The organism is Corallococcus caeni (assembly GCF_036245865.1).
In the GTDB taxonomy this organism is placed as follows: domain Bacteria; phylum Myxococcota; class Myxococcia; order Myxococcales; family Myxococcaceae; genus Corallococcus; species Corallococcus caeni.
The window spans coordinates 399,130-456,115 of record NZ_BTTW01000001.1 but is presented as its reverse complement, the minus strand read 5'-3'; the positions used below and the strand labels follow the sequence as shown (position 1 = coordinate 456,115).

Annotated in this window: 46 protein-coding genes and 2 tRNA genes (2 of these 48 running past the window's edge); 30 read left to right on the top strand and 18 right to left on the bottom strand. The window is 70.6% G+C overall.

The features are described 5' to 3' along the window. From AABA78_RS01910 to AABA78_RS01885, 6 genes are all read left to right on the top strand, one after another. A protein-coding gene (locus AABA78_RS01910) for a cytochrome C assembly family protein (protein ID WP_338261365.1) crosses the window boundary here: on the top strand, positions 1–466 show its 3' portion. The gene continues 347 nt to the left of window position 1, outside the view; the window shows 466 of its 813 coding nt (coding positions 348–813); its start codon lies off the left edge, out of view; the stop codon is at positions 464–466. A gap of 2 nt (positions 467–468) precedes the next feature. Next, a complete protein-coding gene (gene hemA / locus AABA78_RS01905; protein WP_338261364.1) occupies positions 469–1,812 on the top strand; it encodes a glutamyl-tRNA reductase in 1,344 nt (447 codons plus the stop codon). Beyond that, the gene (gene hemC / locus AABA78_RS01900; protein WP_338261363.1) at positions 1,809–2,750 is read left to right on the top strand and encodes a hydroxymethylbilane synthase; all 942 of its coding nucleotides are present in this window, start codon (positions 1,809–1,811) and stop codon (positions 2,748–2,750) included. Before hemA ends, hemC begins: the two co-directional genes overlap by 4 nt. 10 nt (positions 2,751–2,760) lie before the next feature. Then, entirely contained in the window at positions 2,761–3,522 is a 762-nt protein-coding gene (locus AABA78_RS01895; RefSeq protein ID WP_338261362.1) for a uroporphyrinogen-III synthase, read from the top strand. A gap of 71 nt (positions 3,523–3,593) precedes the next feature. Then, positions 3,594–5,360, top strand: a complete 1,767-nt coding sequence (locus AABA78_RS01890; protein WP_338261361.1) for an MYXO-CTERM sorting domain-containing protein — start codon at positions 3,594–3,596, stop codon at positions 5,358–5,360. Beyond that, complete coding sequence (locus AABA78_RS01885) at positions 5,357–7,195, top strand: GspE/PulE family protein (protein WP_338261360.1); 1,839 nt, start codon at positions 5,357–5,359, stop codon at positions 7,193–7,195. Before AABA78_RS01890 ends, AABA78_RS01885 begins: the two co-directional genes overlap by 4 nt. A gap of 80 nt (positions 7,196–7,275) precedes the next feature. Here the strand turns inward: AABA78_RS01885 and AABA78_RS01880 are convergent, their stop codons facing one another. The 3 genes from AABA78_RS01880 to AABA78_RS01870 form a co-directional block, all read right to left on the bottom strand. Further along, the gene (locus AABA78_RS01880; protein WP_338261359.1) at positions 7,276–8,808 is read right to left on the bottom strand and encodes a hypothetical protein; all 1,533 of its coding nucleotides are present in this window, start codon (positions 8,806–8,808) and stop codon (positions 7,276–7,278) included. A gap of 96 nt (positions 8,809–8,904) precedes the next feature. Continuing rightward, the gene (locus AABA78_RS01875; protein ID WP_338261358.1) at positions 8,905–10,887 is read right to left on the bottom strand and encodes a single stranded DNA-binding domain-containing protein; all 1,983 of its coding nucleotides are present in this window, start codon (positions 10,885–10,887) and stop codon (positions 8,905–8,907) included. Beyond that, the gene (locus AABA78_RS01870; RefSeq protein ID WP_338261357.1) at positions 10,887–13,238 is read right to left on the bottom strand and encodes a bifunctional metallophosphatase/5'-nucleotidase; all 2,352 of its coding nucleotides are present in this window, start codon (positions 13,236–13,238) and stop codon (positions 10,887–10,889) included. Before AABA78_RS01870 ends, AABA78_RS01875 begins: the two co-directional genes overlap by 1 nt. 187 nt (positions 13,239–13,425) lie before the next feature. Between AABA78_RS01870 and AABA78_RS01865 the strand changes: the two genes are divergently transcribed. The 7 genes from AABA78_RS01865 to AABA78_RS01835 all read left to right on the top strand — a co-directional run bounded on the left by AABA78_RS01865 (position 13,426) and on the right by AABA78_RS01835 (position 22,115). Continuing rightward, on the top strand, positions 13,426–14,106 hold the full coding sequence (locus AABA78_RS01865) for an NUDIX hydrolase (RefSeq protein WP_171414395.1): 681 nt from the start codon (positions 13,426–13,428) through the stop codon (positions 14,104–14,106). 82 nt (positions 14,107–14,188) lie between these two features. Further along, positions 14,189–15,658 carry an MFS transporter gene (locus tag AABA78_RS01860; RefSeq protein WP_338261356.1) on the top strand — a complete coding sequence of 490 codons (1,470 nt, stop codon included), beginning with the start codon at positions 14,189–14,191 and terminating at the stop codon, positions 15,656–15,658. 100 nt (positions 15,659–15,758) lie between these two features. Further along, complete coding sequence (locus AABA78_RS01855; RefSeq protein WP_338261355.1) at positions 15,759–17,345, top strand: hypothetical protein; 1,587 nt, start codon at positions 15,759–15,761, stop codon at positions 17,343–17,345. A gap of 45 nt (positions 17,346–17,390) precedes the next feature. Further along, the gene (locus AABA78_RS01850; RefSeq protein WP_338261354.1) at positions 17,391–18,158 is read left to right on the top strand and encodes a hypothetical protein; all 768 of its coding nucleotides are present in this window, start codon (positions 17,391–17,393) and stop codon (positions 18,156–18,158) included. A 131-nt stretch (positions 18,159–18,289) separates the two neighbouring features. Beyond that, positions 18,290–19,417: a pyruvate dehydrogenase (acetyl-transferring) E1 component subunit alpha gene (pdhA, locus tag AABA78_RS01845; RefSeq protein ID WP_338261353.1), complete on the top strand. Its 1,128-nt coding sequence runs from the start codon at positions 18,290–18,292 to the stop codon at positions 19,415–19,417. Positions 19,418–19,472: 55 nt separating this feature from the next. Then, positions 19,473–20,459: a pyruvate dehydrogenase complex E1 component subunit beta gene (locus AABA78_RS01840; protein WP_014398167.1), complete on the top strand. Its 987-nt coding sequence runs from the start codon at positions 19,473–19,475 to the stop codon at positions 20,457–20,459. 6 nt (positions 20,460–20,465) lie between these two features. Then, entirely contained in the window at positions 20,466–22,115 is a 1,650-nt protein-coding gene (locus tag AABA78_RS01835) for a pyruvate dehydrogenase complex dihydrolipoamide acetyltransferase (RefSeq protein ID WP_338261352.1), read from the top strand. 64 nt (positions 22,116–22,179) lie between these two features. On the opposite strand, the gene AABA78_RS01830 is transcribed toward AABA78_RS01835, so the two are convergent. Next, positions 22,180–22,386, bottom strand: a complete 207-nt coding sequence (locus AABA78_RS01830) for a hypothetical protein (protein WP_171421260.1) — start codon at positions 22,384–22,386, stop codon at positions 22,180–22,182. 196 nt (positions 22,387–22,582) lie between these two features. Here AABA78_RS01830 and AABA78_RS01825 point away from each other — a divergent pair, with 196 nt between their 5' ends. Next, positions 22,583–22,843, top strand: coding sequence for a DUF2795 domain-containing protein (locus tag AABA78_RS01825; protein WP_253895898.1), 261 nt, complete (start codon positions 22,583–22,585; stop codon positions 22,841–22,843). Between the two features lie 135 nt (positions 22,844–22,978). Next, on the top strand, positions 22,979–24,136 hold the full coding sequence (locus tag AABA78_RS01820; protein ID WP_338261351.1) for a sensor histidine kinase: 1,158 nt from the start codon (positions 22,979–22,981) through the stop codon (positions 24,134–24,136). On the opposite strand, the gene AABA78_RS01815 is transcribed toward AABA78_RS01820, so the two are convergent. Further along, the gene (locus tag AABA78_RS01815) at positions 24,114–24,686 is read right to left on the bottom strand and encodes a hypothetical protein (protein WP_338261350.1); all 573 of its coding nucleotides are present in this window, start codon (positions 24,684–24,686) and stop codon (positions 24,114–24,116) included. The two genes, AABA78_RS01820 and AABA78_RS01815, sit on opposite strands and share 23 nt — an antisense overlap. Before the next feature lie 72 nt (positions 24,687–24,758). Here AABA78_RS01815 and AABA78_RS01810 point away from each other — a divergent pair, with 72 nt between their 5' ends. Next, positions 24,759–25,727, top strand: a complete 969-nt coding sequence (locus tag AABA78_RS01810) for a response regulator (RefSeq protein ID WP_171421264.1) — start codon at positions 24,759–24,761, stop codon at positions 25,725–25,727. 151 nt (positions 25,728–25,878) lie between these two features. Here AABA78_RS01810 and AABA78_RS01805 read toward each other — a convergent pair. From AABA78_RS01805 to gltX, 4 genes are all read right to left on the bottom strand, one after another. Further along, a tRNA-Glu gene (locus tag AABA78_RS01805) sits at positions 25,879–25,950 on the bottom strand. A gap of 81 nt (positions 25,951–26,031) precedes the next feature. Next, positions 26,032–26,102: transfer RNA gene (locus tag AABA78_RS01800), tRNA-Gln, on the bottom strand. Between the two features lie 66 nt (positions 26,103–26,168). Then, on the bottom strand, positions 26,169–26,579 hold the full coding sequence (locus tag AABA78_RS01795; RefSeq protein WP_171421265.1) for a hypothetical protein: 411 nt from the start codon (positions 26,577–26,579) through the stop codon (positions 26,169–26,171). 46 nt (positions 26,580–26,625) lie between these two features. After that, complete coding sequence (gene gltX, locus AABA78_RS01790) at positions 26,626–28,077, bottom strand: glutamate--tRNA ligase (protein WP_338261349.1); 1,452 nt, start codon at positions 28,075–28,077, stop codon at positions 26,626–26,628. An 88-nt stretch (positions 28,078–28,165) separates the two neighbouring features. On the opposite strand from gltX, the gene AABA78_RS01785 reads away from it, so the two are divergent. From AABA78_RS01785 to AABA78_RS01770, 4 genes are read left to right on the top strand one after another with little or no spacing between them, the layout of a single operon-like run. Beyond that, positions 28,166–28,747 carry a hypothetical protein gene (locus AABA78_RS01785; protein ID WP_338261348.1) on the top strand — a complete coding sequence of 194 codons (582 nt, stop codon included), beginning with the start codon at positions 28,166–28,168 and terminating at the stop codon, positions 28,745–28,747. Beyond that, positions 28,747–29,658, top strand: coding sequence for a myxosortase-dependent metalloprotease, MXAN_2677/MXAN_2678 family (locus AABA78_RS01780; RefSeq protein WP_338261347.1), 912 nt, complete (start codon positions 28,747–28,749; stop codon positions 29,656–29,658). The genes AABA78_RS01785 and AABA78_RS01780 overlap by 1 nt, the downstream gene beginning before the upstream one ends. Beyond that, positions 29,655–30,620, top strand: a complete 966-nt coding sequence (locus AABA78_RS01775) for a myxosortase-dependent metalloprotease, MXAN_2677/MXAN_2678 family (protein WP_338261346.1) — start codon at positions 29,655–29,657, stop codon at positions 30,618–30,620. Before AABA78_RS01780 ends, AABA78_RS01775 begins: the two co-directional genes overlap by 4 nt. Positions 30,621–30,629: 9 nt before the next feature. Further along, a complete protein-coding gene (locus AABA78_RS01770; RefSeq protein WP_338261345.1) occupies positions 30,630–31,349 on the top strand; it encodes an HAD family hydrolase in 720 nt (239 codons plus the stop codon). Between the two features lie 34 nt (positions 31,350–31,383). Here the strand turns inward: AABA78_RS01770 and AABA78_RS01765 are convergent, their stop codons facing one another. Next, positions 31,384–33,453: a TonB family protein gene (locus AABA78_RS01765; protein ID WP_338261344.1), complete on the bottom strand. Its 2,070-nt coding sequence runs from the start codon at positions 33,451–33,453 to the stop codon at positions 31,384–31,386. 250 nt (positions 33,454–33,703) lie between these two features. On the opposite strand from AABA78_RS01765, the gene AABA78_RS01760 reads away from it, so the two are divergent. Genes AABA78_RS01760 through AABA78_RS01735 form a run of 6 tightly spaced genes read left to right on the top strand, consistent with a single transcriptional unit; the run spans position 33,704 to position 40,972 of the window. Continuing rightward, positions 33,704–34,267, top strand: coding sequence for a chemotaxis protein CheW (locus AABA78_RS01760; protein WP_338261343.1), 564 nt, complete (start codon positions 33,704–33,706; stop codon positions 34,265–34,267). After that, the gene (locus AABA78_RS01755; protein WP_338261342.1) at positions 34,264–35,763 is read left to right on the top strand and encodes a CheR family methyltransferase; all 1,500 of its coding nucleotides are present in this window, start codon (positions 34,264–34,266) and stop codon (positions 35,761–35,763) included. Before AABA78_RS01760 ends, AABA78_RS01755 begins: the two co-directional genes overlap by 4 nt. 60 nt (positions 35,764–35,823) lie before the next feature. Further along, positions 35,824–37,410, top strand: a complete 1,587-nt coding sequence (locus AABA78_RS01750) for a methyl-accepting chemotaxis protein (protein WP_338261341.1) — start codon at positions 35,824–35,826, stop codon at positions 37,408–37,410. Then, the gene (locus tag AABA78_RS01745; RefSeq protein ID WP_120526595.1) at positions 37,407–37,820 is read left to right on the top strand and encodes a response regulator; all 414 of its coding nucleotides are present in this window, start codon (positions 37,407–37,409) and stop codon (positions 37,818–37,820) included. The genes AABA78_RS01750 and AABA78_RS01745 overlap by 4 nt, the downstream gene beginning before the upstream one ends. Positions 37,821–37,830: 10 nt before the next feature. Further along, complete coding sequence (locus AABA78_RS01740; protein WP_171415602.1) at positions 37,831–38,412, top strand: chemotaxis protein CheW; 582 nt, start codon at positions 37,831–37,833, stop codon at positions 38,410–38,412. Positions 38,413–38,428: 16 nt separating this feature from the next. Beyond that, on the top strand, positions 38,429–40,972 hold the full coding sequence (locus AABA78_RS01735) for a hybrid sensor histidine kinase/response regulator (RefSeq protein WP_338261340.1): 2,544 nt from the start codon (positions 38,429–38,431) through the stop codon (positions 40,970–40,972). A gap of 91 nt (positions 40,973–41,063) precedes the next feature. Here the strand turns inward: AABA78_RS01735 and AABA78_RS01730 are convergent, their stop codons facing one another. The 3 genes from AABA78_RS01730 to AABA78_RS01720 form a co-directional block, all read right to left on the bottom strand. Beyond that, entirely contained in the window at positions 41,064–41,252 is a 189-nt protein-coding gene (locus tag AABA78_RS01730) for a hypothetical protein (protein WP_199724589.1), read from the bottom strand. Between the two features lie 14 nt (positions 41,253–41,266). After that, positions 41,267–41,911 carry a hypothetical protein gene (locus AABA78_RS01725; protein ID WP_338261339.1) on the bottom strand — a complete coding sequence of 215 codons (645 nt, stop codon included), beginning with the start codon at positions 41,909–41,911 and terminating at the stop codon, positions 41,267–41,269. Positions 41,912–42,035: 124 nt separating this feature from the next. After that, positions 42,036–43,001, bottom strand: coding sequence for a histidine kinase dimerization/phospho-acceptor domain-containing protein (locus AABA78_RS01720; RefSeq protein WP_338261337.1), 966 nt, complete (start codon positions 42,999–43,001; stop codon positions 42,036–42,038). A gap of 280 nt (positions 43,002–43,281) precedes the next feature. Here AABA78_RS01720 and AABA78_RS01715 point away from each other — a divergent pair, with 280 nt between their 5' ends. The 3 genes from AABA78_RS01715 to AABA78_RS01705 all read left to right on the top strand — a co-directional run bounded on the left by AABA78_RS01715 (position 43,282) and on the right by AABA78_RS01705 (position 48,585). Continuing rightward, entirely contained in the window at positions 43,282–45,357 is a 2,076-nt protein-coding gene (locus tag AABA78_RS01715; protein ID WP_338261336.1) for an alginate lyase family protein, read from the top strand. Positions 45,358–45,429: 72 nt separating this feature from the next. Next, entirely contained in the window at positions 45,430–46,749 is a 1,320-nt protein-coding gene (locus AABA78_RS01710; RefSeq protein WP_338262364.1) for a nucleotide sugar dehydrogenase, read from the top strand. A gap of 150 nt (positions 46,750–46,899) precedes the next feature. Next, a complete protein-coding gene (locus tag AABA78_RS01705) occupies positions 46,900–48,585 on the top strand; it encodes a TldD/PmbA family protein (RefSeq protein WP_338262363.1) in 1,686 nt (561 codons plus the stop codon). Here AABA78_RS01705 and AABA78_RS01700 read toward each other — a convergent pair. From AABA78_RS01700 to AABA78_RS01690, 3 genes are read right to left on the bottom strand one after another with little or no spacing between them, the layout of a single operon-like run. Then, positions 48,582–51,674: an alpha amylase C-terminal domain-containing protein gene (locus tag AABA78_RS01700; RefSeq protein ID WP_338261335.1), complete on the bottom strand. Its 3,093-nt coding sequence runs from the start codon at positions 51,672–51,674 to the stop codon at positions 48,582–48,584. The two genes, AABA78_RS01705 and AABA78_RS01700, sit on opposite strands and share 4 nt — an antisense overlap. Positions 51,675–51,712: 38 nt before the next feature. Beyond that, positions 51,713–52,684 carry a hypothetical protein gene (locus tag AABA78_RS01695; RefSeq protein WP_338261334.1) on the bottom strand — a complete coding sequence of 324 codons (972 nt, stop codon included), beginning with the start codon at positions 52,682–52,684 and terminating at the stop codon, positions 51,713–51,715. An 11-nt stretch (positions 52,685–52,695) separates the two neighbouring features. Beyond that, complete coding sequence (locus tag AABA78_RS01690; protein ID WP_338261333.1) at positions 52,696–53,631, bottom strand: metalloenzyme; 936 nt, start codon at positions 53,629–53,631, stop codon at positions 52,696–52,698. A 32-nt stretch (positions 53,632–53,663) separates the two neighbouring features. On the opposite strand from AABA78_RS01690, the gene AABA78_RS01685 reads away from it, so the two are divergent. Then, entirely contained in the window at positions 53,664–54,749 is a 1,086-nt protein-coding gene (locus AABA78_RS01685; RefSeq protein ID WP_171422021.1) for a DUF4388 domain-containing protein, read from the top strand. A gap of 46 nt (positions 54,750–54,795) precedes the next feature. On the opposite strand, the gene AABA78_RS01680 is transcribed toward AABA78_RS01685, so the two are convergent. Then, positions 54,796–55,941, bottom strand: a complete 1,146-nt coding sequence (locus AABA78_RS01680; protein WP_338261332.1) for an ADP-ribosylation factor-like protein — start codon at positions 55,939–55,941, stop codon at positions 54,796–54,798. Then, positions 55,938–56,986 carry the 3' portion of an anhydro-N-acetylmuramic acid kinase gene (locus AABA78_RS01675; protein ID WP_338261331.1) on the bottom strand. It continues 115 nt past the right edge of the window, so the window shows 1,049 of its 1,164 coding nt (coding positions 116–1,164); its start codon lies off the right edge, out of view; the stop codon is at positions 55,938–55,940. The genes AABA78_RS01680 and AABA78_RS01675 overlap by 4 nt, the downstream gene beginning before the upstream one ends.

Below are 56,986 nucleotides of genomic sequence, written 5' to 3'. Positions count from 1 at the left end.
GCCGGACGCCGTGCGCCAGCCGCTGCTGCCGGTGCATGTCACCATCGCGCTGTTGGGCATGACGGCCTTCGGCGTGGCGGCCGGGGTGGGGGTCATGTACCTGCTGATGGAGCGGCAGGTGAAGACCAAGCACTTCGGGCTGCTCTTCTCCCGGCTGCCGTCCCTGGAGTTCCTGGACACGCTCAACCGGCGGCTCGTGCTGTGGGGCTTCATCGCGCTGTCGCTCACGCTGGCGACCGGGGCCCTGTTCACCACCACGTTGCGCGGCCTCGCCTGGGCGCTCGAAGGCAAGCACGTGGCGACGTTCGTCGCGTGGGGTGTGTTCGCCGCGCTCGTCAACGCGCGCATCTTCGCCGGCTGGAGAGGCCGGCGGGTGGCGCTGCTCACCATGGCCGGCTTCTGCCTGGTGCTGGTCTCCTTCCTGTCGTCCTACGACCTGTCCGCCGCTGGCCCGGGGATGCCGTAGCCATGGAATTCATCTGCATTGGCGTGTCACACCGCACCGCGCCCCTGGGTGTCCGCGAGCGGTTGGCATTGCCTGAAGCCCGGCAGACGGAAGTGTTGCAGCGCCTGGCGCAGGCGCCTGTCGAAGCGCTCTGGGTGTCCACCTGCAACCGCGTGGAGGTGTACCTGGCGGCCCCCAGCGCGGACGTGGCGCGGGAGCGCGCGCGGGAGATGCTGCACTCGCTGGGCGGCGCGGAGGCGCTGGAGCACCTGTACGAACACCAGGGCGAAGCGGCGCTCGTGCACCTGTTCCGCGTGGCGTCCAGCCTGGACTCCATGGTGCTGGGCGAGGCGCAGATCCTGGGCCAGGTGAAGGACGCCTTCGAGCGGGGCCAGGGCGCGGGCGCGGTGCGCGGGGAGTTGACGCGCGCGTGCGCGGCGGCGTTCGGCTGCGCCAAGCGCGTGCGCACGGAGACGGCGGTGGGGCGCGCGGCGACGTCCATGGCGTCCGCGGCCGTGCAGCTCGCGAGCAAGGTCTTCGACGGGCTCAAGGACAAGACGGTGCTGGTGGTGGGCGCGGGGGAGATGGGCGAGCTGGCGGCGCGGCACCTGAAGAACGCGGGCGCCGGGAAGCTCATCGTGACCAACCGCACGCTGGCCCGCGCGGAAGCGCTGGTGGCGGAGGTGGGCGGCGTGGCGCGGCCCTTCGAGGAGCTCTTCACGCTGCTGGCCTCCGCGGACGTGGTGGTGACGAGCACCGCGTCGCCGGTGCCCCTCTTCACGCGCGACAACGTGGGCGCGCTGGGCAAGGCCCGCAAGGGACGGCCGCTGTTCATGGTGGACCTGGCGGTGCCGCGCGACATCGATCCGGCGGTGGGGACGCTGGACTGGGTGCACGCGTACGACGTGGACGACATCCAGAAGTTCGTCGCGGACAACACCGCCGCGCGCGCGGAAGAGGCGCACAAGGCGGGCGGGCTGGTGGCGCAGGAGGTGGCGCGCTTCGCCCGGGAGCGCGCGCTGCGCGACGGGATGCCCGTGCTGGCCCGCCTGCGGCAGCGCGCGGAGGCCATTGCCCGCGCGGAGGTGGAGCGCACCCTGCTGGGCCTGGGTGACGGCCTCACCGACAAGCAGAGGAAGAGCATCGAGGCCATGGGACGCGCCATCGTGAACAAGCTGCTGCATGAGCCCACCGCGCGCCTGCGCGCCGTGGGACCCCAGGGTGAAGGCAACCGGCTGGCGGGCGCCGCGGCGGAGCTGTTCGGCCTCACGGAGGCGGAGGCCGCCGCCATCGCTCCCCGAGAAGAGGACGCCGCGCCCGCGGTGGATGCGCGCAACACGGTGGTGGCCACCGGGAGCCGGCGATGAAGGCGGTGCGCATCGCGACGCGGGAGAGCCCGCTGGCCTTGTGGCAGGCGAATCACGTGGCCTCGCTGCTCACCCAGCGCAACCCCGGCCTGGAGGTCACCCTGGTGAAGATGACCACCGAGGGCGACCGCTTCCTGTCCGCGCCGCTGTCCCAGGTGGGCGGCAAGGGCCTGTTCGTGAAGGAGATCGAGCAGGCCTTGCTCGACGGCCGCGCGGACGTGGCCGTGCACAGCCTCAAGGACATGACGTCGGTGTTCCCGGACGGGCTCATCCTGGCGGCGGTGCCGACGCGTGAGGACCCGCGCGACGCGTTCTGCAGCCCGGACGGGCACACGCTGGCACTGCTGCCCCCGGGCGCGAGGGTGGGCACGTCGTCGCTGCGGCGCAGCTGCATCCTGCGCGCGCGCCGGCCGGACCTGGAGATCGTCTCGCTGCGCGGCAACGTGCAGACGCGCCTGCAGAAGACGCGCGAGCTGAAGCTGGCGGGCGCCATGCTCGCGGCGGCGGGGCTCAAGCGCCTGGGATTGGACCACCACATCACCCAGGTGGTGCCGGTGGCGGACAGCCTGCCGGCGGTGGGGCAGGGCGTGCTGGCCATCCAGTGCCGCGAGGCGGACGCGGACGTGCGCGCGCTGCTCCAGCCCCTGGAGGACGCCCTCACGCGCGACGCCGTGCGGGCCGAGCGCGCCTTCCTGGCGAAGCTGGAGGGCGGCTGCACGGTGCCGCTGGCCGGCCACGCCACGGTGGAAGGCGGCCAGGTGTACCTGCGCGGCCTGGTGGGCCGGCCCGACGGTTCGCGGGTGGTGCGGGGCGAGGTGAAGGGCCCCGTACCGGAAGCGGAGCGGCTGGGCGAGGCGCTCGCGGAGGAGCTGCTGTCGCGCGGGGCGGGAGACATCCTGCGTGATTTCGGCCGCCGCGACGGCGCGTCCCGCGCCTAGAGTGCCGGCCGTGGACCGGCGACTGGATGGCATCAAAGTCTTGGTGACGCGCCCCCGTGAGCGGGCCGAGGAGCTGTGCTTCCTGCTGGAGGACGAGGGCGCGGACGTCCTCAGCCTGCCGCTGCTGGAGCTGCACCCGCCGGAGGACCCGCGCCCGCTGGCGTCCGCGGCGGAGCACGTGCAGCGCTACCACTGGGTGGTGTTCGCCAGCCCCTCCGCCGTGGAGTCCTTCCTGGAGGCCCTGCGGCTCGCGGGCACGTTGGATCGGCTGTCCCGCGTGAAGCTGGCCGCCGTGGGGCCGCGCACCGCCCGGGCCGTGGAGGGCTACGGCCTGAAGGTGGAGGCCGAACCCCACGAGGGCACCGGCGCGGCGCTCTTCACCGCGCTGCGCGACGTGCTGGGGCCGGACGACGACGTGCTCCTGCCGGCGGCGGAGGAGGGACGGCGGGAGCTGGAGGACGGCCTGCGCGACCTGGGCGTGCGCGTCACGCGCGTGACGGCCTACCGCAGCGCGGCCGCCGCCGTCGAACCGGAGGCCCTGGCCCGGCTGGCCGAGGCCCCGCCCCAGGTGGTGCTCTTCGCCTCGCCGCGCACCGCGGAGGCCTTCGTGGAGGGCGTGGGCCGTGAGCCGCTGACGTCCGCGAAGGTGGTGGCCATTGGCCCCACGACGGCGACGGCGCTGACGCAGCTGGGCATCCCCGTGGCCGCCGTCGCCGAGCGCCCCACGCCCGAAGCGCTGGTGGATGCCACCGTCCGCGCCGTTCACGGATAGACTGTCCGCCCGGTGACGTCCGGGCGCCAGACGGGCGCCCCGTGTGGACGTGACGCGACGAGGTGCGGGTGATGATTCGTGGGTCGCAGCGGAGTGTCTTCCTCCTTGGACTGCTGGCGCTGGCCGCGACGGCGCATGCCCAGACGCAGGAGGACTACCAGTTCCTGGATCACTGGGTGCTCAACAACAGCCAGGACCCGTTCCCGTACTACGTGGACGCGCGCAACCTCACCCCCGGGGGCAATGACCTGGGCCTGGTGGAGGACGCGGTGAAGAAGGCCTTCCAGGTCTGGCAGGACGTGGACTGCGCGTGGCCCGCCTTCACGTACAAGGGCCGCTCCACCATCGTCCCCATCCCGGACGTGAACGACCGGCTGGACGGCTTCAGCGTCTCCGCCATCTGGATCACCGACCCGAACAGCACGGAGTTCAAGGACGTCCTCAACTCCGGCTACAGCATCGCGGAGGCGGTGCCGCTGCGCCACAGCGGCTACGTCTACCAGTGCGACATCTTCCTGAACGCCGTGACGTACAAGTTCACCACGGCCTCCCCCACGCCCGCGGGCTTCGTCGACATCCAGTCGGCGATGATGCGCGAGGTGGGCCACTGCCTGGGCCTGGGCAGCACGTACCGCTTCGACGACGCGGTGATGTCCTTCTACCTGGAGCCCGGCACCCAGCGCCGTGCCCTCACGTCCTACGACCGGGGCGCGTTCTGCAAGCGCTATCCCCAGACGGGCGCGGTGGGCTCGCCGTGTGACACCACCGCGTGCGGCGCGGGGCTCACCTGCGTCACCGCCCGGTCCACCACCAGCGGCGTCAACCAGAAGATCTGCACCAAGGCGTGCGCCTCCGGCACGCCGGGCGCCTGCCCCGCGCCCTACCAGTGCCTCGCGTCCACCGTCGTGTCCGGCTCGCAGTTCGCGTGTCTGCCGGAACCCGTCGGCACGGGCACCAAGGTGGGCAACCCCTGCGCGGACGCCAGCACGTGCGGCGCGGCGGACTCGCGCTGCCTCACGGACGCGGACAAGACCACCGCCTTCCCGGCGTGGACGAAGGGCTACTGCACGGAGTCCTGCATCGCCAACGCGGACTGCCCCACCGGCTCCACGTGCACGACGGTGGGCTCCGTGGGCAAGCGCTGTCTGAAGGACTGCCGCCCAGGCAAGGGCGACTGCCGCGAGGGCTATACCTGCACCACGCTGCCCGACAACGGGGGCGACGTGTGCGTCGCCGACTGCACCACCAGCAGCGACTGCGGCGGCAGTCACGTCTGCCGCTCGTGTGACCACGCCTGCGTGGTCCAGAAGACGGGCACGCGCAGCGTCGGGGACCCGTGCCTCCAGGATTCGGAGTGCGGCACCAACCAGCAGTGCCTGAAGCTCAACGGCAACCCGCAGGGCGTGTGCGCGGAGCCGTGCTCGCTGTCCACGTGCACGTGCAGCCCCGGCAACACCTGCCGTCCGGCGGGCACCGGCGATGACCGCTTCTGCTTCCGCGACTGCGCCGCGGGCACCTGCTCCTCGCCGCTCCAGTGCGTGCCGTTCGCGCAAGGGACCGCCTGCATCGCCCCCTGCCGCACCAACCAGGACTGCCCCAACGGCCTGTTCTGCGGCAACGGCGGCAAGTGCGAGGACCCCTACGCCCAGACGGACGGCGGCACCTGCGCCCTGTGCGGCGATGGCGGCACGCCGCCGCCCCCGCCGGTGGACGGCGGCACGGGCGGCACGACCAACGACCCCGGCGGTTGCGGCTGCCAGAGCGGCCCCTCGTCCGCGGCATTCCTCGTGGGGCTCGGGGTGTTGCTCCTGGCCACCCGCAGAAGGAGGAACGGTTGACCCAGGCGGCTCCCCCCGGAAGCAGCGGCCCCTCGCGCGGCGCCACGGACTTCACCCTGGGCTTCCTGCTGGAAGCCCTGGTGGCCCAGCGCCTGCTGACCCCTCAGCAGGCGCAGGAGGTGCTGGCGCGAGAGCCCGCCGCGCGCGCCCGCGTCCTCAAGGCGCAGGGCGGAACGGGCAAGGACTCCGCCCGCTACGACGTGTCGCCCGTGGAGGTGGTGGCGGCCTTCCAGATCCCCGCGCCGGGAGGGCGGGGCGTGCTGGACGAGGACCGCGTGACGGAGGCCGCCGCGCGCGCTTCAGGGCTGGCCTACCGCAAGCTGGATCCGCTGAAGATGGACATGGCGCTGGCCACCCGCACGGTGTCCCGGCCCTACGCGCAGAAGCACGTGCTGCTGCCCCTGGAGCGCACCGAACAGGGGCGGCTGCGCGTGGCGGTGGCCAACCCCTTCGACCGCGAGCTCTTCGAGTCCTTCCACCGCCTCACCGGCGAGCCGGTGGAGCCGGTGCTGTCCGCGAAGACGGACATCCTGCGCTCCATCGCGGACATCTACGGCTTCAAGAAGACGCTGGCGAAGGCCGCGGACGACTTCAGCGACTCGCAATCGCAGGTCGCCAACTTCGAGCAGCTGGTGTCGCTCAGCGGCACGCAGGAGCTGGAGGCGTCGGACCGGCCGGTGGTGCAGGCGGTGGACTACCTCCTGCGCTACGCCTTCGACAACCGCGCGTCGGACATCCACATCGAACCCAAGCGGGCCACCGCCGTGGTGCGCCTGCGCATCGACGGCGTGCTCCACCCGGTGTACTCGCTGCCGGCGCAGGTGCACCCGCCCATCGTGTCGCGCGTGAAGATGCTGGCGCGCATCGACATCTCCGAGAAGCGCCGCCCCCAGGACGGCCGCATCAAGACGGAGCGCGACGGCCGCGAGGTGGAGCTCCGCGTCTCCACGCTGCCCACCGCCTTCGGCGAGAAGGTCGTCATCCGCATCTTCGACCCGGAGACGCTGGTGCAGGACATCGCCCAGCTGGGCTTCGAGCCGGACGAGAAGGGCCACTTCGAGTCCTGGATTGACCAGCCCCACGGCCTCATCCTGGTGACGGGCCCCACGGGCAGCGGCAAGACGACGACGCTCTACTCCGCGCTCAAGGCGGTGGCGGGGCCGGACGTCAACGTCACCACGATTGAGGACCCCATCGAAATGGTGTGGGACACCTTCAACCAGGTGCAGGTGCAGCCCAAGGTGGGCCTGGACTTCGCGGGGGCGCTGCGCCACATCCTGCGCCAGGACCCGGACGTCATCATGGTGGGCGAAATCCGGGACGCGGAGACGGCGGAGAACGCGCTCCAGGCCGCGCTCACCGGCCACCTGGTGCTCTCCACGCTGCACACCAACGACGCGCTGGGCGCGGTGGCGCGCATGAAGGACCTGGGCGTGCCGGCCTTCCTCCTGGCGCAGAGCCTGCTGGGCGTCATGGCCCAGCGCCTCCTGCGCCGCGTCTGCGTGCACTGCTCGGAGGAGGCGGTGCTCACGGCGGACGAATTGCTGGCCCTCCAGGCCCCCCTGCCGCTGCTGCCCGGCGGGGTGAAGCTGTCCAGGGGGGCGGGGTGCGTGCGCTGCCGCGGCACCGGCTACTCCGGCCGCACCGGCGTCTTCGAAATCGTCTCCACCACCCGCGAGGTGCGCGAGCTCATCGCCCGCGAGGCGCCCCACGAGCAGCTGGTGCAGGCCGCGCGCAAGAGCGGCATGCGCACCCTGCGCGAGGCCGCCGTGCGCAAGCTGGCGCAGGGCCTCACCGCCTTCGACGAGGTGGTGCGGATGACGTCCGCCTTCTAGCCAGGCCCTCCAGAAACACGAAGGGCCCGCCGTGTGGAAACGGCGGGCCCCGCGGGTGACAGCCAGGAGGGCAGGGTGGGCTAGAAGCGCGCCTGCAGCAGCGTGTTGAAGCCCAGCGCGTGCGGCTTCTCGAAGTTCGGCTGCGCGATGCCCGTCACGTCGTCCTCGAACGTGGTCCGGTTGGTGTCGTACGTGTAGTAGACCTCGCCGACCGCCGCGACCGTCTCCGACAGGTCCCACCGGAAGGTGGCCTTGGCGGACCAGATGAGCTCCGCCTCGCAGGCGTTGGAGCCGCCGCAGGTGCTGGGCAGGATGCTCAGCTGGTTGGCGTCACGCACCACCACCGTGCGCGTGCCGGTGAGGCTGGGGGGCGGGTTGCTGCCGCCCACGAGCGGGACCGGGCTGCGGAAGGACGCCGGCTGCTGCGCGCCGAAGATGAAGCCCGGCGTCAGGTGCAGGCTCGCGATGTTGTAGTCCACGCCCAGCGCGCCGAAGACTTCCGGCTTCAGGACCGTGCCCGTGGGGAAGTCCTGGAACGGGGGGAAGCCCGGCACGTCGAACTGGATGAAGGACAGGCTGCGCACCAGCGCCAGCGCGTTGAAGCGGAACCGGTTCAACTTCGCGCGGCCCTGGAAGGCGAGCGCCACGGCCCCCTGGGGCTTGGTGGCGCCGAACTTGTCCGGGTCCTGCAGGGTCTGCGTCAGGTAGCTGCCCTCCAGCGAGAGGGAGTACGACAGGCCACCCGGGTACTGCTCCGGCGCGAAGAAGCGCTGGTAGATTTCCGGGTCGTTCTTGTAGAGCCGGAAGTCCACGCTCGTGCCCACCGGCACGCCCACGTGGTAGACGACCTGGCCGGAAACACCGGCCGCGTTGACGCCCGCCTCGATGGACTGGTTCGCCAGGCCCGGGACGATGCCCTTCTGGAAGTAGCCGCCGCCCGCTTCCACGCGCAGCGTCTCCAGGATGTCCCAGCCCGCGCCGGCCATCACGCCGTAGAGCGTCTCCTGCTCCAGGATGAGGTCGTTGAGCACCAGCGCCGTCTTGCCGCCCAGGTACGCGTACCAGCGGTCGCGCGTCAGCTGCAGCTTGGCGCCCGGCACACCGGCCGCGCCAGCGCGGTTGGTGAAGATGGGGCTGCCGCCCCAGGAGATGCGGTACGCGTAGCCCAGACGGAAGCGGTCCGCGGACACCGGGAAGCCGGTGAGCGAGATGCCTTCCTTCTCACCCCAGCCGGGCGGCTGGTAGTTCAGGCGCACGTAGCTGGAGTTGTCCAGGATGTCGACACCACCGGACGGACGCTCCAGCACCAGCAGCGTGAGGGCCGCCTCCGTGGTGAGGCCCTCGAAGAACGCCGGCATGCGCTTGTAGAGCACGACGTTCGACAGCGACTCGAAGCCGGAGAACTTGGTGTTGAAGTTGTCGTAGAACTGCGTGTTCTGGTTGCCCGCGCCAAAGCGCGCGTTGGGGCTGTTGGGAGTCGTCTCTCCCGCGCCCGCCAGCACGTTGTCGTCCGCGAAGACGAACGACAAACGGGTGTCCACGAAGTCCCCGGCCCAAGCGGGCGCGGAAAGGGTAGTCAGGCCCGCCAGGGCCAGCGTCTGCAACGTTTTCAAATTCCCTCCAGGAAGCGGTCCGGGGGAGACCGCTCCTCCCTGCGCCCCGGCTTCTCGCCGGGGCGCTCAATGCGACTGCTCAAAGATGAATGGCGACTACGGGCACGGCTTGATGGGCTTCGGGCACTCCATCCCGGGCCCGGGGTAGCAGCACAGGTCGTCCTGATCTCGCGGCAGGACGTTCCAGCGCGGACGCGCGGGACCCACGTGCTTCAGGTGGCCCACGACGTCGAAGGTGGCCGCGCGCAGCTGCTTGCACTGGAGCGCCTTCGCCGCGTCAGGGTCGTTCTCGCTGCAGTCCGGGTTCAGGTCCGGCACCGCGTCCTTGATCTGCAGGCTGATGCGCGAGCGCGTGTCCGGCGCGACCTTGCAGCTGGCGTTGGCCGTGGCGGCGGCGTCGCGCACCAGCGCGACCGTCACCTCGGAGCCCTGCAGGGTGTACTCGTAGCGGGTGTTCGCGGGGATGAGCGTGCCCGTCTGGTCCACCGTGACGGTGTCGTCGCCGAAGCGCGCGCGCACCGGCTGGTTGCAGAGGACGTTCAGCCGGTAGCCCTGGGGCAGCGTCTTGGAGGGCTTGACGGACGTGTTGCCCACCGTGACGTTCATGATGCGGCCGGGGACGGACTCGTCCATGCCCGCGGAAGCCGGGCCCGTGGCGTTCATCTCCACCACGAACTGACCGAAGTTCGTGTACGTCGTCTTCTCCGCGCAGATGGTGCCGGCGTACTCGCCGATGCCCAGCGTGCAGTCGATGACGCACTTGCGCTCCGGCAGGTCCGGATCATCCGGCGGCTCCGCGAAGCAGTTCTGCCAGCTGCGCGACGCGCTGGAGCCCACCGGGCAGAACATGGGCATGTCGTTGTTGCCGTTGGCGTCGCAGTTGCGGAACACCTTGGGGAACTTCACCCGGCGCAGCTTCACCAGCGACGACTCCAGGCTCTCCATCTTGTAGTTCTTGTAGCTGTAGCCACACAGGATGTCGTCCAGGTACGGCGAGTTGCTGTAGCCGCACAGCCGGCCGTTCACCTCCACCGGCGGCACCTGGTCCAGGTACTTGTTCCACTCGCTCTGGGGCAACAGGCGCACGTTCTCGCGCAGCGTCCAGGCGGGGAAGCTCATCTGCGTGGTGTTGGTGAACTCCGCCACCGTGCCGGACAGCGTCCAGAGCAGGTCGCCGGAGTCCAGCCCCTCCGGGAAGGAGTAGTTGTAGATGTAGATGCTGTTGAAGCGGCCGGGGTTGTAGCCGTCCGGCTCCGCAGTCTGGATGTTCGCGCCGGGGACGCTCTTCTCCAGCACGCGGCAGGCCGTCATGTCCGTGACGTAGAAGCCGCTGGAGTCCGTGCCCGTCACCAGCAGCATCATCTGCTTGCCGTTGTTGGGGTCCGCCGGGTCGCAGTTCTGCGTCAGCGGCTCGCCGGCCTCCGGCGGACGGCCCACGCGCATGAACTGCTTGACGAAGACGCTCGTCTCCGAGCCGCCCTCCGGCAGCTGGATGGTGGCCAGCGCGGGCTCCTCGAAGCGGATGCCCGTGGACAGGCCCGTCGCGTACGTGCGCGTGGCCGGCTCCTGGGGCAACTGGGAGAGGTCGCCCACGACGCCGCCGTCCGCGTAGTCCAGCTCCAGGTCCTGGTCCTGCACCCAGACGTGCGTCTCGCCGTACAGGTGGGCCACGCGCACGCTGCCGGTGCCCTTGCCGTTGGTGAGCTGGGCCCAGCGCTTGCCGTATTCACCGGTGAGGTCGCCCGGGATGACCCGGAAGGACACCGGCCCGTTGAAGGACGTCATCTCCCCGCCGCTGCCGTCCAGCGCGGTGATGGACAGACCGATGTCCACGTCCGTGCGGGGCAGGGTGTAGGGGCAGTCCGTCGTGCCGCGCACCGCGGGCGGCACCGCCGCCTGGTCGTTGCCGTACTTCGCGGCGCACGCGTTCACCACCGGCAAGAGCGCGCCGGGCGCATCCCCGGTGGTGATGCTGGTGACCTCCACGCGGAACGAGGTGAGCCCGGTGGGCGTCTCGGACTCCTTCGTGTAGCAGCCGGCCGCCAGGGCCAGCGTGGACAGCAGGAAGAGTCGCTTCATCACTTCACCCTCCGCCCGATGCGGCCATCCTCGATGGCGCTCGCGACGGGCATGGCTGTGGGCTTCTCACAGAACGAGCGCAGCTGGTTGGTCACGGTACCGCAGGTGGGGTTGCCGCCCACCAGCAGGTCGCGGCAGGTGCAGCGGCCGGTGTAGGGCCCCTGCGGCAGCGCGCACTCCGCCAGCGCCGTTTCCTTCGTCAGGTCCGGCCGGCCGCACGCGGCCAGGGCCTTCTGCTGCTCCGCGGCGTCCGCGGGCAGCTTGAGCATGTCCAGGCAGGTGCAGGCACCGTCCTGGTCAACCATCTTCCGGTTGAGGGCGTCTTCAAAGGCCTTGGACACCTTGCAGGAGTTCAGCGTCTTCTCATCCACCGTCCACTTGCCGTTGACGAGCGAGCCGCAGCGCGTGCCGTTGCTGGACGTCTCCTTGCCCTCGAGCAGGTCCTTGCAGCTGCAGAAGCCCTGCATGTAGCCGATGAGCGAGTCGCGCAGGCTGATGCCCGTCTCGATGCGCGTGGTGTTGCGCTTGAGCACCGCGAAGCCGGAGCCGCCCTTGGCGATGTAGTCGTTCACCGCGACCTTGTACGTGCCGTTGGTGTCCAGCGGCTTGCCGTTGATCTGGATGTCGATGCCCGGGTGCGCCCAGCAGCGCGAACCCGAGGTGTCCTCCAGGCACGTCCACGGCGCGTGGCCCTCGCGGTCCGCCTGGGGGCAGTCCGTGGCCACCGTGGCCGGGGTGCACGCGATGCGCAGGTCGTTGAGCTGCACCTGGGCGCAGTCCATGGTGAAGCGGGCGCCGGAGATCTGCGCCTGGCTCACGCACCCGCGCTCCGCGGAGCGCTCGGTGACGAAGTCGAACATCTCCTGCATCTCCACGCCGGACAGGTACATGATGTTGATGGTGTTCTCGAACGGGAACACGTTGAACATCGCCTCCTGCGTGACGACGCCCGCGTACAGGTTGTCGCGGATGCCCAGCGAGTTGGTGAGCGCCATCTCCGCCTCCACGCGGTTGCGCTTGCGCATGGAGTCCGCGGCGATGTTGCCCAGCGGCGAGTCACCGCCATTGGAGTTGTTGCGCCGCTGCACGTCGAGCGGGGCATAGGAGAAGATGGAGGTGAGCTGCAGCTTCACGTCCATGCCCAGCAGGTACGGGATGAGCAGGTCCGTCGTCTCCGCGTCCTCCTGGCGGCCGCACTCCGCGATGGCCTCGCGCACGCCCGGCGCCGCGATGAACTTGCCCGGATCCCAGAAGATGTTGTCGTCGAAGCGGTACTTGCGCATCGCCTCGTTGCACCAGAGGGCGTCCACCGGGAACGCGTGGTAGTCCTGGCTGACGACCTCGGCGCCCTCGCCTTCACCCAGGCGCGCCGGCATCTTCACGACCAGCTCCAGCCGGCCCACGTACTTGGCGAACGCGCCCGAGTGCGACAGCACGACCTTGCGGCCGGCGGGGTCCGTCACGAGCTGCGGCGGGTTGAGCACCACGTGCAGGTGGCCGCCCAGCACCACGTCCATGCCGCTGACGCCCGCGATGTGCACGCGCACCACCGACTTGTCGTTGCCTTCAGGACCGAACCACTCCAGCACCTTCCACGCGTCGTGCGAGCGCTCGATGAAGGGCTTCGCGCGGCCGTACTCATAGTAGGCCTCGTAGCCCTGGATGAGATCCTGGTCCTCGGTGAGGCCCAGGTGGCTGACGATGACAATCAGGTCCGTCACCGGGCGCAGCAACTCCACGTAGGAGCGCGCGGCCTCGTTCTGCTCCAGCGGCGTCACCTGCAGGCTGTTGCCGCCCTCCACGATGGAGTTGAGCGAGGAGATGTTCGCCATGCCGATGACGCCCACCCGCAGACCCTTGATGGTCTTGATGGTGTAGGGGTTGGTCACCATGGCGGTGCCGTTGGTGCCCGTCGTCTTCGGGTCGTCCCAGAAGTAGTTGGCGGCCAGCAGCGGGAAGTTGGCGAAGTTGCGCGCCTTCTGGGTGAAGTTGAGCGCGCCGGCGTCGAACTCGTGGTTGCCCACCACGGCGGCGTCCAGGTGCTGCTCGGACAGGAAGCGGAACTCCGCCTCGCCCGTGTTCACGTTGAAGATGGGCGCGCCCTGGAAGCAGTCGCCTGAGTCCAGGTGCAGGATGCGGTCGCCCTTCTTGCGCTCGCGCTTGAGGATGGACGCGATGCGCGTGGCGCCGCCGAAGGGACCGGCCTCCGGGATGAGCTCCAGGTCCTGGTCCGTCTTCAGCGGTGTGAAGTCGTACGGGATGAGCCGCGAGTGGATGTCAGAGGTATGAAGGAGGGTAAGCCGCACCTCCTGACCCTCGAGGTGGTAGTCCTGGCCTTCCAGCACAGGCATGCACGAGGCGAGAGCCAGGGCGCAGGCGCAGAAGAGGCCGAGCAGTGCGCGACACATTCGTGACGGATCCGTGATTCGTAGGGAGTGACGACTTGAGGACGGCGCAACCTACGGGATCAAGGGTGCACGGGCAAGCAACGCCACCGTGGCACCTCCACCTACCAGGGCACCAGGAGAGCAGGCAGACATGCGTCCCAGCAGTTCCAATGTGACTGACATCGAGATCATCGAGGATTTCTCCGCCACGGCGCGTTGTGACGAGGGTTTCCTCCGAGTGCGTCGGCTGCGCTGCCGCAACCGGCGCGCGGACGGGTCCTCCTCCTCCGTGTACCGGGTGGATGTGGTGGACCGGCCCCGGTTGGACGCGGTGTCGGTGCTCATCTACCGCCGTGCGTCGGATGGAAACGTGGAAGTCCTGACGCGGATGAACCTGCGCCCCGCGGCGTACTTCCGCCGCGAGCAGACCGCGTCCATGACGGTGCCTGACACGGTGAGCTATCTGCGCGTGGAGGAGATCGTCGCGGGCCTGCTGGAGCCGTCCGACAAGGGCGAGGAGGGCCTTCGCCGCCGCGCGGCGGAGGAGGTGAAGGAGGAGGCGGGCTACACGGTGCGGCCGGAGGACATCCAGCTGTTGGGCGGCGCGTTCTTCCTCGCGCCGGGCATCCTGTCGGAGAAGGTCTTCCCGGCCGCGGTGGACGTCACCGGCGTGGAGCCGGGCGAGGTGGAGGGGGACGGCTCTCCCCTGGAGGAGGGCATCCACCTGCAGTGGCGGCCGCTCTCCGCGGTGCTGGAGGCGTGCCGGCGCGGGGACATCGCGGACGCGAAGACGGAGGTGTCCCTCACGCGGCTGCTCGCACGGCTCGCCTGAGCCGCTTGCTGTTTCCGGGGTGAGGAGGGACGGGGTAGGGTGCGGCCCCGTTCCGTTTCCTCCTCCAGGCGAGGTTCGTCGCATGTCGTCGCTGCCCCCGTGGCTGGCCCAGCTGTTGCCCATCGTCATCCTGCTCGGGGCCATTGGCCTGGTGCTCTCGCGGCTCCCGAAGGTGGAGCTGGGGCACAGCGATGCGTTCCGCCGCCGCCGCTTCTTCAACTGGTTCCCGCTGGGCCTGACGTACGCGTTCCTCTACATGGGGCGCTACAACGTCAACGTGGCGACCAGCGCCATGGGCGCGCAGACGTCCAACGCGGACTTCGCCACCATCTTCTTCTGGGGGACGCTCACGTACGGCGTGGCCTTCCTCCTCAACGGCCCGCTGACGGACAAGCTGGGCGGCCGCTTCACCATCCTGCTGTCCGCGGGCGGCTCCGCGGTGGCGAACGTCGCCATGGGCGGGCTGGTGTACGCGGTGCTGAAGAACGGCTGGGCCCCGCCGGGCGGCGTGGTGGCGTGGCTCGCGTTCCTCTACAGCGTGAACATGTACTTCCAGAGCTTCGGCGCGGTCTCCATCGTCAAGGTGAACGCGTCGTGGTTCCACGTGCGTGAGCGCGGCCAGCTGGGCGGCGTCTTCGGCATCCTCATCTCGCTGGGCCTGTACTTCGCGTTCGACTGGTGCCGCTTCATCGCGGACGCGGCGCCGGTGTGGTGGGTGTTCTTCGTGCCCGCGGCGCTGCTCGTGGGCTTCCTGGTGCTGGACTTCTTCGTCATCCGCGACACGCCGTCCCAGACGGGCCACCCGGACTTCGACACGGCGGATGCGTCCAGCGGGGAGACGGGCCCGGCGCTCAGCGTGCCGCAGCTGTTCGGCAAGCTCCTGAGCAACCGCGTCATCCTCATCATCCTGGGCGTGGAGTTCTGCAGCGGCTTCCTGCGCAACGCGGTGATGCAGTGGTTCCCCAAGTACGCCAAGGCGGTGGGGGAGTCCGGCGGCTTCGTGGCCTCCAACTGGGGCATGCTGTCGTGCGTCGCCGGCATCCTGGGCGGCATGTTCGCGGGCGTCATCAGCGACCGCCTCTTCGACTCGCGCCGCGGCCCCGTCTCCACGGTGCTCTACGCGGGCCTGCTGCTGGGCGCGGTGGGCGCGGTGTTCCTGCTGGGGACGGCCGGGGCCGGCTGGTCCGTGGTGTTCATGTCCCTGTGCGTCATCGGCGTGCACGGCATGCTGTCCGGCACGGCCACCATGGACTTCGGCGGCAAGAAGAACGCGGGCATCGTGGTGGGCATCATCGACGGCGCGGTCTACGCGGGCACCGCCATCCACGCGCTCATCTACGGGAAGATCCTGCCCACGGGCGAGGCCATGAAGGACCCGGCCAACTGGAAGCCGTGGCCCCTGGCCATGCTGCCCCTGGCCGTCCTGGGCCTGGTGCTGGCGTCGCGGGTGTGGAACGCGAAGCCCCAGCCCAGGGCCGCGCCCCTGCCCGTGGGCGACGTCGTCCCGGGCGCCGTGCCGGGCGCGTCGTCTCGTACGGGCACCAACGGTTGAGGCTTGGCGGGAGCGCTCCGGGTGTGCCGCCCCGGACGCTCCCCTGTCCTTCGGTGGGGGTGGCTCCCGTGTGACAGGCCTGTGACATAGACTGGCGTTCGTGTCCCAGGCCCCCGAAGCGCTCCACAGCCGGTTCGACGTCCACGATCGCAAGCAGTTCGAGATCAAGCTCGAGTACCAGCCCACGGGCGCGGACGAGACGCGCTACCTGGTGGAGGCCTACCTCTTCCTGCCGTCGAGCCTGAACATCGACGCGGAGACGTACCCTCGCGCGGACTTCTACGCGGACATCCACAACTACGTGCGCTTCAAGACGCCGGTGATGGAGCTGGGAGAGCTCCTGTCGTCGGAGGGCTCGCCGCTGGTGAAGCTGGAGGCGTGGCAGCGCACGGGGCTGGCTCCGGAGTCGGACGTCGTCTACCAGGCGAAGCTCTTCTCGTGCGTGCTGCGCGGCGCGCTGCGCCGGTTCGCCACCACGGTGGAGACGCGCTGCGACGCCCGGTCAACCGAGGCGGGCAGGGTGGACCTGGAGTCGGTGGTGCGGCAGGCGGGGGAGTCCGTGCCCGTGGTGCTGGAGCGCTTCCGCGCGTGGCTGCGCGCCACGGGGGAGGCGAAGCTCCAGGAGAAGACGCGCGCGTCGCTGCGGCTGGTGGACGAGTACGTGAGCCTGCTGGTGGAGCAGTTCTTCCGCCGCGCGGTGGCGGACATGGACGCGCTGCCGCGCACGGGGCCGTGGCTGCCCCTGCGCAAGGGGCTGATGGAGGCGGTGCTCCGCGAGGAGTCCTACCGCAAGGAGCACCGGCTGCGCTCCGTGTTGAGCCCCACGGGGGACAACGAGGAGTACATGCAGCGGCTGGGCTTCCTGAAGAAGTTCTGCATGAACGTGCTCTTCCTGTCCTCGCGCCGGCGCCAGCGGCGGCAGGGCTGGGAGGAGGTGCTGTTCGCCATCGCGGCGGGCGTGGCCATGGCGTTCGCCACGTCGGTGGCGCTCTGGGCGCAGGTCCGCTTCACGCAGGTGAGCCTCAACTTCTTCCTGGTGGCCGTGGTGGGCTACATGATGAAGGACCGCATCAAGGAAGGCCTGCGGCGCATGTTCAGCCGCGTGGCCGCCACGCACCTGTACGACCGCACCACGGACCTGGTGGACCCCGTCACGGCGCGCGCCATCGGCATCTGCGAGGAGCGCGTGGACTACGGCGCGGCGGTGAAGGTGCCGCAGGCGGTGTCGTCCCTGAGGCAGCACGACGACTTCCTCACCGTGTCCCAGGGGGAGCTGTCGGAGGCCGTCATCCGCTACCAGAAGCGCATCGTGCTGGACGCGCGCCTCTTGCCCCGCTCCGAGCGCGGCCTCACCGGCGTGACGGACATCCTGCGGCTGCACGTGGGGCGCTTCCTGCGCGACATGGACGAGCCGGAGTTCGCGCTGGAGTACGTGGACCTGGAGGACTTCTCCGTGGGCCACATCCGGGGCGCGAAGCGCTACCCGGTGGACCTGGTGTTCCGCTTCACGGTGATGGAGGCGGGCGTGCGCAAGGAGTCCGCGCAGCTGGTCCGCCTGGTGCTGGACCGCAACGGCATCCAGCGCATGCAGAACTTCGTCCGGGCCCCCGAAGCTCCAGTGGCGGCGTCGGCGGAGCCCGGGGGGTCGGTGCCCGTCCAGCCGGCCGCGTTGCGCGCGGGCGCGTGATTTGATGGCCAGCCTCGCGCCGGGGGCATGTATCTTCCGGCGTCCATGGCTTTTGAAGACCTCAAGCAACGCGTGCGGCCGGACTGGCGCGACACGCTGAAGGGCATCCTGGAGAGGGCCCGCTCGCTCGGCCCCCAGGCGGTCCTGGCGTTCGACCTGGACTCCACCCTCTTCGACAACCGGCCCCGCCAGGCGCGCATCCTGCGCGAGTACGGCGAGGCCCAGGCGTTGGCCCTGCTCTCCGCGTGCGAGCCCCGCCACTGGGACACCGGCTGGGACATGCGCGCCGCGATGCGGGCGTGCGGCATGCCGGAGGCGGAGGTGGAGCAGCGCTACGCGGACGCGCGCGCCTTCTGGCAGGAGCGCTTCTTCACCAGCGCCTACTGCGTCTCCGACGAGGCGATTGAAGGCGCGGCGGCCTTCACCCAGGCGGTGGCCGCCACGAGCGCGCAGGTCGTCTACCTCACCGGCCGCCATGAGGCGATGCGCGAGGGCACCGTCGCGTGCCTCGCGCGCTGTGGGATGGTGACGCCCCCAGGCGCGGACGGGCGCGTGCACCTCATCATGAAGCCCACGCTCGCGGAGAACGACGACGCGTTCAAACGCGACGCGCACGCGCGCCTGGGCCGCATGGGCATCGTGGTGGCGGCGTTCGACAATGAACCCACGCACGCCAATGACTACCGCCACCGCTTCCCGGAGGCGACGGTCATCCACCTGGCCACGGACCACTCGGGACGTGCTGTGGAACTGATGGAAGGCATCGTGTCGGTGCCGCATTTCTCCATGGAGGACGTGACGCACCGCGCCTGAAAGAAAGGCGGGGTGGAGGACGTTTCTGAAAGGCTTTGGAAGTCCCTTGGCCGCGCGCTAAGAGGCGCACGGCGTTCGCCGCCCTTTCCCCCTCGGGTCCCCAGGGGCGGCCCAGACGGAGGCATGCCGCGGTGGCCAGCGCGTACTCGAAGGACCTGTTGTTGACGATGTACCGGAAGATGTACCTCCTGCGCCGCTTCGAGGAGCGGGCCGGCCAGCAGTACACGCTGGGGAAGATCGCCGGCTTCTGTCACCTCTACATCGGCCAGGAAGCCGTGGCGGTGGGCTGCAACGAGGCCATCCGTCCGGATGACTACATGCTGTCCGCCTACCGCGACCACGGCCAGCCGCTGGCCCGTGGCAGCGACGCAGGCATGGTCATGGCGGAGCTGTTCGGCCGGGGCTCCGGCTACAGCAAGGGCAAGGGCGGCTCGATGCACATCTTCGACATCGAGCACCACTTCTACGGCGGCTACGGCATCGTCGGCGGGCAGATTCCGCTCGCGGCGGGCATGGCCTTCGCCAGCCGCTACCGCAACGAAGACCGCGTCACGGTGTGCTTCTTCGGCGACGCGGCCGCCAACCAGGGCTCGTTCCACGAGACCTTCAACATGGCGCAGAAGTGGAAGCTGCCGGTCATCTACATCTGCGAGAACAACCGCTACGGCATGGGCACGGCCATCGCGCGCACGTCCGCGGTGCCGGAGATCCACAAGCGCGCGTCCGCGTACGGCATGCGCGGCGAAGCGGTGGACGGCATGGACGTCCTCAAGATGTACGAGGCCGTGAAGGACGCCGCCGAGTACTGCCGCGCGGGCAAGGGCCCCGTGCTGATGGAGGCGAACACGTACCGCTTCCGCGGCCACTCGATGGCGGACCCTGCGAACTACCGCACCAAGCAGGAGGTGGAGGACGAGCGCAAGAACGACCCCATCCCGAAGCTGCGCGAGTTCGCGATGAAGCAGGGCTTCAAGCTCACCGACGCGGACTTCGAGGCCATCGAGGAGGAGGAGAAGCGCGCGGTGGACGCGGCGGTGAAGTTCGCCGACGAGTCGCCCGAGCCCAGCGTGGACGAGCTGTGGCGCGACACCATCGTGGAGCCGGGCGAGGAGGACGTGCGCCCGCGCGAGCGCGTGCTGGGCGTCAAGGTCTCCAACTGGCCGAAGTACCCGTCGGGCCAGGAGCTGAAGGTGACCTGGGACCTGGAGCCCCGCGCCGAGGCCGAGCAGGCGGACAAGAAGGCGGGCCTGAGCCGCTAGCGCTCACGCCTCCCCCAAGCCACTACCCTTTCGAGATTCGAGTTCGGAGCCGACGATGCCCGAGTTGATGTATCGCGAAGCGTTGAACCAGGCGCTCGCCGAGGAGATGGAGCGCGACGCCAATGTGTTCCTCATTGGCGAGGAAGTGGGCCGCTACAACGGCGCGTTCAAGGTGTCCCAGGGCCTGCTGGACAAGTTCGGGAGCGCGCGCATCATCGACGCGCCCATCAGCGAGCTGGGCTTCACCGGCCTCTCCGTGGGCGCCGCCGCGGTGGGCCTGCGCCCCGTGGTGGAGATGATGACCTGGAACTTCGCCATCCTGGCGATGGACCAGATCGTCAACAACGCGGCCAAGCTGCGCCACATGAGCGGCGGCCAGCTGCGCTGCCCCATCGTGTTCCGCGGCCCGGGCGGCGCGGGCGGCCGGCTCTCCAGCCAGCACAGCCAGGCGCTGGAGGCCAACTACGCGCACTTCCCCGGCCTGAAGGTGATTGCCCCTGCGACCCCGGCGGACGCCAAGGGCATGCTCAAGAGCGCCATCCGGGACGAGAACCCGGTGGTCATGTTCGAGGGCGAGCGCCTCTACGCCATCAAGGGCGAGGTGCCGGAAGGCGAGCACATCGTCCCCCTGGGCAAGGCGGACGTGAAGCGTGAGGGCACGGACGTCACGCTCATCACTTGGAGCCGGATGTACTACTTCTGCATGGAGGCTGCGGAGGCCCTGGCGAAGGAAGGCATCAGCGTGGAGGTGCTGGACCTGCGCACCCTGCGCCCCCTGGACGAGGAGGCCATCCTCGCGAGCGTGCGCAAGACGAACCGCGCCGTCATCTGCGAGGAGGGCTGGGCGCTGGCCGGTGTCGGCGCGTCCGTGGTGGACCTCATCCAGTCCCAGGCGTTCGACGACCTGGACGCGCCCGTCGTGCGCGTCACCGGGTTGGACGTGAACATGTCCTATGCGGCGAACCTGGAGAACGCGACCCAGCCGGACGCGCCCAAGATCATCGCCGCCATCAAGAAGGTCCTGTACCGCGAGGGAGCCTGAACGCGTATGTCGACGCCCATTCAGATGCCCAGCCTTTCCCCGACGATGAAGGAGGGGAAGATCGTCAAGTGGCTGAAGAAGGTGGGAGACAAGATCTCCTCCGGAGACGCCATCGCCGAGGTTGAGACGGACAAGTCCAACCTTGAGGTGGAAGCCTTCGACGACGGCTACCTCATCCAGATCGCCGTGCCCGAGGGCGAGGTCGCCACGGTGGGTTCGCCCATCGGCTACCTCGGCGCCAAGGGTGAGAAGGCCACGGGGAGCGCTCCTTCCGCCCCGGCCCCCCAGAAGACGGAGGCCCCGAAGGCCGCGGCGCCCGCCGCCGCCCCGAAGCCTCCCGAGCAGGCCCCGGCCCCCGCCGCCAGCGGCGCGGGTGAGGGCATCGCCATCCTGATGCCCTCGCTCTCCCCGACGATGACGGAGGGGAAGATCGTCAAGTGGCTGAAGAAGGAGGGGGACAAGGTCTCCTCCGGGGACGCCATCGCCGAGGTGGAGACGGACAAGTCCAACCTCGAGGTGGAGGCGTACGACGACGGCACGCTCGCGCGCATCACGGTGCAGGCGGGTGACATGGCCAAGGTCGGCGCGCCCATCGCGTTCCTCACGCCCAAGGGCGCCAAGGCCGGTGCGTCCGCACCCCAGGCTCCGGCCGCTCCGAAGGCGCCTGCCCAGGCTCCCGCCGCCGCGGCTCCGTCCGCGCCCGCCGGGGGACAGGTCGTCCCGCTGCGCCGCGAGCCCCAGGCTCCTGCGTCAGGTGGTGGCGCTGGCGGCCGGCTGCGCGCCAGCCCGCTGGCGAAGCGCATGGCCCAGGAGCGCGGGCTGGACATCAGCCAGGTGCGCGGCACGGGTCCGCTGGGCCGCGTGGTGAAGCGCGACGTGGAGCAGGCGCTGGGCCAGGGCCTGGCGAAGGCTCCCGCGCAGGCGCCGGCGGCGAAGAAGGCCGGGGCCCAGCCGGAGGTTCGCGCCTTCGGCACGCGTCCGGAGCCGCAGGCGGTGCCCATGTCCTCCATGCGCAAGGTCATTGGCCAGCGCATGTCGGAAGTGAAGCCCGGCGTGCCGCACTTCTACCTCACGGTGGAGGTGGAGATGGACGCCGCGGTGAAGATCCGCGAGGAGGCCAAGGCGCTGGACCTCAAGGTGTCCGTCAACGACATCATCGTGAAGGCGGCGGCCATCGCGCTGCGCCGCTCACCGAAGATGAACGTGTCGCTCCAGGGCGACCAGGTGCTGCACTTCGGCACCGTGGACGTGGGCATCGCGGTCGCCATCGAGGACGGGCTCATCACGCCCATCATCCGCGACGCGGACCTCAAGGGCCTGCAGGCCATCTCCGCCGAGTCCCGCGACATGGCGGAGCGCGCCCGCAAGCGCTCCCTGAAGCCCGCCGAGTACACGGGCGGCTCGCTCACGGTGAGCAACCTGGGCATGTACGGCATCGACCAGTTCATCGCCGTCATCAACCCGCCCCAGTCCGCCATCATCGCGGTGGGCGCCGTGGCGGAGAAGGCCGTGGTGCGTGACGGCCAGCTGGCGGTGCGCAAGATGATGACGGTCACGCTGTCGGGTGACCACCGCGTCATCGACGGGGCCACCGGCGCGGAGTACCTCCGCGAGCTGAAGGGCCTCCTGGAGCACCCCTCGCGGTTGCTGTTCTAGCGGTCGAGCAGTCCGCCGCCTTCGCCCCCGTGCGACACGCACGGGGGCGAAAGCCCGGCCTGGGCTACTCCCGCGTCGGCTCGTCCGACTCGACGTCCTTCTCCAGCTTGCGCTGCGCCTCCGTGACGTCCGCCTGGTCCGCGCGCTTCGTGCCCGTCTCCAGGTCCTCCTCGTGCTCGGGGCTGCGGCCCTGGATGCCGGGCCACGGCTCCGGGCGGGTGGCCTCCACGTGCTTCACGGGCTTCACATCCTCGTTCTTCTTGTTCGCCATGGTGCGTCACTCCTCCCCGGAAAACGGGGGCGTGGGTGGAACTTCCGTGGCGGTACGGTGGGATGCCCACACCCGAGCGGCCACCCGGTGGGATGGGGGAGCAGAGCGCTTGCCTGCCTGACTCCCTTCGGAGGCCGAAAAAAGGTCGGCAGCCGAAGCGGTTCGCTGCTTAACTTCTCACTCAATGAACGACGACATGACTCGCGAGCGCCTGGGACTTGGACTGCAGGAGGTGGAGCTGTCACCGGCCCCCCTGACTCCGGTGGTGTCCCTGGCGCACTCGCTGCAGCAGGCGCTGCGCGGCGCGGTGTTCCCGCTGAGCGCGGAGCAGTTGGTCTGGGTGGCGCGTGAGAACGAGGCGCCGCCGCACGTGGTGTCGCTCCTGGGCACGCTGCCGCGTGGCCGGTTCCCCTCCGTGGACACGGTGGCGCTCGCGCTCGGAAACGCCTCCGTCTGACGCGAAGTGCTGTTTGCGACGTTCGCCCAGGGCCTGGGTACAAGGTACCCCCAGGCGCGCGGTGGGACGTGCGCGTTATCTTCGGCGCGACCAGCCTGCCTTCCGGATGAGGAAGCCACGGTCTGGAGGAGCTCCATGAACGCCTCGGACCTGCCCGCCGTGCTGTACGTGGACGACGACGCCCTCAACCTGAGGGTGTTCGACGCCAACTTCGGGCAGCGGTTTCGCATCTTCCGGTGCTCGTCCCCCAACGAGGCCCTGGCGCTGCTGGAGCAGCGGCGCGGGGAGATTGGCGTGGTGCTGTCGGACCAGCGCATGCCGGGGATGACGGGCGTGGAGTTGCTGGAGCGCGCCCGCAGCATCGCGCCGGACGCCAAGCGCATGCTGGTGACGGCGTACGCGGACATGCAGGCCGTCATCGACGCGGTGAACCGCGGCCAGGTGACGCGCTACTTCGTCAAGCCGTGGGACCGCGCGGAGCTCCTGGCGGCGCTGGAGGACGCGCTCAAGATTGCCCGCCTGGAGCTGCGCATCCGCGAGGTCGAAGGCCGGATGATGAAGTCCGAGCGTCTGGCCACGCTGGGGCAGGTGACCGCGGGCATCGCGCACGAGCTCATGGGCCCGGTGGGCTACCTCACGCAGAACGTGTCCTCGCTCGAGCGCGACATGCAACGCGTGGTGCAGTACGTGTCGCGCCACCTGGCGACGGATCCGGACGCGGAGGTGTCCTCCACCATCGAGGACCTGCCGTCGCTCATCAAGGACCTGTCCGAGGGCGCCAGCCACCTGCGCGGGGTGGCGCTGGGCCTGCGCGCGCAGGCGCGTGGCGAGGACATGGAGGCCACCGCGGACGTGGCGGAAGTCGTCTCCTTCGCGGTGAAGCTGGCGCGAGCGGAGGTCCGCGACCGGGCGCGGCTCACCAGCAACGGCGAGCCCATCCGCATCGTGTTCGGGCCGGTGAAGCTGTGCCAGGTGCTGCTCAACCTCATCGTCAACGCGGCGCAGGCCATGGAGGGCACGGGCCGCCCGGGCCGCATCGACGTGCGGTGGGCGGCGCGCGACGAGGACGTGATGCTGACCGTGTCGGACAACGGCTGCGGCATCCCCCTGGCGCTCCAGGAGAAGGTGTTCCAGCCGCTGTTCACCACGAAGCCCGTGGGCATCGGCACGGGACTGGGCCTGTCCATCTGCCGTGAGCTGGTGACCCAGTTCGGCGGTCAGCTCCGCCTGTCGTCCACGCCGGGCGAGGGCACCGAAATCGAGCTCACCTTCAAGCGAGCCCCGCTCCCTTGAGCCCGAAGGCGTTGTGCAAGAGCCGCCACACCCGGTAGAGGGTGTCGCTCTCCTGCGGCCGCACGTCCCGCACCAGCAGTGCGCGCCGGGGCGCGGCTTCCGGGCCGTATTCCACCACCAGTGCGTATCCACCCTTCGGCGGTTGGAGGATGTGCACCGCGCGCACGTCGTCGAAGGGCAGCGTCTCCGTGCGCGCCGCGCCGGGGGCCCAGGCGAGCGTCTCCAGCCGCAGTGACTCCGTCTTGAAGTGCAGCACGAAGCGGCGCCGCCGCAGCCGCGCCTCCACCACCAGCGCGCCGCCCACCAGGGCCCCCGCCAGCACCAGCAGCAGGGTCGCGGCGCCCGGCGTCCGGCCCGCGTCCCGGACGAGCAGGAGTAGCCCCACCCCCGTGCACCCGGCGGCCAGGGCCACGAGGAGCGTGGGCAACAGCCGCAGCGTCCAGGGCGGCGGCAGGGACTCACCCACCAGCCGGCCCCCGTCATAGAAGAGCCGCACGTCGCCCAGCCGTGGCGGCACCCGGTTCTCCCGGAGCGCGTCTTCGAAGCTCACTCGCCGAGCATAGTGGGCGCGCCTGTTTCCCACCCTCGAAGTTGGACGAGAGCTGTGCGATCCTCCCAATTCATGGATCTCCCGTTCGAGACCGGCGAAGGTGAAGGGGAAGGGCGGGGGACGCTCGCCTCGAAGGTGCTGCTGGTGGATGACGAGCCGGTGGTGCTCGACATCTGCGTGCGCCTTTTGGCGCGGGAAGCGGACCTCATCGTCTCCCCCGTGGGCAGCGCGGAAGAGGCGCTCGTCCTGTTGAAGGACCAGCGCTTCGACGTGCTGGTGACGGACAAGAACCTGCCCGGCATGGGCGGGGTGGAGCTCATCGCGGAGGCGCGGCGGATGCAGCCCGCGCTGGAGGCGGTGATGATCACCGCCTACGCCAGCTCCGAGTCCGTCATCGCCGCGTTCGCCGCCGGCGCCAGCGACTACATCGTGAAGCCCTTCGACGACCTGCGCGTGCTGCGCGCCAAGGTGCGCGCCGCGCTGGAGCGCCGCTCGGAGCGGGTGCGCACGCGCGACGGGGCCCGGGAGATGGCCCGGCAGGCCGCGGTGCTGCTGGACGCGGGTCGGGACGCCCCGGAGCCCGCGCACGAGGCGCTGGAGACGGAGCTGCGCAACTACGAGCAGGCCGTGCGCATGGGCCACACCGGCACCGTCGCGGTGGTGGGCAGCGCGGAGGCCGTGAAGGTGCTGCGCGACGCGGAGTTCCAGGTGGTGGAGCTGCCGCCGTACTCGCCCCAGCTGGAGAGCGCGGACGTGGTGGTGGTGGAGACCGGGGATCCGCAGTGGCACACGCTGGCGGAGCGGCTCCAGGGCCGCTCCCCGGACGTGGTGCTGCTGGCCGGCGCCGACGCGGACCTGAGCGACCTCCTGGAGGCCATCACCCTGCGCATGGACCTGGTGGGCTACGGCCAGTCCAACGCCGCCCGCGTCCTGCCGGAGAAGGTGCGCATGCTGCTGATGCGCCGGGGCATCCAGCGCGCCCAGCAGCGGCTGACCGCCGCGCTGGACACCTTCCGCCAGAGCATCGCGACCCCGAACTGAAAGGGGGGTGCCCGGACTCCGGAGCCTGGGGCCGCGTCCCGCAGCCCGGGCGCGGCCGCCGGAGCCAGGGCCGGAAGGGCAGGGCGGGCGCTGAAGCAAGGCCCGCAAAGCGAAACGCCCACCTTCGTTTCCGAAGGTGGGCGTCTCAGTGTGACCCTGCCGGGATTCGAACCCGAGTTTGAGCCGTGAGAGGGCTCCGTCCTAACCACTAGACGACAGGGCCGGCTTGCTTCCCTACAATCGCTGCGTTTCTGCTGCTGCTTCCTACATTCTCCGTTCTGACCAGTCAACCGGAGATTTTCAGCTGGGGAACTAGGATTCGAACCTAGATAAGCAGAGTCAGAGTCTGCTGTCCTGCCGTTAGACGATTCCCCAAGGCGCTGCGTGCTGCGGCTGCGTGTTGCGGGCGCTTCTACTACCGACTTCTGCTGCTGACTTCAACTACTTCGTTTTCCTGACCGGCTTGCCTTCGGACTTCTTCGCCGGCTTCGCCGACCCCTGCAGCGGGACGACGTAGATGCGAACCTCGTCGTTCGCTTCGTAAATATTCAGCCCCTCGAAGTTCTTCCCGGAGGGGTTGGAGATGTGCACGGCCTTGACGCCCGGCTGGTTGACGACTGACCGCCTCGGGTAGCTCGAGGTCGGGTAGACGTTCTTGTAGTAGTCGAGCGTCGCCTCGAAGTCGCGCGAAGCCCGGTACCGGTTCTCGCCCACCTTCTGGGCTCCATCCGGAATCTGGGCGCCGTTCACCAGCTCGGCGCCAGAGGCCGTTGCCCAGAGGGCGAGCAGCACCGCCCCGAGCGGGCGCGCCTTATAGAAATGCGGTCTCAGGCTGTCAAGCGGTCGCGTCATCGCCGGCCAAGATAGGGCCCGGCGATGCCCGCGTCCACCGTCAATCTCACGTCCCGCGAGCCAGCGCCGCGTCGATGCGCTGGAGGGCTTCCGCGCGCCCCACGAGCAGCAGCGTCTCCCCGATGCCGGGGCTGGTGGTGTTGCCGGTGATGGCGACGCGCAGGGGCTGGGCCACCTTGCCCATGCCCACCTGGGCGGCCTCGCTCACCGTCTTCACCACGCCGTCCAGCGGCTCCACCGTCCACGCGGGCAGGGCGGCCAGCTTCTCCCGGGCCTGGCGAAGCAGGTTGAGCGAGTCCCCGCTCAGGTGCTTGGCGGCGGCCTTCTCATCCAGGGTGACGCCGCTCTTGAAGTAGATGGACGCGGTGTTCGCCATCTCGTCCAGGGTGCGCGAGCGCTCGCGCAGCGCGAGCACCAGCGGCTCCAGGCGCGCGTCCCCCTTCACCTGGAAGCCGCGGGCCTCCAGGAAGGGCACGAGCCGCTCCGCGACCACGGCCGGGGGCAGGAGCTTGAACCACTGCTGGTTGAGCCACTGGAGCTTCTCCGGGTTCCACACGCCGGACGTGCTGCCCACGCCGTCGAAGTCGAACCACTCCACCATCTGCTCGCGGGTGATGACCTCGTCGTTGCCGTGGCTCCAGCCCAGGCGGATGACGAAGTTGAGCAGCGCCTCCGGCATGATGCCCGTGCGCTTGTGCAGCATCACGTCCGCTTCCGGGTGCTTGCGCTTGGAGAGCTTCTCCCGGTCCGGCCCCAGGATGAGCGGCAGGTGCGCGAAGGCCGGCGGTGTCCAGCCCAGCGCCTGGTAGAGCATCAGCTGCGGGAACGTGGAGTTGACGTGCTCCTGGCCGCGCGCGACCAGGTCGATCTCCATCAGGTGGTCGTCGATGACGCAGCCGTAGTTGTAGAGCGGGATGCCGTCCGCGCGCATCATCACCCAGTCATCCAGGTCCGAGTGCGCCTTGGTGATGACGCCCAGCACCTTGTCGTCGAAGGACACGGTGCCTTCGCCCGCGGGCATGCGGAAGCGGATGACGGCGTCCTCCAGCTTCTTGCCGGGGGGCGGGCCCTTCAGGTCGTGGCAGGTGCCTTCATAGCGGTAGCTGCCCTGACCCTTCTCCTTCTCCACCGCCTCGCGGCGCTGGGTGATCTCCTCGCGGGTGCAGTAGCACCGGAAGGCCTTGCCCTGCGCGATGAGCTGGTCCGCGTGCTTGCGGTACGTGTCCAGGCGCTGGGTCTGGAAATAGGGACCGTACTTCGGGTCCTCCTTGCCGGGGCCCTCATCCCAGTCCAGGCCCAGCCACTCGAGTCCGTCCAGGATGGCCTTCACGGACTCCGGCGTGGAGCGCTCCTGGTCCGTATCTTCCATGCGCAGGACGAAGGTGCCGCCGTAGCGCTTCGCGTAGAGGTAGTTGAAGAGCGCCGTCCGGGCGCCTCCGATGTGGAGGTATCCAGTAGGTGACGGAGCGAAGCGGACGCGGGGTTTTGACGAAGCCATGGGCAGGCGCGCGATAGCAGGACGGGTGCACGAGGGTCAACGCAAGCCGCCCGCTTGGGGTTAGGCTGCGCGGGCAAGGAGACTTTCCATGTCGATTCGACACGCGGTTCGCACGGTGGTGCTGGCCACCCTGCTCGGAGGGCTGCCGGTGGGGGCCACCACGATGCTGCGGGCGGACCTGCCCCAGATGGCGCAGACGTCGGACACGGTGGTGCAGGGGGTCGTCCGGCGCGTGCAGAGCCGCTGGAGCGGGGACAAGCAGCGCATCGTCACCGACGTGGAGATCCAGGTGACGGAGGCCCTCAAGGGGCAGCCCGGCGGCACGGTGCTCGTCACCCAGCCGGGGGGCCGGGTGGGGGACATTGGACAGGTGGTGAGCGGCCTGGCGTCGTTCTCCGAAGGGGAGGAGGTCGTCGTCTTCCTGGAGAAGCGCGGCGCGTCCGCGTTCCAGCTCTCCGGCATGGCGCAGGGCAAGTACCAGGTCCAGCGCACCGGCCCGGGCGCGATGGCGGTCCCGGCGTCCACCGGCGACGCGGTGCTGATTGATCCGAAGACGCGCCAGGAGACGGCGTCCAACGCGAAGCCGGTGACGCTGGAGCAGCTGAAGGCCTCCGTGCGCGCGGCGGTCCAGGCCCAGCAGGCGGCGCCCGCGAAGAAGGGGGCGAAGTGATGGGCGCGCTCGCGTCGTGGGTGGTGTTGGCGGCGGTGATGGGACAGAGCTCCGCGCCGTACGTGCGCAGCCGGGTGTCCCCCGGGGACGAGGCCACGCAGTGCCTGTACTGGACGCAGACGCGCGTCAACTGGCAGCAGAGCACCGTGGGCAACCCGAAGGCGACGAACCACACGGAGTTCGACGCCATCACCCGCTCGTTCCAGAGCTGGCAGGACATCTTCGCCAGCTGCGGCAACCTGTCGCTGGTGGAGGGCTCGCGCGTGAACTCCCGGACGGTGGGCTACAACCGCTCCGGCGACAACATCAACCTCATCCTCTTCCGCGGCCGCGCCTGTCGCGACGTCGTGGACGCCAACGACGCCTGCTTCTCCCAGGACACGTGCGCGAACACGTACGACTGCTGGGATGACAGCGACGGCACCATCGCCATCACGCTCACCACGTACGACGAGCGCACGGGCGTCGTCTACGACTCGGACATCTCCTTCAACGCCGCGCGCTTCAACTTCACCACCGGCAACGGCGGGCCGTGCGGCATCGTGGCGACGCCGGACTGCGTGGACACGGACGTGCAGAACACGGCCACCCACGAGGTGGGCCACTTCGTCGGCCTGGACCACACGCTGGCGACGAACTCCACCATGAACCCCAGCGCGCCGCCGGGTGAGACGTCCAAGCGCACCATCGACTCCGGTTCGCGCAACTTCGTGTGCGTCGCGTACCCCAAGGGCAGCGCCAGCCAGCCCTGCTTCCCGGTGCCTGGCGGGAACGGCAATGGGAACGGGAACGGGGACGGCGATGGAAGCGGAGACGGGGATGGCTGCACCGCGGCGACGGGCGGGCTGGCCGTGCTGCCGCTGCTGGCCGCGGCCTCGCTGCTCGCGCGCCGCCGGCGGGGTGCGCGGTGAGCTGTCGCCTGCTGCTCCTGGGAGTGCTGCTCTGCGCGGGAGCGGCGGGCGCGCAGCAGGACTACAAGCGCACGCTCGTGCCGGGCCGGCCGCTGTGCCTGGTGTGGCCGGGGCGTGACTACGTCTACCACCTGGACGCGGCCGGCAGCACGCGCACGCCCGGGGACACGGAGGTCGCCGCCATCGAGGCGGCCTTCGACTCGTGGCGGGCGCTGTCCTCGACGTGCAGCGACTTCCGCTTCATCCGCGGCGAGGACTGGACCCGCTCCATCGCGGTCGGCTACGACGAGGAGCACCCCTTCGACAACTACAACGTCGTCACCTTCCGCGAGCGCAACTGCCAGGACGTCGCCCCGCCGGAGGATGCGTGCTGGCAGGAGGAGACGTGCGGCAACGTCTACCAGTGCTGGGCGCACGGGGGCGCCACCATCGGGCTCACCACGTCCTCGTTCAGCTTCAAGGACGGCTTCGTCGTGGACTCGGACATCGAGCTCAACGCGGCGGAGACGGACTACGGGCCCAGCTTCCTGTTCACCACCGTGAACGGCCCTCCGTGCTCGGCCGCCCCGTCCACCGACTGCGTCGCCACGGACGTGCAGAACACGATGACGCACGAGATTGGCCACGTCGTCGGGTTGGACCATGTCTTCTCCGCGGGCTCCACCATGGAGGCCACCGCCTCGCAGGGTGAGACGTCCAAGCGGGTCATCGACGCGGGCTCCGCGGCCGGCTTCTGCGCCGCCTATCCACGCGGCCTGCCGCCCACCCAGTGCCGCATCCCGGAGGATCCGGGCCTGAGGCTCGTGGCGGACGGGAAGGGCACCGGCTGCGGCGCCTCCGCCGGAGGGCCGGTGCTGGCCGCCCTGCTGCTCTGGGGCGTGGCGCTGATCCGGAGGAGCAGGCGGTCAGCGGCCCCGCTGGCCGGCCTCCCCCGCGCTGCCCCGGGCAGGACGCGCGGTTAGACTCTGGCCGTGGCCGTCGCCTTCTTCGACCTGGACAGGACGCTGCTCGCCGCCAACTCCGCGTCGCTCTGGGTGCGCCGCGAGCTGGCCCTGGGCCACATCTCCCGCTGGGAGGCCCTGCGCGCCAGCCTGCTGTTGGCCCGCTACCACCTGGGCTTCGTGGCCATGCAGGACGTGCTCCTGCGCGCCACGGCCCTGCTCACGGGCTCCGACGCGAAGGACCTGGAGGCGCGCTCCGCGGACTTCTACGCGGAGGCCGTGCGTGGCCAGTACCGCCCCGGGGGCCTGGCCGCGCTGGAGGTCCACCGCGCGGCGGGGGACCGGCTGGTGCTGCTGACGTCGTCCTCGGGCTACCTGTCCGACCTGGTGGCGCGCGAGCTGCGCCTGGACGGCGTGCTGTGCAACCGCTTCGAGGTGGACGCGGCGGGGCTGCACACCGGGCGCACGCTGGGGGAGGTCTGCTTCGGCGTGGGCAAGCGGCTCTACGCGGAGGCCAGCGCGAGGGAGGCGGGGGTGCCGCTGTCCGCGTGCGCCTTCTACACGGACTCGTACTCGGACCTGCCGGTGCTGGAGGTGGTGGGGCGCCCGGTGGTGGTGAACCCGGACCACCGCCTGCGCCGGGAGGCCCGGCGGCGGGGCTGGCCGGTGGTGGACTGGGGCGTGCCTCCTGGAGGCGCCACCCCGTCCGTCCCACCGTCGCCGCCGCTGGTGCCCTCCACCGGCCCCTGAGGGGCGCGGTGGAGGTCCGCATGACGCGCTTTCTTCAGCGGCGCGGGGACACGAGCCGCATGGTGAAGGTGTAGTCCACGTTCACCGGACGGCCCTGGTACTGGATGGGCTTGTAGACGCGGGACTGGAGCGAGTCGAGCACCGCCCGCTCCATGTGCTGCACCATCTTCAGGACGCGACAGTTCTCCACGCGGCCCTTGTTGGTGATGGTGCAGCGCACCGCCACGAGCCCCTCCGCCTTGATGGCCAGCGCCTCTCGCGTGTAGGCGATGTCCCGGCCCTCCTCCAACAACATCGGCCGCTCCATGGCGTCGTTGAAGGGGATGACGGCGTTCGGGTTGACGGGCGCGAGCGCGCCGGTCGTCAGCGACGGCACCGCGAGGCTGCCCGCCGCGCTCACGGGAGCGGCGGCCGACGAGCCCAGCGCGCCCAGCGCCTTTTCCGTCGTCGTGGCGGGGACCGCTGCTGCTGCCGCGGTGGCGGCCGGATTCGCCTGCATCATCACCGGCGCCGCCAGTCCGCCCGGCGTCGCCGGGGCCACGTTCTCGAAGTCCTCGGGGGTGGAGGCGGTGGCCAGGTCCACGCGGCTCGGGCGCTCACCGCCGCCCCGGCGCTTGGTCAGCTTCTGGGACAGCACCACCTCGCCGGAGCCGCCCGTGATGAGGGTCTCCGTCTGGTAGCCCTCCAGCGCGAACGTCAGCTCCGCGGTGATGCTGCCCTCGTTGCCCAGCGGCAGCTCCATCACGAAGGGCGTCACGCCCTTCTCCTTGCCCTTGTAGTAGACGCGCGCGCCGGACGGCTGGCTCATCAGGCGGAAGCGCACCTTGCCCGGCGCGGGCGGCGCCGTGGGGGCTTCCGCCACCGGCGCCGTCGGGGTGGGGGCCGTGGCCTGGGCCTGCGGCTGCGCGGGCTTCTCCTCCGGGCTGCCGCCGCGCAGGAAGAACAGCGTGATGCCCACGAGCCCCGCCACCATCACGCCGCCCAGGGCGCCCATCATGAGCGTGCGCTGGCGGGCGCGCTGCACGTCCGGCGGCACGTCCACGCTGATGTCCACCGCGAGCCCGCCGTCCGCGGGCTCCGCGTTGCCCACGTTCGCGAACAGCGGGGACGCGTAGGGGCCCGTCGTCGGCGGAGAGGGGTAGGGCCCCGTGGTCGTCGCGCCGCCCAGCCGGCGGAACACGCCGCTGTTGCCGCCCGCGGCCATGTGCGCTTCGCGCAGGCCCTCCAGCAACTCGTCCATCGTCTGGAAGCGCCGCGCCGGATCCTTCTCCATGCAGCGGCGCACCACCATTTCAATCTCGGGCGGCACCGCCAGGTCCGGGCGCACGGCCTGGAAGGTGGGGGGCGGCTCCTTGTAGTGGGCGAAGATGAGTTCGATGTGGTCGCGCGCGATGAAGGGCGGCCGTCCCATCAGCATCTGGAACAGCATGATGCCCAGCGAGTACACGTCGCTGCGGGCGTCCGCCACGTTGCGCGCCTGCTCCGGCGCCATGTACTGCGGCGAGCCCAGGAACGTGCCGTTCTGGGTGATTTCAGGGCTGACCGGCCCGTCCTGCTGCGGCGCCACGGACTTCACGAGGCCGAAGTCCAGGACCTTCACCAGGTCCTGATCCGCCTCGTTGAGGATCATGATGTTCGCGGGCTTCAGGTCGCGGTGGATGATGCCCAGCGCGTGCGCCTCGCGCAGCGAGCGGCACACCTGCTGCGCCACCGACACCGCGCGCGCCCAGGGCAGGGGGCCCGCCTGGCCCAGCACCTGCTGGAGCGTGCGCCCCTCCAGGTACTCCATCGCGATGTAGTAGATGCCGTCGTCCGTCTGCCCGTAGTCGATGACGGTGACGGTGTTCGGGTGCCGCAGCTTCGAGGTCAGCGACGCCTCGCGCAGGAAGCGCTTCTGGAAGCCCGGGTCGCGGCTGCTCGGGAAGTTGGGGTTGAGCACCTTGAGCGCGACGACCCGCTCCAGGGGTGCCTGCAGGGCGCGGTACACCTTGCCCATTCCACCGACGCCCAGGGGCTCCAGAATGCTGAAGCGGCCGTTCAACGTCCGGCCGATGAGCGGATCCGTTCCCGGGGCCTCAGGGCTCGGGGAATCGCTCTTGATCATTCGTGTCCCCTAGAAGCTGCGTGCAGCATGGTTTCTCCGGCAAAAGCAGCGCAACCTCATCCAAGCACAACTCGCCGGTGCGGCGCACCCCAAGGGGGTCCGGAATCCACCACGTCGGGGCAACCACGACCCCGGTCGCAGGGGGGGATGTGAGTCGCGACCTTCGGGTAAGCCCGCATTGCTTTGGACCGTGCTCCCGGATTACGGTTTTTCTTCCTGCCTGCCACGCGGCGGGCGGAGTTCTTCTTCGATGGCTGACACCCCCAGAGTCCCCGTTCCTCCGCAGGTGCGCCGGGTCTCCGTGCAACAGCGCCTGAGCGCGCTGGAGGCGGAGCAGAACCAGCTGCGCCAGGAGCTCGTCTCATTGCAGGGCGAGGTGCGCCTGCCTGGTCTCTACCTGACCGTGGAGGCAGGCAACACGACCGCGCTCGTGCCCGCGAAGCAGGTGCAGGAGGTGGTGCGGCTGGTGGCGCTGGAGCCGCTGCCCGGCGCGCCGGTGCACGTGTCCGGTTCCTTCGTCTACCGCGGCAGCCCGGCGGTGGTGGTGGACGTGGCGCGTTTGATGGGCGTGAAGCGCACGCCGGATCTGGACTCGCTGCTGGTGGTGGTGGACGCGGGCCGCATGGTGGCGCTGCTGGTGGACCGGGTGAAGGACCTGGTGGAGACGCCGGTGCTGGTGGACGGCACGCCGGGGGGCGAGGAGAAGCTGCCCTGGGACGGCACCGGGCTGATGGCCGGGCTGTGCCGCACGCCGGAGGGGCTGCGTCCGCTGCTCCGCACGAGCGCGCTCCTGAACGGCACGGAGGGCCTGTGAGCGAAGGGCTTCTCGACGACGCAACGCTCGCGAAGGTCGAGGAGGTGCTCCAGAGCGCCTGCGGCCTGACGCTCGCGAGCAGCCTGCGTCGCTCGCTGGAGCCCGCGCTGGCCCGCGCCGCGCTGTCGCGCAACCTGTCCGGAGCGGCCTTCCTGCGCCAGTTGCTGATGCGCGAGCCGACGGCCGTGGAGGCGTTCATCGAGCACGCCGTCATCGGCGAGACCTACTTCTTCCGCCACCCGGAGCACCTGCGCGCGCTGGTGGCGCGGGCCCGGCTGCACCAGGGCGGCCCGTTCCACGTCTGGAGCGCGGGCTGCGCGAGCGGCGAGGAGCCCTACAGCATCGCCATGGCGCTGATGTCCGCGGGGCTGGGCAACGGCGGGCGCTTCCGCGTGCTGGCGACGGACGTGTCCGGCCGGGCCCTGCAGCGCGCGAAGACCGGCGTGTACAGCCCCTGGTCGCTCCGGCGCATCGAGCCGGAGCTGGAGAAGCGCTTCCTCGCGTCGCACCCCGCCGCGTCGGGACAGGACACGCAGCACACCGTCGCCCAGGAGGTCGTGCGCACGGTGGACTTCCGCCGCCACAACCTGGCCACGGACGCGGTGCCGTCCATGGGCTTCCACGCCATCTTCTGCCGCAACGTCCTCATCTACTTCACGCCGGAGCTGGTGCGAGCGGTGCTGAGCCGGCTGGTGAGCGCGCTCGCGCCGGGCGGCCTGCTCTTCGTGTCGCCCGCGGAGGTGCCGCTCACCAACGGGATGGGACTGGAGACGCTGGACGTGGACGGCACCCCCGTCCTGCGCCTGCCCCTGGAGCCGTGGGCCGCCGCGGAGTCCGTGGCCGCGCCCCCGCGCCGCGACTCGCCGGGCGCCTTCGCCGCCGCCTCGCTCCGCCGCGACACGCCGGTGCCGGGCAGCCTGCGGGTGGAGCCCCGCCGCTCCACGCCGGTGCCGGGCAGCCTGCGGGTGGAGCCCTTCCGTCCCACGCCCGGGCCCATGCCCGCCTACGTGGCGCGGACGCCCCAGCCGGCTCCGGCCCCGGAGGCGACGCGGGCTCCGGCCTCCACGCCGGCTTCGCGCGCGGCCCAGGACGCGGGCCTGCTGACGCGGGCGCTGGAGGCGGCGCACGCGGGCCACTTCGAGGAAGCGGAGGCCCTGGCGCGCGAGGCGGCCCGGGCGCTGTCTCCGGAGGCGTATCTGCTGCTGGCGATGGTGGCCGAGTCGCGCAACGACCTGTACGCGGCGGTGGAAGCGGTGCGCAAGGCGCTGTACCTGGAGCCGCAGCTGGCGCTGGGACATGCGACGCTGGTGGCGCTCTACAACCGCCTGGACCGGCGCGAGGACGCGGAGCGGGCGCGGCAGAACGCGCTGCGCGCGCTGGATGGATTGGATGACGAGCACCCGCTGCGAGGCGTGGAGACGACGATGACGGCGGGGGGGCTGCGGCAGGCGCTGGCTCCCCGTCCTTCGCAGATGGGCTGGCAGGGCGCGCGCTGACCCCTTGGGGCGCGCCGGTACACGTGAGGTGGGGACAACGTGGAAGCGAAAGGTTTGAAGATGGCGTCGCCTCAAGGGGCGGATTCGACCCGGCTCAGCCTGCGGACGAAGATCCTCGGGGGCACGGGCATCTTCGGCATCGTGCTGGTCGGCATCCTGACCTTCGCGTTCTGGATGCAGATGAGCGACGGGCTGCTGGATGAGCTCACCAAGCGCTCGCGCGCGGTGGGCATCGGCATGGCGTTCAGCGTGGCCGCGTCCGCGGCGGCGAGCGACTCGGCCATGCTCCAGGCGGGCACGGACATGGCCCTCAAGAGCGTGCCGGACGTCGCGTACATCGTGGTCCGCGACCCGAGCGGCAAGGTGCTGGCGCGCTCCGCGGGCGACCAGTTCGCCACCGCCGCCTCCGTGGAGCCCGCGGACGGGGACGGGGTGGTGGATCGCCTGCTGACGGTGGGCGCGCTGCCCATCGTGGAGACGACGGCGCCCATCCTCTTCGGCACGCCGGGCGGCACGCTCAAGCGCGTAGGCACCGTGCAACTGGCGCTGGACCGCGAGGCGCTGGCGGAGTCGCTGGCCTCCAGCACCTGGCGCACCGCGGGCCTGGGCCTGCTGGTGCTGGTGCTGGGCCTGCTGGCGGCGGCCGGCATGGCCAGCCTCTTCATCGTGCCCCTGGAGCGGCTGGCCCGCGCGGCGGTGGGCATCGCGGCGGGGGACCTGCGCCAGCAGATCGACGTCAACGGCACGGACGAGATTGGCGAACTGGCGCGCAGCTTCGCCACCATGGCGGACGCGCTGGTGCACCTGCTGCACGACCTGCGCGGCGCGGCCACGGACCTGGAGCACGAGGCCGCGGGCGTGCTGGCCACGTCCACGCAGCAGTCCGCGATGGCGCACCAGCAGGCGTCCGCCATCAACGAGACCAGCACCACGGTCGCGGAGATCGCCCAGACCTCCAAGCAGGCCACGTCCTACGCGGACGCGGTCATCGCGCAGACGCAGAAGTCGGAGTCGCTCAGCGCGCAGGGCCAGAAGGTCGTCACGGAGAGCGTGGAGGGCATGGAGAAGCTGGGTGAGCAGGTGAAGGCCATTGCCCTGGCCATCACCGACCTGAACGAGCGCACGCTGCAGATCAGCGACATCATCGGGCAGGTGAAGGACGTGGCGGAGCAGTCCAACCTGCTGGCCCTCAACGCCTCCATCGAGGCGGCGAAGGCGGGCGAGCACGGGCGCGGCTTCGCGGTGGTGGCCACGGAGATGCGCACGCTGGCGGAGCAGTCCCGCATGGCGGCCGACCAGGTGCGCGTCCTCCTGGGTGAGGTGCAGAAGGGCACGCGCGTGGCCGTCACGACCACGGACGAGGGCAGCCGGCGCGCGCAGGCGGCGATGGAGCTTGCGCGCGGCGCGGGTTCCACCATCCTGGGCCTGTCGGAGGTCATCCGCGAGTCGTCCGGGGCGGCGCGGCAGATCGCGGGCAACACGCGGCAGCAGACCATTGGCGTGGAGCAGATCGCCACGGCGATGGGCGAATTGACGTCCGCCATGAGTGATTCAGTGGAGGGCACCCGGCGGATTGAACAGGTGGCCGGCAACCTCTCCATCTTGTCGAAGCGCTTCTCTGAACTTGTAGGCAGGTACCAGCTATGAACAGCAACGTGACGGGTGGGGCACGCAAGGCGGCGAAGGTGCTCATCGTGGAGGACACGAAGACCATCACCAACCTCCTGCAGGTCTACCTGATGGGGTGGGGGCTGGACTTCATGGACGCGCCCAACGGCGCGGTGGGACTCAAGCGGGCGCGCGAGCAGAAGCCGGACCTCATCATCTCCGACGTGCAGATGCCGGAGATGGACGGCTTCGCGCTGTGCGCGGCCATCCGGGCGGACTCCAAGCTGCACGACACGCCCTTCATGCTGCTCACGTCGCTGAAGGACGACGCCAGCCGGCAGAAGGGGAAGCTCGTCGGCGCGAGCGCCTTCCTCAACAAGCCGGTGTCCGTGGACGACCTGCGCTCCAAGGTGCGGGACATCCTCAAGCTGCCGGCCACGAAGTACTGAACGCCCGCCCATGGCTACCGAAGACCGCAAGCTGCTGCCCATCGACTTCGACGAGCTGAAGGCCTCGCTCGACGCGGCCCAGATGCTGCTCGAGGGCGCCACGGTGGTGAGCGCCCACAGGCGGCGCGAGGTGCTGCACCAGCGCGCGGTGGCGCTGGCGAACTCGCGCCACGAGGTGCGCCAGGAGGTCGTCACCGTCCTCGCCTTCCAGGTGGGCGGTGAGCGCTACGCGGTGAAGATCGACTTCGTGGACCACGTGCTGGAGTCGCGCGGCATGTGCTCGCTGCCCGGGGCGCCGCGCCACGTGCTGGGGGCGCTGCTGTCGCGCTCGCGCATCGTGCCGGTGCTGGACCTGCGGCAGCTCTTGGGGCTGGAGGGCGGGGGCATGTCCGACCTGAGCAAGGTCGTGGTGGTGGAAGTGGAGGACGAAGCGTTCGGGCTGGCGGCGGAGGTCGTGGACGGACGGCTGGAGTTGCCGCGCGCGGAGCTGTCCCAGCCGCCGCCGGGCCCGTTCCTGTTCCTGACGCCGGACCGGCTCACGGTGCTGGACCTCACACAGCTGGGCAACCCGGCGGCCGCACGGCGCGGCTAGAGGGGACTGAGGCTTCATGGATCCGCAGTTGCTGCGCAGCATCTGGCCGGTGTTCGCCGCGGAGACGCGCGAACAGATTCAGGCCATCGGGTCGAAGGTGCTGGGGCTGGAGCAGCCGGCCGCCGCACGCGAGCCGGACCTGCTGCCGTCGCTCAAGCGCGTGGTGCACAGCCTCAAGGGCTCCGCGGCGAGCCTGGGGCTGGACGACATCGAACGCATCGTCCACGCCATCGAGGACGGGCTGTCCCACGTCAGCGTGGACGAGCCCATCTCCCGGGGCTCCGTGGAGGCGATGCTGCGGGGCCTGTCCGCCATCGAGAACGCCCTCAACCGGGGCGACGCGGGTGAGCAGCCCGTGGTGGACGGCGTGGCCGCGCTGCTCAAGGCCCTTGGCCATGAGGAGCCGGCCGCTCCCACGTCCGACGAGGCCGCGGGCTCGGGCCCGCTGGGCGATGACGGGCTGAAGGCGCTGACCGCGCTGGAGGCGGCGCTGAGCAGGCTGGTGTCCCCCAAGGTGGAGGACCGGGCGGGCGCGGTGCGCGCGGCGGTGGACCAGGCGCACGCCCTGCGCCACAGCGCGGAGGCCGTCCAGGCGGAGCAGGTGGCCGCGCTGGCGGAGGCCGCGGCGCTGGGCTTCACGCGCATGGAGGAGGGCGGGGACGCGGCGGGACAGGCGGCGTCTGAGGTGGCGGGCGCGCTGGTGGACCTGCGCATGGCGCTGGGCGTGGTGGAGGACGCCGGAGCGGTCCGGGAGGTCGTGCCCGCGAAGCCGGCCCCGGCCCCCGCCGCGAAGCCCGCGGCGCGCGCGACGGCCGCGGCGCCCGAGGGCCGCGGCGGCACGGTGGACCGCGCGGTGCGCGTGTCGGTGAAGACGCTGGACTCGCTGGCGCTCCAGGTGGAGCACCTGGTGTCCGGGCGGTCGCAGCAGGGCCGGCGCTCGGAGGGCTTCCGCACGCTGACGGATCAGGCGCACGAGGTGCTGCTGCACCTGGAGCGCGCCGCGTCCCAGCTGGCCATGGCCGGCGGCGGGCCCGCGCTGGAGCCGCTGCGCACGGGCGTGGGCCTGATGCGCACGATGCAGAAGCGCCTGCTGGAGCAGGCGAAGGAGGCGCACCGCGACGGCGAGCAGCAGTCGCTGGTGGCGCAGGTCATCCGCGACGACCTGCGCGACCTGCGCATGGTGCCGGCCTCGCAGGTGCTGGAGCCCCTGCGGCGCACGGTGCGCGAGACGGCCTCCCGGCTGGGCAAGGAGGTGGCGCTGGAGCTGGGCGGCACCGACGTGCGGCTGGACCGGCGCATCGTGGACGCGCTGAAGGATCCGCTGGTGCACCTGGTGCGCAACGCCATCGACCACGGGCTGGAGATGCCGGAGGCGCGCAAGGCGGCGGGCAAGGCGGAGACGGGGCGGCTGGTGGTGCGGGTGGAGGCGCGGGGCACGCGCATCGGCGTCATCGTGGAGGACGACGGTGCGGGCCTGGACCCCGTGCGCGTGCGCGCGACGGCGGTGCGCCGGGGCCTGATGAACCAGGAGGCGGCGGACAAGCTGTCGGACGCGCAGGCCGCGCGGCTCATCTTCCAGCCGGGCTTCTCCACGCGTGAGGAGGTCACGTCCACGTCGGGGCGTGGAGTCGGTCTGGACGTGGTGCTGGCCACCGCGCAGCGGCTGCAGGGCAGCGCGGACGTGGAGTACACGCCGGGCAAGGGCACGCGCTTCATCGTGGACCTGCCGCTGACGCTGGCTGCGGCGCTGGGCCTGCTGGTGCGCACCGGCACCACCGTCACCGCGATTCCCTCCGACACCGTGAAGCGCGTGCTGCGGCTGGACGCGGACGACGTGGGCACGGTGGCGGGGCGCGTGGTGGCGCGTCTGGACGGCGAGCAGCTCACGTTCCTGTCGCTGTCGGAGGCCATCGGTCTGCCGCGCATGCCGCTGGCGCTGGAGTCGGGCCGGCGGCAGACGGCGGTGCTGCTGTCGCTGGGCGATGACCGCGTGCTGTACGCCATCGACGAGGTGGTGGGGCAGCAGGAGCTGGTGGTCCGCTCGCTGGGCAAGCACCTGCGGGAAGTGACGCACCTGGCGGGCGCGGCGGTGCTGGACGACGGCCGCGTGGTGCCGGTGCTCAACGCGCCGGAGTTGTTGCGCGCGGCCAAGCCGGACACGCGCGCGGCCGCGGGCGAATCCAAGATGCCGCGCATCCTGGTGTGCGACGACTCGCTCACCACGCGCTTCGCGATGAAGTCCCTGCTGGAGATCGCCGGCTACCCGGTGGTGACGGCGTCGGACGGCGAGGAGGCGTGGCAGGTGCTGGAGCGCGTGCACTGCCACCTGGTGGTCAGCGACTGGCAGATGCCCCGGCTGGACGGCGTGGGCCTGGCGCGGCGGATCAAGGGCCACCCCATGTTCCGGCGCACGCCCATCATCCTGGTGACCTCGCTGGACAGCAACGAGGACCGCGCGGCCGGCCTGGAGGCGGGCGCGGACGGCTACCTCGTCAAGCGCGAGGTGGAGCGCGGCAAGCTCCTGGAGCTCGTGCGCCAGCTCTTGCCCGGCTCCGCGTGACGCAGGGCAGGGCGGCTTGAGACGACGACGCCCCGTCCTTCGCCAGGTGCGAGGGACAGGGCGTCTTTTCGTTCCAGCCGCGGAGCGCGCTTCAGCGCGGGCGGACCCACGCCTTGGGCCAGTCGTCGAACTCGGTGACCTCCTGGTCGTCGACGAGCAGCGTGTACATGGACTCCTCGGGGAAGTCGCCGATGCGCAGGCGCAGCTCCTTGCCCTCCGCCTTGGTGCGCAGCGGGTGGAGCGGGTCCGACGTCTTCACCCATTCCAGCTTCTGCTTCATCAGTTGATCAGCGGTCATAGCTTTGCCTGCGGCTTGGCGTAGATGTTGTCCACGGCCTGGTTGGTGCGCTGTGAGCTGTTGATGATCTTGTCGTACGCCTGCGCCTCGCTCAAGCCGCTCTTCTTGGCCTCACCGACGAGCTGGTCGAACGAGGGCCCGTCCAGCCGGCCGTACTTGAAGAAGTCGCGCGCCTTGAGCATCGCGGATTCGAACGTGCCCATGAACTCACGCGCGCCCACGCGGGCCTCGTGGCGGATGGCATGCGCGGCCTTCGCGCGGTCCTCCAGCGACGCGCCCTGCGCCTTGAGCTTCGCGTCGTTCGCGGGGATGCCGGCGATCTGCTGCTTGTACCAGGCGCGGATCTCCGTGTTCGTCGTGGGCTTCTTCGCGCCGCTCGCCTGCGCGTTGTTCACGCTCGCGGCCCCTTCGGGGTTGCGCGGGCGGGTGCGCGACGGGCTGCCGGCGGACACGTCGCTGGGCGGCCGGTTGGCCGTCGGCGGCGCCGAGTTCGTCCGGGTGGGCTTCGTCGGCGTCGCGGAGGACGTCGTCGTGTTGGGCTTCGAATCCACGGAGTTGGTACGGCGCGGCGGCTGCGGCGTACTGGGCAGCGCCGACTCGGACTTCGTGGAGCGCACGCTCGAGCTTCGGTTGAGCTTCATGGGGGAGACCTTCGGGGGCAGGAAGGAAAACCGCTTTCCCTTTTATCGCATTGACGAGTAGGCGAGTTGCGACCTGCGCCTACCTTTCGCGCGCCATCCCGACGTCTCCTGCTTTCTCATACCCCTAACGGTGAGCGGGTACGGGAAAGGCGTCATCCCCCGGCAGCACCAGGGTGATGTCCAGCCGGGGCTCCACGGCCACGCTCAGCGTGCCGCCCAGGCGTCCCGCGAGCTGCCGGAGCACGGCCTCGTGGCGCGCCGTCAGGGCCGCGCCAGGGCAGGCCTGGACGCGCAGGAGCCAGTGGGGGGCCTCCAGGGCGGGGCCCAGGTGGACGTCCACGGCGACGGCACCAGCGGTGCCCCTGGCGAGGGTGCGCGCCAGCAGCTCCCAGTCCACCCGGGCGCCCTGCACCGGGACGGTGCGCTCCCCGGGCAGCGTCAGCGTGGGGGCGGCCCGTCCGCGTCCCTTCGCGGGCGCGAAGGCGCGCTCCAGCACGGGGCGCAGGTCGTCCAGGCCCGGCACGGACGGCGCCAAGCGCCGCTCGATGAGGTCCTTCTGATCCGCGGCGGACTTTGCGATCCGCTCCAGGTAGCGCTGCGCCTGCGCGCCCAGCGGGCCTCCCGTGCCCTTGAGCATCATGTCCACGTAGCCCTTGATGACCATCAGGGGCGTGCGCAGGTCGTGCGCCGCGCGCGAGCGCCGCTTGTCCTGCGCCGCCACGGTGCGCTCCAGGCGCTGCTTCGCTTCCAGCAGCCGGGCCTGCCGCGCGCCCTGGGCCACCTCGCGCGCATGCGCGGCGAGCAGCGCCGGGGCGAAGGCGCTGAAGCGCGCCACCACGCTCCGCTGCGACGTCGTCAGCGGCGCGGGCCACACCTCCAGGACGGAGGCGCGCTTCGTGGACTTCCTGTCCGTGGCTTGCGCGCGACGGGCGGGGACTTTGCCCACCTTCATCACGCACACGCGTCCTTCATAGAGGGCCGCGCCGGTCGCGCCGGTCAGCCGCAAGGACGCCTTCAACAGAGCCTCCAGGCCCGCGCGCGTTCCTGCGCGCAGCGCCTGCTCGGCCACCGCCGTCAGCGTCGTTTCCATCCTGGCATCGAGGTCGTCCTCGATGCGCCGCCCCATCCAAGCCCCAGCCCGCACGCGCCAAGGAATGGCCATGCCTCCATGGAGGCGCAACGGCTCCAACGTGGAGCACTTCCTTTCCACGTCAGGCAGCAATCCTTTACCCACGGTGATCGGGGGGAGCGGACATTTTTACCGCCCTGCGGGAGGGGTCAACGCGCCAAACCCTTGCTCTTGCTGGGAAAAGGTTTTGGCCAGCCGCTTGCTATCACCTGCCCACGTCAGGCTGGGCGGGAAGGGGCGGATGGGTACTCTCGATTACTACGCGACGATGGCTCGGATGGCGCCTGGGGCGCTCGCGAAGAGCGCGGTCCGCCGGGTCCAGGGCGTCGCACGCAAGGCGCTCTACAACCGCCGCGAACAGGTGGACGAGGCGCAGCTGCTGGAGTCCTTCGGCGCCACCCGCGCCGACGACCTGGTGTCGCTGGCCCTGGATCACCGCACCGCGCGGGCCTGGTGCGAGCTGTCGCAGCGCGAGTCCGCTCGCGCCGCCATCGAGAAGCTTCCGGGCGCGAAGGCGCGCACGCTGGAGCGCGCCGCGCGGGCGCTCCGTCAGGAGTGGGACGTCTTCGGCACGCCCGTCTCCTTCGGTGAAGGCAAGCCGGTGGACTGGTCCCTGGAGCCGGTGAGCGGCCGGCACTATCCGGTGGACCCCGTGGAGCGCATGCCGCTGCACGTAACGGGCATGGATCCGAAGTACCCGTGGGTGATGGGCCGCCTGGACAGCGTGGTGACCCTGGCCCAGGGCGCGTGGGTGGCGCGGACGGAAGCGGAGCGCTCGCGCTTCGCCACGGCCTTCGTCTCGCAGACGCTGGACTTCCTGCAGGCGAACCCCGTGGGCATGGGCGTCCACTGGACGTGCTCCATGGAGATTGCCCTGCGCGCGGCGAACGTCGCGCAGGCGCTGGCGATGTTCGCGGACCGGCCGGAGGTGCGCCGGCCGGAGTTCCTGGTGCCCGTGCTGGGCGCGCTCGCGGAGCACTGCGCCTGGGTGGAGGCCCACCTGGAGGACACCAGCGCGGTGCCCAACAACCACCTGGTCTCCAACTACGTGGGGCTCGTGGTGGTGGGCTCGCTCTTCCCGGAGCTGCCCGGGGCGCCGCGCCAGGTGGCGCTCGCGGCCAACGGCCTGCGCACGCAGATGGAGGCGCAGGTCCACCCCGAGGGCACGTCCTTCGAGGGCTCCATTCCCTACCACCGCCTGTCGGTGGAGCTGTTCACGCTGGCCTTCCTCGTCGCTCGCGGCGCGGGCGTGTCGCTGGGCCCCGCCTATGAAGCACGTCTGCGATTGATGTTCGTCGCGGCCCGCGCCTGGTCCTCGGAGTCTGGCCTTGCGCCGCAGATTGGCGACAACGACAGCGGCCGCGTGTTCCCGTTCCAGGAGCGCGCGGACGGCGACCATGGCTACCTGTCCGGGCTGGGCGCGGCGCTCTTCAACGACGCGGGGCTGGGCGGCGGCGTGTTCCCGGACGAGGCGGCGTGGCTCCTGGGCGACGCGGGCCTCGTGCGTTTCAACGCGCTGCCCGTGGCTCCCGCGCCCACGTCTGTAAGCTTTGCGGAAGGTGGCTTTCACATCTTGCGCGGCGAAGGGGTCGTGCTCACCGTCTCGGCCGGAAAACAGGGGCAGCGGGGCGTCGGAGGACACAGCCACAACGACAAGCTTTCCTTCGAGCTTCACCTCAATGGCCGTCCCGTCATCGTCGACCCCGGCACGGGTTCGTACACGCGGGATCCGGCGCTGCGCAACGCGATGCGGAGCACCGCGGCGCACAACACGCTTCAGGTGGATGGGGCCGAGCAGGCCCCGATGGATCCGGCGCGGCTCTTCGCGCTGCCGGAGGATGCCCGGGCTCGCGTCGTGGCCTTCCAGCCCGGCGCGAAGCATGACCGGCTGGTGGTGCGCCACGACGGCTACCGCCACCTGCCGGCCCCGGTAGGGATTGAGAGGACTTTCTTCCTCGACCGGCACGTGCGTGCGCTGGCCGTGGGGGACCGGCTCGTCGGAACGGGCCGTCATGAGGTGGTCGGACGTTTGCATCTGCCCGATGGGCAGGCGCGGTGGTGCAAGCCCGCGGCGGAGGTTCTGGCGCGGGCGGGGCGCGTGCAGGAGGGGCCGGAGGCCTTCGATGCACGGGCTCTCGAGCTTGGACCGGCGGAGGCGCCCGTGGGTTGGGTGCTCTTCGGGCGGGGGTTGGAGACCTCGCTCGTGCCGTCTTGCTACTCGCCCGGGTACGGGCGCGTGGTGGAGGCGGTGTCGGTGGAGTTCCGGAGGCAGCTGACGCCTCCGGCTTGGTTGGGGTGGGTGTTCGTCTTCAGGTGATTGGTGTGGGTCGGGACGTGTGAGCCGGCGAGGCCGCACGTCAACTGCTGGGGAGTAACGACAATGCGCGTGATGGTTGGCAACCCGTTGCTGGGTCGGATTCAGAATCGGGAAGCGAAGGTGGGCGTGGTGGGTCTCGGGTACGTCGGTCTTCCGCTGGGCATGGCCTTCGCGGAAGCGGGCTTCCCGGTCACGGGGCTGGACGTCGACCAGCGCAAGATCGACAAGATCGCCAAGGGTGAGAGCTACATCAAGCACATCCCCAGCGCGCCGCTGGCGGAGCTCACCAACGCCGGCAAGCTCAAGGCGACCAACGACTTCGCGAAGTCCCGCGAGCTCGACTGCGTCATCATCTGCGTGCCCACGCCGCTGACCGCGTCGCGTGAGCCGGACATGAGCTTCATCGTCGCGACGGGCGAGGCCCTGGCGCCGTACGTGCGCCCCGGCCAGCTCTTCATCCTGGAGTCCACCACCTACCCGGGCACCACGGAGGAGGTGCTGAAGCCGCTGCTGGAGAAGAACGGCCTCAAGGCGGGCGTGGACTTCTTCCTGGCCTTCAGCCCGGAGCGCGAGGACCCGGGCAACAAGGGCTTCAACACCAAGACGATTCCGAAGGTCGTCGGCGGCTACTCGCCCGCGTGCCTCGAGGTCGCCACGGCCCTCTACGGCAGCGCCCTGAAGGAAGTGGTGCCGGTGTCCTCCACGCGCGTGGCGGAGCTCGCCAAGCTGCTGGAGAACATCTACCGCTGCGTGAACATCGCCATGGTCAACGAGATGAAGATGCTCTGCGACCGCATGAACGTGGACGTCTGGGAGGTCATCCAGGCCGCCAGCACCAAGCCCTTCGGCTTCCAGCCGTTCTACCCGGGCCCCGGCCTGGGCGGGCACTGCATCCCCATCGACCCGTTCTACCTGACGTGGAAGGCGCGCGAGTTCGAGTTCCACACCAAGTTCATCGAGCTGGCCGGTGAGGTGAACTGGCAGATGCCCTACTACGTGGTGCAGCGCACGATGGAGGCGCTCAACCAGAACAAGAAGGTCCTCAACGGCGCGAAGGTCCTCTGCATCGGCGCGGCCTACAAGAAGGACATCGACGACTTCCGCGAGTCCCCGTCGCTGCGCGTGATGACGCTCCTCAAGGAGAAGGGCGCGGACATCAGCTACCACGACCCGTACGTGAAGGAGCTGCACAAGGGCCACGGCTTCAACATGGAGATGAAGTCCGTCCCGCTCGACCCGGAGACCCTGAGCCAGTACGACGCGGTGATGATCCTCACGGACCACTCGCACATCGACTACAACGAGCTGGTGCAGCGCTCGAACATCGTCGTCGACACGCGCAACGCGACCAAGGCCGTCACGCAGGGCCGCGAGAAGATCGTCAAGGCCTGACCCCCGCTCCAAGGGCATGCGGGCAAGAGGGTCCTCGCTTCACGCCAGCCGCGTGAGGGGAGGGCCCTCGCCTGTTTTTCGCTACAGTGCGCGGCCGTGCCTGGCGAATCCCGTCCCCTGTTCCCGCTGTTCGTGGCCGCGGCCCTCCTGATGGGCGCGGCGCCCGCGTCCGATCCTCGCGCCCAGCTGCTGGACGCGATGAACGCGGAGCTTCAACGCAACCAGCAGCAGCTCAAGGTGACCGGCCATGAGGCGCCGTACTTCCTGAGCTACGGCGTGAAGGACTACGAGTCGCGGCTGATCATCGCGCGCTACGGAGCGCTGTTCCAGGACGACGACTACCGCGAGCGCAAGCTGGGCGTGGACGTGCGCGTGGGCAGCTACGACTACGACAGCTCCGTGGCGGACTCGCTCGACTTCGGCTTCAGCACCAGCAAGGGCTCCAGCTTCACGTCGCGCAAGGACGGGCCGCTGGACGACTCGCCGCTCGCGCTGCGCACGGCGCTGTGGCTCGTCACGGACGAGAAATACAAGGCCGCGCTCTTCCAGTACCTGAAGAAGAAGGGCGAGGACGTCTACGCGGTGGAGGACCCCAAGCGCCCCGCGTCCTTCTCCAGGGAGACGCCCGCCACCTACGTGCAGCCGCCGGTGGCGTTCCCGTTCGACCGGGAGAAGTGGCGCCGGGTGGCGCGCGAGGTCTCCGCGCGCTTCAACGCGCACCCGGAGCTGTTCGACTCGGAGGTGCGCATCACCGCGGACAAGGCCACGCGGTTGTTCGTGTCCTCGGAGGGCACGCGGCTCATCACGGAGGAGACGCTGTACGCGTTCCACGTCTCCGCGGTGACGCGCGCGCCGGACGGACAGCTCCTGGACAACTCGCGCAGCTTCTACCTGCCCACGGAAGCGGGCATGCCCGACGAGGCGCGGGTGCACGCGGCGGCACAGAAGGTCATCGACGAACTGCTCGCGCTCAGGCAGGCGCCGGCCATCACCCCGTACGCGGGCCCGGCCATCCTGGCGCCGGAGGCCGCGGGCGTGCTCTTCCACGAGACGCTCGGCCACCGGCTGGAGGCGGACCGGCAGGACGGCGACACCGACGGCAAGACGTTCAAGGGACAGGAGGGGAAGCAGATCCTCCCGGCCTTCCTGTCGCTGAGGGATGATCCGTCGAAGCGCGACGTGAACGGCGAGCCGCTCAACGGCTACTACCTCTACGACGAGGAGGGCGTGAAGGGGCAGCCGGTGAGCCTGGTGGAGAAGGGCGTGCTCAAGGGCTACCTGATGAGCCGCCACCCGGTGGAGGGCTTCCCGAAGTCCAACGGCCACGGGCGCGGGCAGGGCACGCTCCAGCCGGTGGCGCGCATGGCCAACCTCCTGGTGGACAGCGCGAAGCAGGTGAGCGACGCGGAGCTGAAGAAGCTGCTCATCGCGGAGGCGAAGCGGCAGGGCAAGCCATACGGGCTCATCATCCGCGACATCACCGGCGGCAACACCAACACGTCCAGCTACGGCTACCAGGCCTTCAAGGGGGTGCCGCGCATGGTGTACCGCGTGGACGTGAAGACGGGCGAGGAGACGCTGGTGCGCGGCGTGGAGATCGTCGGCACGCCGCTGTCGTCGGTGAACCGCATCCTCGCCACGGGCCAGCGGCTGGGTGTCTTCAACGGGTTCTGCGGCGCGGAGAGCGGCAACGTGCCTGTGTCCACCGTGGCGCCCGCGGTGCTGCTCCAGGAACTGGAGCTGCAGCGCACCATGGAGGGCAAGGACCGGCCGCCCCTGCTGCCCAGCCCGGCCGCCCCGTCGAAGCAGGCGGCCGGCGCGGACGCGAAGCGCTAGCCGACCTTCTTCAGCACCACGTAGCCGGCGGCGGGGATGTTCACCGGGGTGTTCCCGCCGTTCAGCGTGGCGCCGTAGTTGCCGAAGTTGCCGCCGCCGTAGACGCTGGCGTCGCTGTTCAGCACTTCCTTCCACTGGCCCGGGGGCAGGGGCAGCGAGTAGCCCTCCAGGTTCTTCTTGTTGAGGCTGCCCACCACGAGGAACTCCTCGTTGCCGGACTTGCGCGTGAAGGCCATCACGCTGTCGTCGTTGTGGGTGTAGACGCGCTTGACCTCCGCCGCCGCGCTGAAGGCGTTGCTGCTGTTCCTGAGGCCGATGGCGTCCTTGTAGAAGTTGAAGGACTGCCGGCGGGTGACGTCCAGCATCGCGTCCTTGCGCTCGGAGGCGGGCAGGGCGGCCACCTCCGCGAACAGCTTCTTGTCGTCCGCGGAGAAGGCCTTGTACGCGCTGTCCTTCGCGCGCGCGTCCGGGGACAGCTCGAAGAGGCGCTCGTAGGTGGCCTTGGTGGCGTCGTTGAAGGTCACCTTGCCGAAGTCCACGCCCTTGCCCACGTCCTGCCAGCTCCAGTCGCTGTCCCAGGTGGACGGGTTGCCCCAGCGGAAGTCGTTCTGGGCGCCGAACTCGTCACCCTGGAAGAACATGGGGATGCCGGGGCCCGCCATGCCGATGCCGGCGGTGAAGCGGGCGGCGCCGCGCGACCACTGGTCCGGGAAGTCGGTGGCCTTCTCTCCCTCCGCGGTGTTCATGGTGCGCTCCGCGTTCCCCACCTCGTCGTGGTTGGAGATGATGGACAGCGCGTGCTTCCAGTCGTCCAGGCCGCGCGGGTTCGTCATCAGGTCCACGAACGCGTCCACGTCCGTCTTCATCCCGCGCGAGGCGGCCTGCACCAGGCCCGGCTTGCTGTTGTCGCGCACCAGCCGGTGCTGGAACTCCGTGTACCACTGCGCGTCGAAGCCGCCGCCCGTGCCGTCCGACTTCGCCGGGCGCGAGATGTCCGGGTCGTAGTCGAACTGCTCCGCCACGGTCCACGCGTTCGGGTTGATGAAGTGCACCTGGCGGTTGATCTCCCGGAGCATGTCCCAGCCCGCCTTGCCGCCCACGCCCTTGATGGGCTCCGTGAAGTCGAAGCGCAGGCCGTCGAACCGCAGCTCCGCCACCTGCTGCACGGCGTGGTCCACGAAGAGCTGCTTCACCTGCGGCGTGTCGTACGCGGGCACGGCGCCCCACGGCGTGTCGCGCTGCTCGAACTTGCCGGGCTCCTTGGCCCAGTTGAAGTAGGGGTTGCTGGGGCCGCCCACGTTCCACAGGCCGTTGTAGTCGCCGAAGACGTGGTTGTAGACGACGTCCGACACCACGTTGAGGCCCTTGCCGTGGGCCGCGTCGATGAAGCGCTTGAGGGCCTCGTCGCCCTCCACCCACTGGCCCGTCTCGTCCTCGAAGCCGAAGGAGCTCTCCGCGGCCAGGCTGTTGACGCCCAGGTAGCCCCAGTTGCGCGGGCCCTCCACCTCGTTGGTGGGCAGCAGCTCCAGCGTGGTGACGCCCAGCTCCTTGAAGTAATCCAGCTTCTTGATCAGGTCCTCCATGGTGGAGCGGTTGGAGTTGCCCGCCTGCCCCAGGAAGCTGCCCACGTGCAGCTGGTACACCGTCCACTTCGACGGGTCCTTCTCACGCGGCACGTCGTCGTTCTTGAACTGGAACTTCGTGGGGTCCGTGAGGATGGAGCCGCGGAAGGACACGCCGCTGCCCTGGGTGATGAGGTCGCTCCAGGGGTCGTTCTCCGACGACGCCAGGCGCTCCGTGTCGGAGAGCTTGCCGTCGTTGTTCACGTCGTCGCGCAGGTGGAGCTTCCCCTGCGCGTCCTTGTCGAACACCTGGAACTCGTAGCGAAGGCCCGCGAGCTTGTCCGGGTCGTTGACGAGCGTGGTCCACGCGCCGCCCTCGTTCGTCATCTTGATGCGGCCGTCGTCGGTGACGTTGCGCGACCAGAAGTCGTTGAACTTCCCGCCGCGCAGCTTGTCGATGAGGCCGTCGTCGAACTTGCCCAGGCGCTCCTGGAGCTGCGCCTTGTTGAGCGGGTTGCCGTCGCCGTCCTTGAGGACCAGGTACGCGCTGTCCGCGTCCCCGGCGTCGTCCACGTCGAAGCGCATCAGGCCGGTGGCGCCCGTGAAGTAGCGGTCCACCTCCTTGCCGCGCGTGGGGTCCAGGTAGAGCCGGTCGATGCCGCGCTGCTCGCCCATCATCCGGCGCGCGTACGGGTCCGGCCGGTCGCTGGTGGCGCCCGTGGAGTCCACCACTTCGTAGACGTAGGCCTTGCCCTCCATCTGGTCCCACGCGCCCCTGGCCTGCGCGGTCCAGTTGCCGCCCTCGTCGCGCGTCATGGGGATGCGCTGCTCGCGGCCCTGCTTGTCCGTCACCTTCACCTGCACGGCGCGCGCGTCCGGCGCCCAGAACTTGAAGGACACGTCCTTGCCGGAGCGCTGCGCGCCCATGGAGTGGTACGTCGTGGGCGCGTAGGACGCGGTGGGCTTGGACAGGTCCAGCTTGAGGTTGCCCTCGCCCATCACCGCCCACTGGTCCTTGCCGGACGGGCCGTCCACGCTGACGCCCCACTCCCAGTTGTGCGCCAGGCCGTCGTCCGCCACCTTCACCGTGGCCTCGTACTTGCCGTTGCCCAGCGGCTTCATGGGGATGCCGCCGGAGGACCACTGCGCGTTGAAGCGGCCGTCCGCGTCCCAGCTGCCCTTGAGCTTCGGGTTGGTGAGCTGCGCGTGCGGGCCCGCGTCGTAGGTGAAGGTGATGGTGCGCGTCGTCGGGTTCGCCACCGTCGCGTTCGACTTCACGGCGGACGTGGGCGCGGCGCCCAGCAGCGCGCTCGCGTTGGCGGAGCGGGCCAGGTTGCCGGTGCCGGCCACGGGCGTACGGGCGCCCGCCGCCGGTGCGGACTCGAAGCCGGACTGGTTGCGCTTCACGGCGGCGGCCTTCGCGGCGGCGGCCTTCTGCTGCGCCGCGAGCTTCGCGGGATCAACGGCGGAGGAGCCCGTGGTGGGGGACGAGGTGAGTTTCGGGCGGTTGATTTTCGAATCAGTCACGGGGGAGACCTCCGGCGGCCCACGCATAGCGGGCTTGCTCAACTTGTCGGGCTTGGGGCCTCCGGAGTTGTGTCCGGTGGCGTGGAAGTGGGCGAATGTGGGGTAGGTGCGGCTGGAAGCGGTGGATTCCGAGGAATTCCGCGCCCTTCGGGGCGAGGTTGGGCCGGGGGTGGGGCCAGCCGGCCCCCCTTGAAGCCGCGCAGGAACACGTAGCGGCGGAAGTCGCGCAGGAAGGCGTCCACGGGCAGGCCGACGGACTCCTGGAAGCCGCCGGTGAAGTCCTGGCCCTGGCGCATGGCGATGAGGACGCCCCGGACGCGCGCCTCGCCGTAGCGCTCCATGAGGAAGGTGAAGGCGTGGTGGGCGGCGCCGTACACGGTGGCGTTCTCGGTCTCGTAGAGGGACTCGGCGCGCGCGAGCGGATCCGCCTGGGGGTATTGATGGAGGAAGCGGGACAGGTCCTCCAGGCTGGGGACGCGGTAGCCCTGGGCGGCGGTGTACGAGGCCATGCCCTCGCTGAACCACAGGGGGATGCCCTTCTTCGTCCAGTCCGACACGCTGGCGGACGCCTGCCACATGAGGCTGTGGGTGAGCTCGTGCAGCAGCAGTTCGTCCACCTGCTTCTGCGTGGCGCCGGCGCGCGTCCACGTGCGGGGGCTCTGGACCTCCACCTGCTCGTAGCGGGCCCAGGCGCGCAGGAAGTCGTAGCCGGGCCGGTGGGCGGCGCGCTCCAGGGCGGCGTGGTTGGGGTGGATGATGAGGGTGACGGGCTCCTGGAACGTGCCCCAGCGGGCCAGGCGGGGGCCGGCGTGCTCCACCGCGCGGCGGACCATGTCCGCGGCCTGGGTGTCCTCCTGGGTGTGCGCGAAGCGGAACTCACCGCCGGGCAGCGCCAGCGTGGCGGCGGGGCTGACGGGCTTCTGGGGCGCGGAGGCGCAGGCGGAAAGGAGGACCGTCGTCGCGAGCAGGGCGAGCAGCAGGCTCCATCGTCCGGTACCGCCCACCCGCATCCCACGTCCCTTCAGTCGGCGCCGAGCCAGCGCACCACGGCGCGGCCCACGTCCGCGACGGTGGAGAACGACGCTACCTCCGGGGCGGAGGGGCCGAAGTAGAGCATGGGCACGGCGTGCACGGTGTGTCCTCGAACCGACAGGTCCTCCACGTTGCCGTGGTCACTGCACACCAACACGCGTGCGTCGTGGGGCCGCGTGGCGGCGACGGCGCGCAGGAAGGCGTCGAAGGTGTCGAGCGCCAGGCGGGCGGCCGTGAAGTCCTGCGCGTGGCCGGCCTCGTCGGCGAGGTAGTGCTCGAAGAAGGTGAAGTCCGCCTGTCCCGCGATGCGCCAGAAGAGGGCCGCGGCTTCGCCCGGCGTGCGGTGGGGCACGTCCAGCCCGTGCGCGCGCGCGTTGGCCCCGGTGATGTCGTGGGTGAGGCCGTCGTCCGCCCGCGCGTCGTCCAGCGTGCGCAGGCGCTCCTGGCCCGCGGCGAAGGCGAGCTTCGCGGCGGAGGGGCGCACCTTGCGCGCGGCGCGCTCGGAGAGGGTGAACTCCGGCGGGGACGTGGACGGGCGCCGGGGGACGCCGAGCGCGTCCAGGTACGGCGCGGGGTACGCGTTGGCGAAGGTGGCCGTGCGGCCCGCGGCCTTGAGGCGCCGCACGATGGAGCGCTCCGCGAGCAGCTCCCGCAGGGCGGTGTTGGGGTAGCCCAGCACGTGGCCGCCCACGAGGACGGGGGCGGGGTCCCCGGTGAGGATGGCCGTCTGGTTGGAGGCGGACTGGGGCCGGCCGGGGACGCCGAAGGTGGGGTCCACCGCGAGGCCCACGCCGCCGTGGGGCAGGACGGGGGCGGGGGCGTCCTGGAACCAGGCCAGGAGGTGGTCGCGGTCCGCGAGCGGGTTCACGGCCGGGTCCTTCCGTCCGATGCCCACCCCATCGATGAACAGGACCGCGACGCGCACGGCCCGGGACTGTATCCTCGAATCCGACACGCATGGCCATCCACGGCGACCTCTTCAGCTACCCGCTCCCCGAGTTCCTTCAATGGCTGGACAGCTCCCGCAAGACGGGGACGTTGCAGCTGTCGTGGGAAGCAGGCGAGCGCAAGTTGTTCCTCCTGTCCGGCCAGGTGGGCGCCACCGCGAGCGAAGGGCTGCGCGGCCGGGTGGCCCGCCTGCTGTCGCTGCCGAAGCTGGCCACGGGCACGCGCGTGCTGGCTGCCTTCGACGAGCTGGCGCGCACGCCGGACGTGGACGCGGCCTTCGACGCGCACGGCGTGCAGGCGAGATGGGTGAGGGATTTGGGCCGCGAGGAGCTGTTCGCGGCGATGACGGACCTGACCATCGCGGGGCAGGGCACGTTCCACTGGACGGAGGACGCGGACCGCACCGGTGAGGACTGGGTGCCGTCCGACATGAGCATCCGCGAGCTGCTCTTCGAATCCCTGCGCTGGGTGGACGAGCAGGGGGACGTGGACAAGGCGCTGCCCATCGACGCGCTGAGCGTGAAGGCGCTCTCTCCGCCCAGCCCCAGCCAGCCCCTGATGCACCGGATCATCCTGGCGCTGACGACGACGCCGCAGAACCTGGGGCGGCTGCGGCTGTCCATGGGCGTGTCGCGCTCGTCGGTGACGCGCCGGGTGCACGAGCTCTTGCGCGCGAAGCTGGTGGAGGTGGACGGCGCGCCGCAGGTGGAAGCGGATCCGGTGGCGGAGATGCTGGAGAAGGGCGCGGTGCTGATGCGCGAGGGCCAGTACGACGCGGCCGGCATCGTGTGCGCGTCCCTGCTGGCCAGCGACCCCGCGGACCGGCGCGTGCGCGAGTTCGCGCGCCTGGTGCAGCGCGAGCACGTGGCCGCGCTCTACGCGGACCTGCCGCCGCTGGTGGTGCCGCGGCTCATCCAATCCCCGCAGACGATGGTGATGCTCAAGCCGGAGGAGCGGCAGATCGCCGGGCTCATCAGCGGGACGTGGGACGTGTCCACGCTGGTGCTGGCCAGCCCCGCGCGCGAGCTGGAGACGCTCAAGACGCTGGCGAAGCTGCACCGCATGGGGCTGCTGGAGCTCGCGTATCCGCGCTGACGTGGGGCCGGTGGGCACGGCTTGAAGCCGTGCCCCGGCCGTCCCGTCACCCGGCGGTCGGAAGTCCCACGGCGTTGAGCCGCACGAAGACCTGCATCAGGACGTAGAGCGCGAAGGCCGCGTCGTCCACGCGCAGCTGCGGCAGCGTGGACAGGCCCTGCAGCCGCAGCAGGTCCGAGCCGTCCACGTGGAGCAGGAAGGCCTGCTGCGCCAGGGAGCCCTCACCCGCGAACGCCATGGCGCGCCGGACGGCGTCGGTGCAGGCGGTGACGCAGGTGGTGTAGTCCCCGGCGATGAAGGCGGCCTCCGCGGCCCGGGCGTGGTCGAAGAGGTCCCCGGGCGCCAGCGCGCTCGTGGGCCCCAGCACCTTGCTGCCCGTGTTCGCGGAGACGACGGGCACGGCGGCGGGCTCCACGCGGGGCGGGGCCGGTGCCGTCAGCGTGCGGGGCACGGGCGTGGCGGAGATGGCGGCGGCGGTGGAGCCCGTGGAGGCGGGCGGCGTCGCGGCCGGAGGCTGGCGGTGGTGCAGGTGCTGCGCGAGCTGCGCCTCCAGGCCCGCGGGGGCGCTGCCGGGCGGGGGCGGCGCGGGGCGGGGCGGCGGCACGATGCGCTTGGCGCGCAGGTCCTTGATGACCAGCCGGGTGATGGTCTTGAGCGTGTCCATCACGCCGCGGCCACTGGTGGCGGCCGACTCGAAGTCGGGGACGCCGCGCGGGTTGAGCTCCCGGCGCAGCTCCTCCACGGAGAGGACGCTGTCCAGGTCCCGCTTGTTCCACTGCATCACCAGCGGAAAGCGGTCCAACCGGATGCCGTTCTCCAGGAGGTTCTCCTCCAGGTTGGCCAGGGACTCGCGGTTGGCGTCCATGGCCTCCGCCTGCGAGTCCGCCACGAACACGACGCCGTCCGCGCCCTGGAGCACCAGCTTGCGGGTGGCGTTGTAGAAGACCTGTCCGGGCACGGTGTAGAGGGCCAGGCGCACGGAGCAGTCGCCCACGCGCTCCACCTTCACGGGCAGGAAGTCGAAGAAGAGCGTCCGGTCGCCCTCGGTGGCGATGGACATCATCTCGCCGCGGTGGGCCGGGCGAACGGTCTCGTAGACCTTTCGCAGGGTCGTCGTCTTCCCCGACAGGCCGGGGCCGTAGAAGACGATCTTCGCGGCCACTTCGCGGGCCATCAGGTTCACGCTGCTCACGGTGTCAGCTTACCTAGAACGACTCGGCGCATTGCGCCAGTTGCGGGGCGAACATTCGCGGGCGTCCCGGCCCGGTGCTCGGCCGCGAGCAGGGCGAAGAGGGCCGCCTCCTTCGCCTCCTCGGGGAAGCCCAGCACGTCCAGCCGCTCCAGCGGCACCGGGGCCAGCCGCGCCCGCAGGTCCGCCATGAGCACCGGGTTCCGTGTCCCACCCCCGGAGGCATACACCGCCTCCAGCCGGGGGAAGCGGGGGTGCACCCAGGTCTCGAAGGCGCGCGCGGTGGCCTCCACGGTGAAGGCGCGCGCGGTGGCCATCAGGTCGTGGGGCCGCTCCGGGGCCGCCTCCCAGAGCCGGTCCACCAGCGCCTCGCCAAAGCCCTCGCGGCCCGCGCTGCGCGGTGGGGGACGCGCGAGGAACGGATGCGCGAGCAGCTCCTCCAGGAGCCCCGGAATCACCTGGCCCCGGGAGGACAGGCTCCCGTCCCGGTCACACCCGAGCTGGCCCTGCGTCACCCGGCGCGCCAGGCCGTCCAGCACCATGTTCGCGGGCCCGGTGTCGAACGCGAGCGTGTCGTCCACGTGCTCGCCCACGACGCTCACGTTGGCGATGCCGCCCAGGTTGAGGAACGCGCGCGTGGCGTCCGGCCGCTCGCGGTTCCGGAAGACGGCCCAGTCCAGGTAGGGCACGAGCGGGGCGCCCTGTCCCCCCACCGCCATGTCGCGGGTGCGGAAGTCGCTGACGACGGGCAGGCCGGTGCGCTCGGCGATGACGTCCGCTTCGCCAATCTGGAGCGTGGAGGCGATGGGGGACAGGTCCGAAGGCAGGTGGGCCATCGTCTGGCCATGGGAGCCGACGACGTGGATGTCCCCGGGCTTCACGCCCGCGCGCGCGATGACGGCGAGGACGGCCTCCGCGAAGCGCTCCCCGAGCTCGAAGTTGAGGGCGCAGAGGCTCCGGGCGTCCTGCGGCCCCAGGACCCGCGCGACGAGGTCCGGGGAGAAGGGGTGTGAGACGTGCGCGAGCAGCTGGAGCGCCACGCCCGCGC

What these genes read in the sequence shown, in the direction of transcription:
- AABA78_RS01730 (WP_199724589.1), bottom strand. Translation starts at nt 41,252, where the DNA reads ATGAAGCAGAAGCTGGAATGGGTGAAGACGTCGGACCCGCTCCACCCG.
- AABA78_RS01820 (WP_338261351.1), top strand. Translation starts at nt 22,979, where the DNA reads ATGAACGCCTCGGACCTGCCCGCCGTGCTGTACGTGGACGACGACGCC.
- AABA78_RS01685 (WP_171422021.1), top strand. Translation starts at nt 53,664, where the DNA reads ATGGCCATCCACGGCGACCTCTTCAGCTACCCGCTCCCCGAGTTCCTT.
- AABA78_RS01795 (WP_171421265.1), bottom strand. Translation starts at nt 26,579, where the DNA reads ATGACGCGACCGCTTGACAGCCTGAGACCGCATTTCTATAAGGCGCGC.
- AABA78_RS01745 (WP_120526595.1), top strand. Translation starts at nt 37,407, where the DNA reads ATGAACAGCAACGTGACGGGTGGGGCACGCAAGGCGGCGAAGGTGCTC.
- AABA78_RS01715 (WP_338261336.1), top strand. Translation starts at nt 43,282, where the DNA reads ATGGGTACTCTCGATTACTACGCGACGATGGCTCGGATGGCGCCTGGG.
- AABA78_RS01720 (WP_338261337.1), bottom strand. Translation starts at nt 43,001, where the DNA reads ATGGAAACGACGCTGACGGCGGTGGCCGAGCAGGCGCTGCGCGCAGGA.
- hemC (WP_338261363.1), top strand. Translation starts at nt 1,809, where the DNA reads ATGAAGGCGGTGCGCATCGCGACGCGGGAGAGCCCGCTGGCCTTGTGG.
- AABA78_RS01810 (WP_171421264.1), top strand. Translation starts at nt 24,759, where the DNA reads ATGGATCTCCCGTTCGAGACCGGCGAAGGTGAAGGGGAAGGGCGGGGG.
- AABA78_RS01780 (WP_338261347.1), top strand. Translation starts at nt 28,747, where the DNA reads ATGGGCGCGCTCGCGTCGTGGGTGGTGTTGGCGGCGGTGATGGGACAG.
- AABA78_RS01835 (WP_338261352.1), top strand. Translation starts at nt 20,466, where the DNA reads ATGTCGACGCCCATTCAGATGCCCAGCCTTTCCCCGACGATGAAGGAG.
- AABA78_RS01725 (WP_338261339.1), bottom strand. Translation starts at nt 41,911, where the DNA reads ATGAAGCTCAACCGAAGCTCGAGCGTGCGCTCCACGAAGTCCGAGTCG.
- AABA78_RS01750 (WP_338261341.1), top strand. Translation starts at nt 35,824, where the DNA reads ATGGCGTCGCCTCAAGGGGCGGATTCGACCCGGCTCAGCCTGCGGACG.
- AABA78_RS01840 (WP_014398167.1), top strand. Translation starts at nt 19,473, where the DNA reads ATGCCCGAGTTGATGTATCGCGAAGCGTTGAACCAGGCGCTCGCCGAG.
- AABA78_RS01875 (WP_338261358.1), bottom strand. Translation starts at nt 10,887, where the DNA reads ATGAAGCGACTCTTCCTGCTGTCCACGCTGGCCCTGGCGGCCGGCTGC.
- AABA78_RS01830 (WP_171421260.1), bottom strand. Translation starts at nt 22,386, where the DNA reads ATGGCGAACAAGAAGAACGAGGATGTGAAGCCCGTGAAGCACGTGGAG.
- AABA78_RS01865 (WP_171414395.1), top strand. Translation starts at nt 13,426, where the DNA reads ATGCGTCCCAGCAGTTCCAATGTGACTGACATCGAGATCATCGAGGAT.
- AABA78_RS01735 (WP_338261340.1), top strand. Translation starts at nt 38,429, where the DNA reads ATGGATCCGCAGTTGCTGCGCAGCATCTGGCCGGTGTTCGCCGCGGAG.
- gltX (WP_338261349.1), bottom strand. Translation starts at nt 28,077, where the DNA reads ATGGCTTCGTCAAAACCCCGCGTCCGCTTCGCTCCGTCACCTACTGGA.
- AABA78_RS01825 (WP_253895898.1), top strand. Translation starts at nt 22,583, where the DNA reads ATGACTCGCGAGCGCCTGGGACTTGGACTGCAGGAGGTGGAGCTGTCA.
- AABA78_RS01850 (WP_338261354.1), top strand. Translation starts at nt 17,391, where the DNA reads ATGGCTTTTGAAGACCTCAAGCAACGCGTGCGGCCGGACTGGCGCGAC.
- AABA78_RS01760 (WP_338261343.1), top strand. Translation starts at nt 33,704, where the DNA reads ATGGCTGACACCCCCAGAGTCCCCGTTCCTCCGCAGGTGCGCCGGGTC.
- AABA78_RS01710 (WP_338262364.1), top strand. Translation starts at nt 45,430, where the DNA reads ATGGTTGGCAACCCGTTGCTGGGTCGGATTCAGAATCGGGAAGCGAAG.
- AABA78_RS01870 (WP_338261357.1), bottom strand. Translation starts at nt 13,238, where the DNA reads ATGCCTGTGCTGGAAGGCCAGGACTACCACCTCGAGGGTCAGGAGGTG.
- AABA78_RS01740 (WP_171415602.1), top strand. Translation starts at nt 37,831, where the DNA reads ATGGCTACCGAAGACCGCAAGCTGCTGCCCATCGACTTCGACGAGCTG.
- hemA (WP_338261364.1), top strand. Translation starts at nt 469, where the DNA reads ATGGAATTCATCTGCATTGGCGTGTCACACCGCACCGCGCCCCTGGGT.
- AABA78_RS01765 (WP_338261344.1), bottom strand. Translation starts at nt 33,453, where the DNA reads ATGATCAAGAGCGATTCCCCGAGCCCTGAGGCCCCGGGAACGGATCCG.
- AABA78_RS01860 (WP_338261356.1), top strand. Translation starts at nt 14,189, where the DNA reads ATGTCGTCGCTGCCCCCGTGGCTGGCCCAGCTGTTGCCCATCGTCATC.
- AABA78_RS01890 (WP_338261361.1), top strand. Translation starts at nt 3,594, where the DNA reads ATGATTCGTGGGTCGCAGCGGAGTGTCTTCCTCCTTGGACTGCTGGCG.
- AABA78_RS01695 (WP_338261334.1), bottom strand. Translation starts at nt 52,684, where the DNA reads ATGCGGGTGGGCGGTACCGGACGATGGAGCCTGCTGCTCGCCCTGCTC.
- AABA78_RS01705 (WP_338262363.1), top strand. Translation starts at nt 46,900, where the DNA reads ATGGGCGCGGCGCCCGCGTCCGATCCTCGCGCCCAGCTGCTGGACGCG.
- AABA78_RS01785 (WP_338261348.1), top strand. Translation starts at nt 28,166, where the DNA reads ATGTCGATTCGACACGCGGTTCGCACGGTGGTGCTGGCCACCCTGCTC.